Source organism: Streptomyces verrucosisporus (genome assembly GCF_017114865.1).
Taxonomy (GTDB): domain Bacteria; phylum Actinomycetota; class Actinomycetes; order Streptomycetales; family Streptomycetaceae; genus Streptomyces; species Streptomyces fenghuangensis.
In genome coordinates, this window is sequence record NZ_JADEYH010000010.1 from 114,792 (window position 1) to 172,462 (window position 57,671).

Genomic DNA, 57,671 nt, shown 5'->3' on the forward strand with positions numbered 1-57,671 from the left:
CCTTCCTTACAGTTCTGGGCGGGAGAGAGGCCCATGGCCGGGACCACTCCGGGGACGCCCCGGGTGCTGCGGGCGATGAACGACCGCGCGGCACTGGAACTGCTGCTCGCGCACGGCTCGCTCTCGCGCGGCCGCATCGGCAGGCTGACCGGGCTGTCCAAGCCGACCGCCTCCCAGCTCCTGGCCCGCCTGGAGGCCGCCGGCCTGGTCCGGGTCGCCGGCGCCAGCGAGGGCCGCCCGGGGCCGAACGCCCGGCTCTACTCGCTCGACCCGGCCGCGGCGCACGTGGCCGGGCTGGACGTCACCGCCACCCGCGTCCGCGCCGCGGTCGCCGACATCACCGGCCGTACCGTCGGCTCCTTCGAGGTGCCCGCGCCGGGGCGCTCCGGACCGTGCGGGGCCTCCGAGGCACCCGGGCCGCCCGGGGCCCCGGAAGGGCGGTCCGCCGAGCCGGTCGTACGGCAGGTCGTGGCCGCCGTGGACGGGGCCGCCGAGGCCGCCGGGCTCACCCGGTCCGCGCTGCACCGCGTCGTCATCGGCACCCCCGGCGCCTTCGACCCGCGCACCGGGCGGCTGCGCTACGCCTCCCACCTGCCCGGCTGGCACTCCCCCGGCCTGCTGGAGGAGCTGGCCGCCGCGCTGCCGGTGCCGGTGGAGTACGACAACGACGTCAACCTCGCCGCCGTCGCCGAACACCGCCTGGGCGCCGCCCGGGGACACGAGGACTTCGTCCTGCTCTGGAACGAGCAGGGCCTGGGCGCCGCGCTGGTGCTGGGCGGGCGGCTGCACCGCGGCCGGACCGGCGGAGCGGGCGAGGTCGGGTTCCTGCCCGTCCCCGGCGCCCCGCTCCTGCGGCGGGTGGCCCGCGCCAACAGGGGCGGGTTCCAGGAACTGGCGGGCGCGCGCGCCCTGCTGCGGACGGCGCGCGAGCTGGGCATCGAGCCCCCTGCCGGCCGGGACGGCGACGCGGCGGCGGAGCTGCTCGCCCGCGCGGTGGAACGGACCGGCCCGGAGGCCGGGCACGACGGCGGCGGCCCGTACGGCGAGCTGCTGCGCCGCGCCGCCACCGGGCTGGCGACCGGGCTGGCCGCGCTGGTCGCCGTCCTGGACCCGGAACTGATCGTGCTGTCCGGCGGTGTACTCGCCGCGGGCGGGGAGGCGCTGCGCGAGCTGGTGCGGCGGGAGCTGGACGAACTGGCGGCCCCCCGGCCGCGGCTGGTCCTCGGAACCGTCACCGGTCACCCCGTGCTCAGCGGCGCGCTGGAGAGCGCCCTGGCCACCACACGCGACGAGGTGTTCGACACCTCCCGCTGACACCCGGCGCCCCGGCGCCCCCGCGCCCCGGTACCCCGGCACATCCCAAGTCCCGCTCCCCGGCCCAGAGGAGGCAGTCCCGTGAAACTCGCAGTGGTGGGCGGCGGATCCACCTACACCCCCGAACTCGTCGACGGGATCGCCCGGCTGCAGGACACCCTCCCGGTCACCGAACTGGTCCTGGCCGACCCGGCCGGGGACCGGCTGGAGCTGGTCGGCGGGCTCGCCCGCCGCATGCTCGACCGCGCCGGCCACCCGGCCGCCGTCACCACCACCGGCGACCTGGACGCGGCCGTCGCCGACGCCGACGCCGTGCTGCTCCAGCTCCGCGTGGGCGGCCAGGCGGCCCGCGAACAGGACGAGACGTGGCCGCTGGAGTGCGGCTGCGTCGGTCAGGAGACCACGGGCGCGGGCGGACTGGCCAAGGCACTGCGCACCGTCCCCGTCGTCCTGGACATCGCCGAGCGGGTGCGCCGCGCCAACCCCGGCGCGTGGATCATCGACTTCACCAACCCGGTGGGCATCGTCACCCGCGCGCTGCTGAACGAGGGCCACCGGGCGGTGGGCCTGTGCAACGTGGCGATCGGGCTCCAGCGGAAGTTCGCCGCCCTGCTGGAGGTGGAGCCCGGCCGGGTGCACCTGGACCACGTCGGGCTCAACCACCTCACGTGGGAGCTCGGGGTGCGTCTGGGCGGGCCGGACGGGCGGGACGTACTGCCCGGCCTGCTGGCCCGGCACGGCGCGGCGATCGCCGCCGATCTGCGGCTGCCCGAGCCCCTTCTGCACCGGCTGGGCGCCGTGCCCTCGTACTACCTGCGCTACTTCTACGCCCACGACGAGGTCGTGTCCGAGACGCGGGAGCGGCCCCCGCGGGCGGCGGAGGTCGCCGCGATGGAGCGCGAGTTGCTGGAGATGTACGCCGATCCGGCGCTGGACACCAAGCCGGAGCTGCTGGCCGGGCGCGGCGGCGCCCACTACTCCGAGGCCGCCGTCGCCCTGGCCGCGGCCCTGCTGGGCGACGGCCGGAACGGCACGGGCAGGGCGGGCGGCACGGGCGGGGGCGCGCAGGTGGTGAACGTCCGCAACGACGGCGCCCTGCCCTTCCTTCCCGACGACGCGGTGGTCGAGGTCCCGGCCGCCGTCTCCCCGGCGGGTGCCGAGCCGCTGCCCGTACCGCCGCTGGACCCGCTCTACTCCGGCCTGATCTCGGCCGTGACGGCGTACGAGCACCTGGCACTGGACGCCGCCCTGCGCGGCGGCCGGGACCGGGTGTTCACCGCGCTGCTGGCCCACCCCCTGGTCGGCCGGTACTCCCTCGCCGAGAAGCTGACGGACCGTCTTCTCGCGCACAACCGGGAGTATCTGGCATGGGCCTGACCCCCGCCGCCGCGCTGGCAGTCGACGCGGGCAACAGCAAGACCGATGTGGCGCTGGTCTCGGCGGACGGGGCGGTGCTGGGCTCGGCGCGCGGCGGCGGTTTCCGGCCGCCGGCCGCCGGAGCGGGGAGGGCCGTCGCGTCGCTGGCGCGGACGGTGGCCCGGGCGGCGCGGGCCGCGGGTCTGGAGACGCGGCCGGGCGCCCCCCTGGCCGAGCATGTGTCGGCCTGCCTGGCAGGCGCCGACCTGCCGTGTGAGGAAAGGGGGTTGGCGGACCGTATCGGCGCTCTGGGCTGGGGCCGCACCCTCCGCGTGGCCAACGACACGTTCGCGGTCCTGCGCGCGGGCCTGCCCGACGACGGATCCCCCGGGCACGGGGTCGCCGTCGTGTGCGGTGCGGGGATCAACTGCGCCGGTGTGGCCGCCGACGGCCGTGTCCACCGCTTCCCCGCCGTCGGCCGCCTGTCCGGGGACTGGGGCGGCGGCGGGGGGCTGGCGGAGGAGGCCCTGTGGCACGCCGCCCGCGCCGAGGACGGCCGGGGCGAGGACACCGAACTGGCGAGGGCACTGCCCGCGCACTTCGGGCTGCCCAGCATGTACGCGCTGATCGAGGCTTTTCATCTGGGCCGTCTGCCGGGCGGGCGCAGGCACGAACTGGTGCCCGTCCTCTTCGCGGTGGCCGCTCGGGGCGATGCCGTGGCCCGCTTTCTGGTGCACCGGCAGGCCGAGGAGATCGCGGTGATGGCCTCGGTGGCGCTGGAGCGTCTGGGCCTGCTGGACACACCGGTGCCGGTGGTGCTGGGCGGCGGCGTCGCGGCCGCCCGCCATCCGCTGCTGCACGACCGCCTGCTCGGCCTGCTGGCCGGACGCGCCCCGCTGGCCGCCGTCCGCGTGGTCACCGCTCCCCCGGTCCTCGGGGCCGGGCTGCTGGCCCTGGACCGTCTGGAAGCCGGGCCCGCCCCGTACGCCCGGCTGCGCGCCCACTACGCCGGGCGCGCCGCACGCGACTGAGGCGCGCCCGGGCACACGCGCGCCCGGGGCGTCTCGCGCTCCCAGGGACCGCGTTCCGGACGGGCTCCTCCCCCGCGGCGGTGCCGTCACGGCTTCCCGCCGCCATACTGCCGACCGGGCTCCCGGATCCTCCACCGCGCGGTACGCGGGAACGGGGATCCGGCGGTCGGCGTCAACAGGGCGCCGGAAGAGTATCGCCGAAGTGGGCTGGGCAGTCCGCCGATGGCCGTACACGAGCGGTGTCCGGCCGACAAGATGGGAGCAGCGGATCCGGCGCTCCCCGCCCCGGCCCACCCGGGCGGGGCGGACGCCGGGTGCGGGCACGGCACGGGCGCGAACACGGACACGAAGACGACACGAGCGGCGAGGTGACCGATGGGGGACGACGGGGCTGCCGAACCGGGCGGACCGGTGATGGACCGGGAGGAGGTGGACCGTGCCCTGGCACGGCTCGGCGCGGAGCACGAGGCGGTGGAGACCTCCCTGTACGCGCTCCAGGACCACGCGGGACGCAGGCTGCTGGAGGGCGCCGAGCTGACCGGGGTGACCAAGGAGCGGTGGGCGCGGACGGAGGATGCCGTCTCGCTGCTGTGGACGTACTTCGACGCCTTCACCGCGGCCCTGGACGCCGCGCGCGAGCTGCGCGGCGAAAGCCGCTGGCCGGCGCCGGAGGACCTCGCCGGGCTGACCGCGCGGCTGCGCGGCCCGGCGGTCGCCGTCCCCGCGGCGGACAACCCCGAGTCCGGGTCCGGGTCCGGGTCCGGGTCCGGGTCCGGGTCCGGGTCCGGGTCCGGGTCCGGGTCCGGGTCCGGGTCCGGGTCCGGGTCCGGGTCCGGGTCCGGGTCCGGGTCCGGGTCCGTCGAGCGGATCACCCCGGCCGAGCTGGTGGCCCGGATGAACGCCTGGTACGCCCGGGCCCTCGACACGGTCGCCGCCGCCGACTCGGTGTGGTCCGCGCTGCCCGCCCGGATAGACATGCTCTCCGCCGAGCTCCACCGCATCCGCTCCCTGGCGCACTCCGTGGGCGTGCGCCCCGGGGAGCATCCGGCGGGCGACGAGCTGGAACAGGTCACCGCGGAACTGACCGCGCTGCGGGCCGAGGTCGTCGCCGACCCGCTGGCCTTCTGGGTGCCGGCGGGCGGGAGTTCGGCACCCGGCGGCGGGCGTCCCGACACCGTCCGGTACGACCGCGCGGCCCGTGCGCTGGAGAACGTCCGGCGCGAGATCGACGCCGTGCTCCAAGTGCGGCAGGACGCCGAGCAGCGGCTGATGCGGCTGCGCGACGTGCTCTCGCGCGCCGACCGCACCCTGGCCGAGGCGAGGACGGCGCGCGGCGAGGTGCTGGCGAAGATCGCGGCGGTCGGGGTGCCCGCGGTGAGCGGGCCGCCGACCGCTCTGTACGAGCAGCTCACGCTGGCCGCCGAGCACCGGCGGCACGCCCGCTGGCACCGGCTGTCGCCGCTGCTGGAGAGCCTGGAGGAGCGCGCGGACGAGGAGCTGGAGCGGGCCCGCGCCTCGCTGACCGCGGTGACCGCACCGCTGGCGGTGCGGGCGGGACTGCGCGGCCGGCTGGACGCGTACCGCGCGCGGCTGGCGCGGCACGGGGCGGCCGACGACCCCCTGCTCGCGGAGCGGTACGACGCCGCCCGGCGGCTGCTGTGGAGCGCTCCGTGCGATCTGCGGGCGGCCGAGCAGGCGGTGCTGCGCTACCGGGAGGCGGCGCTGGAGGTGCTGGCACCGCCCGGAGGACCGGCGGACGGGGGACCGGCGGGTGGCGAACCGGTCGGCGGACGGGAGGAGTCCCGTTGATCCGGACGGTCTTCGACCCGCCGGGCACCGCCCGGCGCGACCGAGGAGGGCGGGTTTGGACGCGCCCCTCCGGGAACGCTTGGTCACCGGGGCATCCGGCGGGGACGGCCAAGGGGCGTGCCAGGCGCTCTCCGGCGTCCACGGTGCCGCCATGGCATCTCCGCCCCGCCACCAGAACACCACGAAGACCATATTTTGAAGTCATGGACGAGACGACGCGCATCACGCTCCGCCTTCCCGCCATCCTCCGCACCCGGCCGGTCGGCCGGGCCGGGCCCGTCCGCAGGTCCCCCGGCCCCGGGGCCGTCCACCGTCTGGAGGTCGAGCGCGCCGCCGAGGCCGACGGCGCACCACGCTGAGGGCGACCCGCCCCTCCCCGTCCTGCACCGCAGGAGTCCGACTCCCTCCCCAGAGCGGGAGGCATCCCCACCCCGGCCCGGAGGCCGGGACATCATCGAAGGAACCCGTTGACCATGCCGCAGCCCGACCGCCCCTCCGTCTGCCCCCGGTGCCATGAGCCACTGGAGGACGGTGATCTCCACCGCGGCGCGTGCGGCGCCGGTCCGACGGCCGGAACGGGCGACTCGCGGCCCTTGATCCCGCCGCCTCCGGCGGCGCCGCCCGCCGCAGCGGACGCCGTGCGGGACGGATCGGACTACCTTCTGCCGCCCCCCGCCACCGCGCCCTCCGTCCCGCGGGTACCGCCGCCTCCGGCGGTGCCGCCCGCGGTCCCCGCACCCCCCGCGGCCCCCGCCGCGCAGGCCGGAGACGGCGCACGGGCCGAAGACGCCGGACGGTCCGAAGGAGCGGGGCAGGCCGGTCCGCCGGCGCCGGACCCGCGTGAGAGCCCGTTCCCGCCCGGCGCCCACGGCGGCGCTCCGGCCGGCGGTGGACAGGAGCGGTGCGTCGCCTGCGGCACCGGCGCCGTCGACGCCGAGGGCCGCTGCGAGCACTGCGGCCACGCCCAGCCGCGCGAGCGCGACCACATGGAGGAGGAGTCGGAGGGGGTCGCGGCGGTCAGCGACCGCGGACTGCGCCACCACCGCAACGAGGACTCCTTCGCCCTCTCGGCCGTCTCCCTGCCGGACGGCTTCCCGGCCGTGATCGCCGTCGTCTGCGACGGGGTGTCATCGGCGACCCGGCCGGACGAGGCCTCGGCCGCCGCCGCCGAGTCCGCGTGCGCGTCGATGAGGCGGTCCCTGCCGCGCGGCGCCGACCCGCGGCAGGCGATGCACGACGCCCTGGTGGCCGCCTCCGAGGCCGTCAACGCCCTGGCACCGGAACCGCGCGACCCGGTGGAGAACGCCCCGGCCTGCACCATCGTCGGCGCGGTGGTCGCAGGAGACCTCCTCACCGTCGGCTGGATCGGCGACAGCCGCGCCTACTGGATTCCCGAGGACCGCTCCACCGCGCCCGCCCGGCTCACCGAGGACGACTCCTGGGCCGCCCAGATGGTGGCGGCGGGCCTGATGGGGGAGGCCGAGGCGTACGCGGACGCCCGGGCGCACGCCATCACCGGGTGGCTGGGCGCGGACGCCTACGAACTCGACCCGCACACCGCCTCGTTCACCCCGGACCGGCCGGGTGTGGTGGTGGTGTGCACGGACGGGCTGTGGAACTACGCCGAGTCCGCCGGGGAGATGGCCGAGACCGTCCCGGCCGACGCCCGTGCCCACCCGATGCGGTCCGCGCGGCACCTGGTGGGGCACGCGCTGGACGGCGGCGGCCACGACAACGTGACGGTGGCGGTGCTCCCGTTCCCCGCGCCGCCCGGCGCCGGGCGGGCCGTGACCGGCTGACGCACCGCCCGCCGGGAGCGGCCGTCGCCGGAGTGCCTTCGCCGGATCGGGCGTACCGCGCCCCGCGACGGGCGGCAACCGGAACGAGTGCCGTCCGGCGGACGGCCGGTGCCGCCGGACGGGCCGGCCGGAGGTGGCGCGGATCACGGCCGGCGCCTCCGCCACGGCCGGCACGCCGTTCCGCGGCGCCCGGCGGCAGCGGCCCGGCATGCGGTGCGTCGGCCGCGCCCGGCCGGTTCCGCTTCCGCCGTCCGGCGGTCCACCCGCAGGCAACAGGAGTTCCGGCCGGGCGGAAACGGTCCCGCGGGTGCCGGGCGGGACTCCCCGTCCCCGCCCTCCCGGCACCCGCCTCCCCGGGCGGCTCCGGGCCGTGGACCGATGCGCCGGCGGGCGGTCGCGTCCCGGAAACGGTGGAGAAGGCGGTGGGCGTGACCGCCCCCGAGCCCGGTACTGTTCCGCTGACGGCGGTGGTCCCTCGAGGCCGACGGGACCACCGGACGCGCGGCTCGAAGACCGGGGCGCGCGAAGAAGCGAACGATCGAGCGACGCGACACGGAGCCGCACGGAGGGGGAAGGACCGACATGCCGACTTGCCCGAACGGCCATCAGTCGGCGGCCGACGACTGGTGCGAGGTGTGCGGCCACCGCATGGCCTCCGCTCCGGGTGTGCCCGCCGGTGCCGTCCCGCCGCCCCCGATGCCCGGCCGCGGCGGCTACGGCTATCCCGGCCCCGGAGTCGACTCCACGGCACAGGGCGAACCGTGCCCGCAGTGCCGCACCCCCCGCGAGGGTCAGTCCCCGGTCTGCGGGGAGTGCCGGTACAGCTTCCTCTCGCACTCCCCCGCCGCCTACAGTCCACCGCCCCCGCCCGCCCCGCCGTCGCAGATGCCCGGCGGCAGCATGAGCGGGCTGAACCTGCCGCCCGGCTTCCAGGCGCAGGGCCCGCCGTCTCCGCCCGCCCCGCCGCAGCAGCCCCAGCAACAGCAGCACCACGGGCAGCCGCAGCACACCCAGCCCCCGCACGGGCAGCCCGACTACGGCCGCTCCGACTACGGACAGCAGCCCGGCTACGGCTACCCCCAGCAGCCCCCGGCCCCCCAGCCACCACAGCACCAGCCCCCGCACCACCAGCAGCCGCAGGGAGGCGGCGGTGACGACTGGCCGCTCCCGCCGCCCTCACACGGCGGCCAGCAGACCGGTCAGCACACCCAGCCCCCGCACGGACAGCCCGACTACGGCCGCTCCGACTACGGACAGCAGCCCGGCTACGGCTACCCCCAGCAGCCCCCGGCCCCCCAGCCACCACAGCACCAGCCCCCGCACCACCAGCAGCCGCAGCATCAGCAGGGGCCGCCGCCCCAGCAGCAGCCCGCGAACTGGGCGGTGACGGTCGGGCCCGACCACGAGTACTTCACCGCGATGATGCGGCGCAGCGGCCCCGAGGGGGCCGGGCTCAACATGCCCGCCTACACCGCCGAGCAGCGCGTCCAGCTCAGCGGCCCCCAGGTCACCATCGGCCGCCGCCGCCACTCCACCGGCGAGTCGCCCGACATCGACCTGGGCCGCTCGCCGGAGGACCCGGGGGTCTCGCACCAGCACGCGGTGCTGGTGCGGCAGCCCGACGGAAGCTGGTCCGTGGTCGACCAGGACTCCACCAACGGCACCACCATCAACGGCGCCGAGGACCCGATCCAGCCGTTCGTCCCCACCCCGCTCCAGGAGGGCGACCGGGTGCACGTCGGCGCGTGGACCACGATCACCCTGCACCGGGGCTGACACCCCGGGCCGGCCCCCGGCCTGCGACTGACCGGTGCCCCGGCCAGGCCGGGGCACCACCGCCCAAGCCCCGGCACAGGACCCGGCCCGCCCGGTGATACCGTCCCGGACCCCCGCCAGTGCCGGAAGGCGATGTTCCGGCACTAGCCTCCGTCCCATGACAGACGCCGCGATCACAGTCGAGGGACTGCGCAAGCGGTACGGGGACGTACAAGCCGTCGACGGGGTGTCCCTCACCGTCGAACGCGGCGAGTTCTACGGCATCCTCGGACCGAACGGCGCGGGCAAGACGACCACCCTGGAGATGACCGAGGGCCTGCGCAAACCGGACGAGGGGACGGTCCGGCTGCTCGGCCGGTCCCCCTTCCCCCGCGACCCGGCGCTGCTGCGCCGCATGGGCGTCCAGCTCCAGGCGTCGGCGTTCTTCGAGAAGCTGACCGCCCGCGAGCAGATCCGCACCTTCGCCTCCCTCTACGGCGTCTCCTCCGAGCGCGCCGACGCGATGCTGGAGACAGTCGGCCTGACCGGGAAGGCCGGCACCCGCGAGAACAAACTCTCCGGGGGCCAGGCGCAGCGGCTGTCCATAGCCTGCGCGCTGGTCCACGACCCGGAGCTGGTGTTCCTGGACGAGCCGACCACCGGCCTCGACCCGCAGGCCCGCCGCAATCTGTGGGACCTGCTGCGCGCCATCAACCAGGAGGGCCGCACCGTGGTGCTCACCACGCACTACATGGACGAGGCCGAGACGCTGTGCGACCGGGTGGCGGTGATGGACCACGGCCGCGTGCTGCGTGTGGGCGCCCCGGCCGATCTGGTGGCGGAGCTGGGCGTGGACTCCCTGGAGGACGTCTTCCTCCAGCTGACCGGACGGGAGTACCGCCAGTGAGCGCCAAGACGTTCGCCAGCCTCTCCAAGGCGATGGCCCTGGGCCTGCTGCGGGACCGTACGGCCGCCTTCTTCATGCTGGTCTTCCCGCTGATGTTCCTGGTGCTGTTCGGCGCGCTGTTCCAGAACGACTCGACGGCCCGGGCGGAGATCGTCCAGATAGGCCGGGTGGAGATCTTCGACTCCCTGCCGCGCGAGGCGCGCGAGGGGCTGGAGGAGGTCCTGGAGATCAGACGGTCCGACGACAGGGACGCGGCCCTGGAGGAGGTTCGCGCGGGCGATGTGGACGCCGCCGTCTGGCAGGAGGGCGACGAGGTGCGGCTGCGCTACTCGGCCGCCGACCGGGTCCGGGCGGGCAACGCGCGGGCACTGGTCGACTCGGTCGTCCAGCAGGCCAACATCGCCGCGACCGGGCAGCCGCCCGCCTACGCGCTGACCGCCCGCCAGGTGGAGGACGAGTCGCTGAAGCCGATCCAGTTCCTCACTCCGGGCCTGCTCGGCTGGGCGGTGGCGATGGGCGCGGTCTTCGGTTCGGCGTTCACCCTGGTCAACTGGCGCAAGAAGCGCATCCTGCGGCGGCTGTGGCTGGCCCCGGTGAGCGCGGGCACGGTCATCGCGGCCCGCATCGGGGTGAGCGTGGCGCTGGCCCTCGTCCAGACCGCGGTCTTCCTCGGCGTGGCCTCCATCCCCTACTACGGCCTGGAGCTGAGCGGCCACTGGTGGCTGGCCGTACCGCTGGTGGTGTGCGGCACGCTGGCCTTCATGTCCATCGGGCTGGTCGTCGGCGCCTGGGCCAAGAGCGAGGAGGCGGCGAACGGAGTGGCCCAGGTGGTCATCCTGCCGATGGCCTTCCTGTCCGGCGCCTTCTTCCCACTGGACATCGCGCCGGCCTGGATCCGGGCGCTCTCCGGCCTCTTCCCGCTGACGTATCTGAACGAGGCGATGCAGGACGTCCTCTCCCGCGGCCAGTCCTGGGGCGCGGTGCTGCCCGTCATGGGCGGGCTGCTGCTGTTCGCGGCGGTCCTGACGGCCGTGGCCGCCCGGCTCTTCCGCTGGGACGACGCCTGAGGTCCCCGGCCGCCCACCGGGCCGGGCCCGGGTCCTCGGGGCACGGGCCCCGAGCCCTGAGGGCATGGGGCGGGCATCTGCGACCATGGGGGGCGTGATGGAGATTCCGCGTGGCGACGTGCAGACGCAGACCTTCTTCGAGCAGGTCGGGGGCGAGGAGACCTTCCGGCGGCTGGTGCGCCGGTTCTACGAGGGTGTGGCCGGGGATCCGCTGCTGCGGCCGATGTACCCGGAGGAGGACCTCGGGCCGGCCGGGGAGCGGCTGGCGCTGTTCCTGATGCAGTACTGGGGCGGGCCCCGGACGTACAGCGAGCAGCGGGGGCACCCCCGGCTGCGCATGCGGCACGTGCCCTTCAGGGTCGACCGCGCGGCCCACGACGCCTGGCTGCGGCACATGCGCGACGCCGTGGACGAACTCGGTCTGGCCCCCGAGCACGAGCGGCAGTTGTGGGACTACCTGGTCTACGCGGCCGCCTCGATGGTCAACACCCCGGACTGACCCCCGCGCCTCGCACGCACACGGCGCACACGGCGAAGCCCCGGCCCTTCTCTCTCACACGGGCCGGGGCTTCGCCGTGTCGTCCGCCGTTCGCGCAGATGCCTCACAGCGGGGTGACGCTCAGCCCCGGCACGCCCCGCCCGGCGCCGCGCACGGCGACCGAGCCGTACGGGGTGCGCAGCCGCAGCCAGGTGCCGGCGGCCAGCACCGCCACCGCGGCGTCCCGCCCGCCGGCGACGGGCGGCGGCCCCTGCGGGCCGGCCGCCGGGGCCGGGCCGCGCGAGCGCAGCATGCCCAGCGCCTGCGCTGCGTGCACGGCGCGCAGCGGCAGCCCCGTACCGCCGCCCAGGGGGCGGGACCAGATCTCCTCCGCCAGCGCGTCCAGCGCCTCGCGGGTGCGCTCGCCGGAAGCCAGCGCCTCGCTGCGCCGCCGGAACTCGGCGACCACCGAGGCGGCCGCCGCGCGCACCGACTCGTACGGCAGCTCGCCCACCGGACGCCAGCCGCCGCGCGGCGGCAGCAGACCGGCCCAGGGCGGGCCGGTCACGGCGGCGGGCACGGAGAAGGCCTCGGAGGCCTCGTCGAGGCCCTCCAGCAGTTCCCCGGCGGAGACCGTCGCGTCCAGGTCCGCCGCCTCGGTCAGCCGGGCGGTGCGCACGGCCAGCACCTCGAAGCGGGCCGGGCGCGCGAAGACGCCCAGAACGCCGTCGCCGGTCGCCCTCAGCCGTACCGCCGCGGCCTTCTCCCAGCGCAGCAGCCGCCCCAGGAGGGCGGCCAGCTCGGCCGCCTCCCCGGGGTCGGCGAACACCAGACGTGGGGGCTGTCCGCTCATCCGGCGGCGTCCCCCGTCGCGCTGTCGTCCAGGTACTCCTTGAGGAACGCCTTCTCCTCGTCACTGAGCCGGCGCGGACGCTCGCGCTCCAGGTCGTAGGGGACCACGACCGTCGAGGCCCGCACGTAGACGGTGTCCCCCTCACCGGGGCCGTCCTTGACCTCGTAGGCGACCGTCAGCGAGGCCGCTCCGATCCTGGTCACCCACATCTCCACCACGACCGGCTCGTGCCGGTGCACCAGCGGGCGCAGATAGGAGATCTCGTGCCCGGCCACCACCGAACCGCCGGTGAAGGCCCCCGACGCCGCCTGGCGGGCGAGGCGGAACATGAAGTCGATCCGCGCCTCCTCCAGGTACCTCAGGAACACGACGTTGTTGACGTGCCCGAAGGAGTCCATGTCGGACCAGCGCAGGGGACAGGGGAATGTGTGGCGCACGCCTTCTCAGCCCCGCGTCAGCTTCTTGTAGGTGGTGCGGTGCGGACGGGCGGCGTCCGGTCCGAGGCGCTCCACCTTGTTCTTCTCGTACGACTCGAAGTTGCCCTCGAACCAGAACCACTTGCTCTCGCCCTCGTAGGCGAGGATGTGGGTGGCCACGCGGTCCAGGAACCAGCGGTCGTGGGAGACCACCACGGCGCAGCCGGGGAACTCCAGCAGCGCGTTCTCCAGCGAGGACAGGGTCTCGACGTCGAGGTCGTTGGTCGGCTCGTCGAGCAGGAGCAGGTTGCCGCCCTGCTTGAGGGTGAGCGCCAGGTTCAGCCGGTTGCGCTCACCGCCGGAGAGGACCCCCGCCGGCTTCTGCTGGTCCGGGCCCTTGAAGCCGAACGCGGAGACGTAGGCGCGCGAGGGCATCTCGACCTGGCCGACGTTGATGTAGTCCAGCTCGTCGGAGACGACGGCCCACAGCGTCTTCTTGGGGTCGATGTTGGCGCGGGCCTGGTCGACGTAGGAGATCTTGACCGTTTCGCCGACCTTGATGCTGCCGGAGTCCGGCTCCTCCAGACCCTGGATCATCTTGAACAGCGTGGTCTTGCCCGCGCCGTTGGGGCCGATGACGCCGACGATGCCGTTGCGCGGCAGGGTGAAGGACAGGTCGTCGATGAGGACCTTGTCACCGAACGCCTTGTGCAGACCCTCGACCTCGACCACGACGTTGCCCAGACGCGGGCCCGGCGGGATCTGGATCTCCTCGAAGTCCAGCTTGCGGGTCTTCTCGGCCTCGGCGGCCATCTCCTCGTAGCGCGTCAGACGCGCCTTGGACTTCGCCTGGCGGCCCTTGGCGTTGGAGCGGACCCACTCCAGCTCCTCCTTGAGGCGCTTGGCGCGCTTGGCGTCCTTCTGCCCCTCGACCTTGAGTCGGGCCTGCTTCTTCTCCAGGTAGGTGGAGTAGTTGCCCTCGTAGGGGTGGGCGCGGCCGCGGTCGAGCTCGAGGATCCACTCGGCGACGTTGTCCAGGAAGTACCGGTCGTGGGTGATGGCCACGACGGTGCCCTCGTACTTGGCCAGGTGCTGCTCCAGCCACAGCACGGACTCGGCGTCCAGGTGGTTGGTGGGCTCGTCCAGCAGCAGCAGGTCGGGGGCCTCCAGCAGCAGCTTGCACAGCGCGACGCGGCGCTTCTCACCGCCGGAGAGGTTGGTGACGGGCCAGTCGCCGGGCGGGCAGCCCAGGGCGTCCATGGCCTGCTCCAGCTGGGCGTCCAGGTCCCAGGCGTTCGCGTGGTCGAGCTGCTCCTGGAGCTTGCCCATCTCCTCCATCAGCTCGTCGGTGTACTCGGTCGCCATCTGCTCGGCGATCTCGTTGAACCGGTCGAGCTTGCCCTTGATCTCCGCGACGCCGTCCTGGACGTTCTCCAGCACCGTCTTGGACTCGTCCAGCGGGGGCTCCTGGAGGAGGATGCCGACGCTGTAGCCGGGGGCGAGGAAGGCGTCGCCGTTGGACGGCTGCTCCAGCCCGGCCATGATCTTCAGCACCGTGGACTTTCCGGCGCCGTTGGGGCCCACGACACCGATCTTCGCTCCGGGCAGGAAGCTCAGCGTGACGTCGTCGAGAATCACCTTGTCGCCGTGCGCCTTACGCGCCTTGCGCATGGTGTAGATGTACTCAGCCAAGAGAAACCGTCCGGCAATCAGGGAGTGGGCAGATACACCCCATCTTGCCGCACCCCCGCGCTGGGACGAAAACGAGTACCGCGGCGACCTGTGTCACGGCCCCGGGCCGTGAAAAGACCGTGTGCCGCCGCAGGAGGTGCGGCGGCACACGGCCGGGTGATCCGGGTGGTCCGGGCGGATCAGGCGATCACGCCCGGACCGGTGGAGCTGTGTGGGACGACGGCTCAGTCGCCGGAGCCGGCGGTGGCGGGCTTCTTCTTCCGGAGGAAGAAGACGGCGGCGCCACCGAGGACCACCAGGGCGAGGGCGACGCCCGCGATGATCGGGGTGGTGCTGCTGCTGCCGGTCTCGGCGAGGTTGCCGTCGGTGTCGCCGGTGGCGCCGGTGTCACCGCCGACGGTGGCCGGGCTGGGCTCGGTGGAGGGCTTGGGGCTCTCCTCCTCGCCGCCGCCGTTGCCGCCGGTGGTGGTCTCGGTCTCGCAGTCGAGGGTGCCGGTGAAGGTCTCCTCGAAACCGTTCGGACCGGTGATCGTGATGTTGTACTCCTGGTCCTCCTGGACCGGGACGGTCACGGTCTCGGAGCCGCCGGCCGGGATCTCGTACTCCTTGCCCGCGAGGGAGAAGGAGAACGGCTCGTCACCCTCGTTGGTGGCGGTGACGTCCACGCCGCCCTTGACGCAGTTCTTCTCGGCGGTCACGGCCGGGATCGGGCCCTCGTTGGCCCAGTTCGCGGTCGCGCTGGCGGTGACGCCGGAGCTGCTGGAGCCGGCCAGGATCTGGGTCTGGCTCGGGTTCTTCGGGTCGACGCTGGTGAAGGCGCGACCCACGGCGACCTCGGTGTTGGCCTGCGCGGTCAGCGAGGCGGTGCCGGGCTCGGTGCCCTTGGGCACGTCGAAGAAGAGCTGGTCGCCCTCCTTGGCGGTGGTCACCGCGTTGCCGTCCTTGTCGACGACCGTCACACCCGCGTTCGCGGCCTCGGCGCCGGGCGCGACGTTCACGGTCTGCGCGTTGGTGTGCACGGTGACCGGGCCGAGCTTCTCGCCGGCCTTGCCGGAGACGGCGGACGGCTCGAGCGTGAGCGAGGCCTTCGGCTCGGCGAGGTTCTCGGCCGACTTGATCAGGTATTCGGCGAGCTTGTCGGCGTTGCCGTTGTCCGCGTCGACCTTCACGTTGTCGGAGAAGTGCCAGATCGCGATCTGGGTGCCGGCGGCGGCGGTCTTCTCGGTGAGGCGCTTGGCGCCGGCCTTGCTCGCGAGCGCCGTGAGGTCGTTCACCTGCGGGTAGGAGTTCTTCAGGATCCAGAGGATCTTGCCCGCGTTCTCGTTGTTGTGCAGCGTGGACTCGTCCCAGGAGGCCTCGCGGTACTTGGCACCCGCGACCGTCCCGCGGCCGACGTCGATGCAGTAGGTCTTCAGGGTGCCGCCACCCTCGACCTGCAGCTCGAACAGACCGGCAGCGGTGTTACCCGGATTGGGACCGTTGAGAATCTTGACACCGGAACCGATCGTCACACCGGCCTTGGGCAGGGTGGCGAGCACGCCGCCCTGCTGGTTGTTCTCGTCTGCGACGGCGGTCCCCGCCCCGGCGATCGCTCCTACCGCCAGCATGCCCGTGGCTATCGCGGCGGCGGCGAAACGGGCGGGACCCCGTCCGCGTACAGAAATCATGGTCTGGTCGTCCCCTCGTCAACCCCCGTGTCTCAGGGGGTGATCGTAGGGAGCAATCGGAGCGCGGTCCCCAGAAATATCAGACGTTACACACTCCGATTCCCAATCGTTACAAGGGAATGCCGCAGAAGCGTACTCACCTTGACATAGGGGCAGTTACCGGCTTGTTGTGTGTAACTCTCATGGACTTGCGGCCGGTTCGCCGTTGGGAACGGCCCGCACCACACGGCGGAACGACGAGGTGCCCCTGGCCAGGTCGTGTCCCACCGCCGTGGCCTCGATCTCCGCCGATGTCCAGCGCTTTCCGTCGCGTTCACCCTGCTGCACTCGCAACCGCCCGCGGACGAGAAGGGGTTCGCCGACGGTCACGGAGGCGGCCAGGTTCTCCGCGAGCCCCCGGAACGCCCACACCGTGTAGAAGCTGGTGTAGGCGTCCGTCCAGCCGCCCCGCTGCTCGTCGTAGCGCCGCACCGTGGTGGCCAGCCGCAGCCGGGCCACCGGATGGCCGGACGCCGTCGTCCTGGACTCCACCGCCGACGCCGCGTTGCCGACCACCGTCACCGTCGTCTCGTTCACCCGGGCCGCCCCCGTCCTCTTCTCGTCCGCTCCCGTACGGGCTGCACGGACCCGATGCTGCCCGCCCGAGGCAATGTCCGCCGCGGCCTGTGGAGCACCGCCGGGTTGTGGACAACCCGGCCACCCTGACGGGTGATAGGGGCCGGATGACCGGGCGGAGGTGCTCCCGGGTCCGCCCTCAGGCGCGGTCCGTGCCGCCCGCCGCGATGACGTACTGCTCGCGCACCTCCCGGTACCGCAGCAGCTCGGCGGCCACCGGCTCCAGCACCCAGGCCTGGCCCCAGCCGGTCGCCAGCCGCCGCAGTCCGCGCTCCTCCTCCAGCCCGTACGCCCGTGCCGGCCCCCGTGCCGCGATCCGGCAGCACCCGGCCAGCAGCGGACCGCCCAGCGCGCCGCCCGTCAGCAGCGCCACCGGCAGCAAGACGCCGCCCCACCCGGGCCCTCCGGCGATCAGGTCCACCAGCAGGTGGAGGCCGATCAGCTGGACGGCCAGCATCAGCCACTGCGCGCAGGCGACCACCGCCCACCAGCGCGGCCTCGGCGGCCGGGCCTCGTCGCCGTCGTCCTCGGCCGACGCGATCGCGTCCTCCAGCGCCTCCGGCAGCCCCAGCGCGCCGCGCCAGGCCGCGTCCCGCACCGAGCGGGCCCACGGCTGCGGCAGCCCGGCCGACGCCTCCTCGGCCAGCTCCCGGACCGCCTGCGCCAGTACGGGCCGGGCCACCGCGGCCCTCTCCGGCACCGCGGACCCGCGTCCGCCCTCCCCGTTCCCCCGCCCGTCCGTGCTCCCTGAGGCCGCCCCGGGCCCGGTACCGGTGCCGGCACCGGGTACGGCCGGGGCGGCGGCCGTCTCCCCGCGCCCGCGCCGCGTCTCGTACCGGCGCAGCAGCCGCGCCCAGGGGGTGCCGCAGGCCCGCTCGGCGTGGCGCAGCCAGAGGCGCTCGGCCGTCTGCCCCGCCGCCCAGGCGCCCACCGCGCAGGCCAGCCGGTCCTCGAACTCCTCGCGCGCCCGCTCGGTCAGCCCGGCCGGGCCCTGCGGGGTGTCGGCCACGTAGACCGGGCGGAGCCGGGCGACCACGCCGTCCACGTCGGCCGACAGCCGCAGTGCGGCCGCCCGCCGCGACGAGGCCAGCTCGCCCAGGCAGTCCCTCAGTTCGCCGACCCCCTGGCCCGTGAGCGCGGACATGGCCAGTACGGTCGCGCCGGGCTCGCCGTGTTCGCCGAGGGCCATGCCGTCCTCGTCCAGCAGCCGCCGCAGATCGTCCATGACGGTGTCGACGGCGTCGCCCGGCAGCCGGTCGACCTGGTTGAGCACCACGAACGTCACCTCGGCGTGGCCGGCCAGGGGCCGCAGATAGCGCTCGTGCAGCACCGCGTCCGCGTACTTCTCCGGGTCGGTCACCCAGACCACCGCGTCCACCAGCCGCAGCATCCGGTCGACCTGCTCGCGGTGACCGGGGGCGGCGGAGTCGTGGTCGGGCAGGTCGATGAGGACCAGGCCGCGCAGCGCCGGGTCGCGCGGCTGCACCCGGCGCCGGGCCCGGGGCGGCACTCCCATCCGCTCCAGCAGGCCGTCGGCGCCGCTGTCCCACTCGGTCTCCCAGACGCAGGCGACGGGCAGCGAGGTGGTGGGGCGGCGCAGTCCGGTCTCGGAGAGCTGTACCCCGGCGAGCGTGTTGAACAGCATCGACTTGCCGCTGCCGGTGGCCCCGGCGACGGCGACGGTTGTGCAAGCCCGCGACAGCCTGCCGCGCGCGGTGACCTCGTCCAGGATCCGGCCCGCCTCGGCGAGCACCTCACCGTCCAGCCTGGTGCGGGAGAGGCCGACCAACTCCCTTAGTGCGCCCAGCCGTTGGCGCAACGCCTCCTCCTCGGGCGCGGTGCCCGGCGCGGCGTACGCCCGCATGCCGCCGGCGCCGCCGCCGTCCCACCACTCCCCCCGGCCGCCGGTGCGGCCGCCGTCGAACAGCCCGGCCTCGAAGGGGACGCCCTCGAACGGCCCGGCGTCGAAGGGCCCGGCGGGGAACGGCGCGCCCTCGGCCTCCTCCCGCACACTCCCTCCCCCGTCCTTACGGGCTCTGCGGGCGATCAGCCCGTCGTCCCAGACCCGGCCGCCGTCGGTACGGACATCGGCGCCCACCGCGATCACCTCTCCCTCTGCAGTACGGACAGTGCGGCGACCAGGGCCACCTGCTGGTCGGGGGTGGCGTCGAGGTCCCGCAGGGGCGCGAGCCGGTAGCCGCGCTCCCCCAGCAGCACGCGGTCCAGGCAGTCCTCCAGTAGCCGCTCGCCGCGCTCGCGCAGCCGCGCCGCGACGTCCGCGCCCAGGGCGCGGACGAGCGCCTCGTCCGCGCCCCGCGCGCGCCGTCCGCCCAGCAGTGCGGTGGCGAGCAGGGCCGCGGTCTCCTCGGCCGACAGCGGGCAGCCGCTGTCGGCCGCGCGCAGTTCCTCGTCGGCCACCTCCTCCAGGCAGCGCCGCCAGCGCCGCGCCAGGAGGTCGATCCGCTCGGCGACCAGTTCGTCGGCGCGGCCGCACTCGGGGGCGCCCGGTTCCAGGCGCCAGGCGTCGGCGGCCTGCTCGTCGGCGTCGCCGACGGAGCCGCGCAGCAGGGCGGACAGTCCGTCGGCGAAGGCGTCCAGGAGCTCGTCGCCGCCGCTGTCCCGGGGGAAGCCGCGCCAGCGGGCGAGGGCCTCGCCCGCCAGCAGCTCGCCGTCGGCGATCTGCCGCCGCACCCGCGCCCCGGCCCGCTCGTACGCGCCGTCGATGTGGCGCATCAGCCGCAGTACGGCCGCGTGCTGGGCCGCCGCCGCGCCCGCCAGCCCGGAGACGCGCGAGCGCAGCGAGGCCAGGGCGCCGGTGGCCGTCCGGTCGGCGGCGACCACGCGGGCGGCGGGGTCCCCGGCGTGGTGGAGCAGCCACTCGCGCAGCCCGGCCACGGCCGTGGCGGGCAGCAGTCCGGAGCCTCCGCGCGCGGACTCGGGCAGCTCGGGAACGGTGAAGCAGGGCACGTCGCCGAGGCCGGCCCGCGCCAGCAGGGCGGTGTACCGGCGGGAGAGCTCGTCGGCGACCTGATGGGGCGCCCGGTCCAGCACGGTGGCCAGCGTCACGTCGTACTCGCGGGCGCTGCGCAGCAGGTGCCAGGGGATCGCGTCGGCGTAACGGGAGGCGGTGGTGACCAGGATCCAGACGTCGGCGGCGCAGAACAGCTCGGCGGCCAGTTCGCGGTTGGCGGTCACCAGGGAGTCGATGTCGGGCGAGTCCAGCAGGGCGAGCCCGACGGGCACGGCCTCGGCGGTCTCGACGGCGAGCGCGGGCGGGGTGTCCGCGTCTCCGCCGTCCGCCGGGTGGTCGTCGTCGGGGAGGGCGGGCGGGGTGTCCTGCGCGGCCCGGAAATCGTCCCGCCGCGGCGTCCAGACCCGTCTCAGCCGGGGCAGTACGCGTGGCCCGGCGAACCAGTGCTGGTCGGCGGGGTGGCAGACCAGCACCGGTGTGCGGGTGGTGGGCCGCAGCACCCCCGCGTCGCTGACCCGGCGCCCGACGAGCGAGTTGACCAGGGTGGACTTCCCGGCCCCGGTGGAGCCGCCGACCACGGCGAGCAGCGGCGCCTCGGGGGCGCGCAGCCTGGGCACCAGGTAGTCGTCGAGCTGGGCGAGCAGTTCGCCGCGGGAGCGGCGGGCGCGCTCGGCCCCGGGCAGCGGCAGTGGAAAGCGGGCTGCGGAGACGCGGTCACGCAGCGTGGTGAGCGCGTCGAGCAGTTCGGTCCTAGCTTCCAAGATCGCCACATGCGAAGAATGCCCAATTTCGAATGGTTTTTGAAGTGCATTAGGGCTAGAACAGGGTGTTTTGACCCCTGTGGCCCGCGCCGCACCCCGGAGCGGAGGGCATAACGACTGCACAACACCCGCCCCGCCGGGCGTTCAAACCGGTGCATGATTCGTACTCGCCTGCGATTATCGGGACCGCTTCACTGAACCTCCACAGGGTGTCGCGGACGTGAAGCAACCGGGAGGAAGCGCCCGGGCCCCTATCCTTGTCGCGGCAAGGTCACCCGGGGGCGCTCCGTCGTCCGTCCGCGACCGCTTGAGCCCCCGTAGCTCAGTGGATAGAGCAGGCGCCTTCTAAGCGCTTGGCCGCAGGTTCGAGTCCTGCCGGGGGCGCACAGAACACGGCCGACCCGTCGGCCGCCGGGGCGGGCGGCGCGGTGCCGCCCGCCGGCACCGCGCACCGCCGAGGGGCGGAGCCCGGCCGGAATCCCCGCACAAGAGGGCCGGAGAGCCTCGCGGCGGCGCTCTCCGGCCGGATCAGGTGTTGTGGACGCGCACCATGCCGTCGTCCGCGAACGGAGCGTAGTACTCCGTGAACAGCTTCCCCACCAGCTCGCCCCGGCTGGAGACGCCCACCTTCTCGAAGATCCTCTTGACGTGGTCGCGCACCGTGTGCGGGGAGAGGTGGAGCCGCTCGGCGATCTCCCCGGTGGGCAGCCCCCGGGCGATGAGCCGGGTCACCTCCGTCTCCCGCTCCGTCAGCTCGTACGCCTCGACGATGAGCGGGACGATCTCCGACGTCTTCGCCGGCTCGACGACCACCGCCGAGGGGCCCAGCCTCCCGTCGGCCTCGCGCAGGCACGAGGCGTGGCAGACCAGCCACCGCCCACTGCGGGTGCGTACCCGCACACGGGCCTGCCCGTGGTCCCGCTCCTGCGCGATGGCGCGCGCCTTCAACGCCGTCGACTGCACCCAGACCGGGACGCGCAGACCGAGCTGGAAGGAGGTGGCCGGCCCGTCGGGCAGATCCTCCAGGTGGGCACGCGCGTCCTCGTTGGCCGACAGCAGCGCTCCGGACGCGTCGAACAGGAGCAGGCCAGGGCCGTGCCGGGCGTCGGGCAGGGCCTGGGGGGTGGGCTCCGCGAAGGCGCGCAGCCTCTTGGCCAGCGGGGTGACCAGGCTCTCGATCAGCTTCATCTCGGCGGCGCCGAAAGCGGGGCGGCCCTTGGCCCGGAAGAGGCTGATGTGGCCGTGGGGCCGCTCACCGATCCGCAGGACGGCGCGCAGCTCGTCCTGGAGCCCGCGCGGACGCATGAAATCCTGGTACAGGCTGCTGCGCGCCGGAAGGTCCCCCGTGGACTCGCGCAGTCCGGCGACCGGCACGGGCGCCCGGGCGAGATCCCGGAAAAGGTTGATGTTCTCGGTGAACAGCTCGCTCTCCCAGTAGACGGCGCATCCGCCCTCGTCGAGGTTCTCGGCGCGGATCGGGGCGGCCATCATCCCGGTCAGCGGGTCGGTGACCCGCCAGACGGCCGCGTCGTAGGGCATGAGCCTGCGCAGATGGTGCGAGGCCTCGGCGAACATGCCGAGCGCGTCGGTGGCTTTCGCGGCCCGCGAGAGCAGTTCGGTGCGGCCGACTTCGGTTCGGGATGAGTTCGGACCGGTCACGCACCGATTCTCCCAACCGGCGGCGACATCGCCAACCCCTCGTTTGGGGGGTGTGCGGAGGTGCTCGGTCCCGTCCGCCCGAATGATCGGCTCCCTCCCCCCGAATGAGGGGTGGAAAGCGGGCCCCGAATAGGCAAGTGTTCCCGGCGACGCACGACTGGCGGAGAGGGTTCGAAGGGGACGCGGGACCGGCGCCCCGACGGTGAGGAAAGAAGAAACCCCACTGCTCCCGGAAAAGTCAAGGAGTTGACCGGACCATGCGGGTTGGAGTCATAGGCGCCGGCGCCATGGGCAGGGCGCTGGCCCGGCGGGCGGCGCTGGCGGGCGCCGTGGTGCTGCTGTCGGACCGCAGTATCGGGAAGGCCCGGAGGGCGGCCGCCGAGGCGACGACCGGCGCTCCCGGGGCGGTGCTGGCCTCCTCGCTGCGGAACGCCCTGAGCCCCTCTCTCGTCGTACTGACGCCGGACAGGGAGGAGTCGCTCGCCCTCGTACGGGACCGGTCCGCGGCATTGGCGGAGAAGTTCCTGGTGGACGCCACCGCTCCGCCGCCCCCGGGGACGGCGGACGCGGCCGCCACGAGCGATCTGGTGGCGGCGGCGCCGGCGGCCAGGTGGGTGAAGGTCCTCGCGGCCGCGGACGCCGACGCCGTCTACTCGGGACGGATCGACGGACTGCCCATCGACATGTTCGTGGCGTCGGACGACGAGGACGCCAAGGTGGCGGTGGCCGAAATGATGAACATGTCGGGGCTGCGTGCCCTGGATACCGGGACACTCGACAAGGCCGACGCCCTGGACGCTATAGCCTGTCTCGCGAGGGAGCTGAGCGACCGGCTGCTGACGACGGAAGGTTGGGGAGTCAAATTCCTCCCCGACTGGTGAACTACCCAGACGACGCAACACTTTCCATTCCAAAGGAAGGTTGGGGGGAATTCATGGGTGGGCGTCTTTCCTTCCGCTTATTGGGACCTCTTGCCGTGCACGGCACGAACGGCGAGGTCAAACTCAGCGGAAAACGACAGAACATCCTGTTGACCATGCTGCTGATCGAGAATGACCGCGTGATCGAGGCCCCGCGTCTGATACAGGCGATATGGAACGACTCGCCTCCGGCCACGGCCCGCAGTCAGATAAGGATATGCGTCTCCTCACTACGAAGACAGTTCGCGGCGGGCGGAGTCGCCGCCAGCATCGAAACGCACAAGACGGGATACCGTTTACGGGCCCCCGCGGAGGAGATCGACCTCCACCTCTTCGGGGAACTCCTGGCCCGTACCCGCGCACAGGCGCGAACCGCGGACCGCGAGTCCACCGTACGGATGTTCCGGGAGGCCCTCGGCCTGTGGCGGGGCCCGGTCGGCGCCGGCCTGGACAGCCCCCTGCTGGAGGGCATCACCCTGAAGTTCCACGAGGACCGCTACTCCGCCCTGGAGGAGTGCTTCGAGTTGGAACTGGAACTGGGGAACCACCGCAAGATCCTGGGCGAACTGGCGCGGCACGTCGCCGAGCACCCCTTCCGCGAGACTCTCGCCGCACAACTCATGCTGGCCCTGTTCCACTCGGGGCGAACGGCCGACGCACTGGCGCTTTTCCGCAAAACGCGCAGGATGTTCTGCGATGAACTCGGCATCGAGCCCGGCGAACGGCTGCGCTCCATCGAAAGGTTCATCTTCGACGGCACCGCGGCGGGTCCCCTCCCGAAGGCGTCCGCGCGGGTCTCGCACCACCACTTCGGGAGGCCTGGAGAGGCCTTCCCCGCACTTCCTCCGCAGGACCGGATCGCGCTCCTGGAAAAGGAGATCGCCCTGCTGCGCGAGGAGAGCCTGCGGTCCGTCCGGTCGCGCTCCTGACACCTGTCCGGGCCGGCGGGCCCGGAGGCCCCGCGCCATCTGGCCGGTCCCCCCTCGCTTGAGGGGGGACCGGCCCTCCAAGTCCCTCGCGAGGAGGGATGGAGAAGCCCCCCGTCCGCGGAAAGACTGCTGGTCGCAGCCGGAAGAACGGCGCAGACGAACAGCACCGCGAAGAGAGAGGGCGCCCGTGATGGAGCAGACGCGGACCCCGGCCGTTCCGGAGGAGGCGGTGGACCGGCTCGCCTCCGGTGTGAGGGGCGAGGTGTTCACACCGGACGACCCGGAGTACCGGACCGAATTGGCCGGATTCAACCGGATCACACAGCATCGCCCCTCCCTGGTGGTGGCGGCGGTCGACCCCGGCGACATCGTCGAAGCGGTGCGCTTCGCCGCCGCCGGGGACCTTCCGGTCGGAGTGCAGGCCACCGGCCACGGCATCGCGGCCCCCGCCGAGGGCGGCGTCCTCGTCGGCACGCGCCGCATGAACTCCGTCCGGGTGGACCCGGCCGCCCGGATCGCGCGCGTCGAGGCCGGCGCCCGGTGGCACCAGGTCGTCTCGGCGGCCGCCCGCCACCACCTCGCCCCGCTCAACGGCTCCTCCCACCTGGTCGGGGTGGTGGGGTACACGCTGGGCGGCGGGCTCGGCCCGCTCGGCCGCCGGTACGGCTACGCCGCCGACCACGTCACCCGGATCGAGATCGTGACGGCCGACGGGCTCCTGCGCACGGTCACCGCGGACCGCAACGGCGACCTGTTCTGGGCGCTGCGCGGCGGCAAGGGGTCCCTCGGCATCGTCACGGCCCTGGAGTTCCGCCTGATGCCCGTTCGGCGGCTGTACGGGGGAGGCGTCTACCTCCCGGCCGAGTCGGCCGCGCCGCTCCTGGAAACCTGGCGGGAGTGGACCGGGACCGTTCCCGAGACCATGACATCCTCGGTGGCGCTGCTCCGCCTGCCGGACGTGCCCGCGGTGCCGGAGTTCCTGCGCGGCCGCCCGGCCGTGCACCTGCGCATCGCCTTCACCGGCTCCGCCGAGGAGGGGGAGAGGCTCGTCCGCCCGCTGCGGGCCGTCGGCCCCGCTCTCGCGGACACGGTCGGCGAGATGCCGTACTCGGAGGTCGCCCGGATCCATCAGGACCCCACGGAGCCGCTTCCCTACCACGAGCGCAACATCGTGCTGCGCGACCTCGACCGCGAGGCCCTGGACACCCTGCTGTCGGTGGCCGGGCCCCAGTCGCCGAGCACGGACCTGATGGTGGAGCTGCGGCACCTGGGAGGGGCCCTCGGCCGTCCGGCGGCCGTACCCAACGCCGTGGGGAGCAGGGACGGGGCGTTCACCCTCTCCACTCTCTCCCCGCCGGGCTCCCCCGACCGCGTACTGGCCCCGATGGCCCGCTGGGGCACCGGGCGCAGGTACCTCAACTTCCTCGCCGGCCCCGACACGGCCGGCGCCGCCGCGGAGTGCTACACCCCCGACACCTACGCCCGTCTGACACGGCTGAAGGCACTGTACGACCCGCGCAACCTCTTCAGGACGGGCCACACCGTTCCGCCCGCCCCGTAGGCGCCTTCCGCGCCGGTCCCGGAACGCCCCGCCACACCGCGTCCGCACCGCGTCCCGGCAACCGGTACGCGTTCCCGCCCGCTCTCCTCACGAGGAATCGTCATGACCACCAATCCGGTCGCGCCCACCGCCGCGACTGCCCCCGGCCCCGTCCCCCTCAGTCCCCGCTCCGCCGGCCTGCGCTACGGAGCCCTCTTCGGCCCCGCGGTCTTCGGGGTCACCGCGGCGGGCGTCGCGCTCCCCGACGTCGCCTCCTCTTTGAACACCACCGCCTCGGCCGCCGCCTGGGTGCTGACCGCGCACGCTCTCGCGCTCGGTGTGGGGACGGCGCTCTTCGGCAGGCTCGCCGACTCCCGCGGAGTGCGCGCCTCCATGCTGACCGGCTCGCTGGTGCTGGCGGTCGGTGCCGTGATCTGCCTCCTGGCCCCGAACATCGGCGTCCTGGTCGTCGGCCGGTTCGTCCTGGCGGCCGGGTCCGGCGCCATGACGTCGAGCGCCCTGGCCCTCTCGGCCTCCTCCGACCCGGCCGACCGGCCCGGCGTCCTGGCCGGGTTCGGCGCGACCATGGCGGTCTTCTCCGCGAGCGCGACCCTGGCGGGCGGTGTGTTCACCGAGTGGGTCACCTGGCGCATCACGCTCGTCCTGCCGGCGCTCTCCCTGCTCGCCGTCCCGCTGTGCCTGCGACCGGCCTCGGCCCGGCGCGGTTCCGGCCGGGCTCTGGACCTGCCGGGTGCCGTCCTGCTCACCGTCGCGGCGATGTCGTTCCTGCTCCTGCTGCAGGTCTCCGCGCTGAGCCTGTCAGCTCCCGTCGTGGCCGCGCTCTGCACCGGTCTGGTGCTGGGCGGCACCGGCCTGGTGCTGCGCGTCCGTTCCTCGGAGTCCTCGTTCGTACCCCGCAGGCTGATCACGGACGGCACGTTCCTGCGGGCCGCCGCAACCGGCGCTGGGGTGTACGCGGGCCTGTTCGCCGCGATGTACGCGGTGCCGCAGGTCCTGGTCCGCGAGCACGGCTGGAGCGTCCTGGCCGTCGGCGCCTGGCTGCTGCCCGGCGCGGTGGTCGGCGCGGTGCTCTCCCGGCTGGCCGGGCGGCTGGCCGGGAGCGGCGGCAGGCTGCTGTCCGTGATCGCCGGCACCACGGCCGTGGCGCTCGCCGGTTCCCTGTTCGCGGACACGGCCTTCCTGCCCGTCGTCGGCGCATCCCTCGGTTTCGCCGCCTTCGCGGTCACCCAGGTCGTCACGACCGGGCTGATGTCCGCGCGCATCGAGCCGGCGCTGCGGGGAGGCGCCATGGGGCTGCTGAACCTGGTCTTCTTCGTCGGGGGCGGCGTGGGCAGCGCCGCCGCCGGGGCCCTGGTGAAGTCCGTTTCCCTGACGGGCGTGGTGGGGGCCGTGGCAGTCTTCCCGCTCCTGGCCGTACCGCTCGCCCTCACCCTCGGCCGGCGCGGCGGCTAGCCCCGCGCCCGGCCCGGTATCCCGAGGCCACGGTCCTCTCCCCGGGACCGTGGCCTCGGTCGCGTGCCGGGCCCCGGCGGGCGGGCCGCCGCCGGCCGCGTTCCGCGAAACAGCGGCGATACGGCGGTGATAGCCGCCGGTCCGACGATGGGCGGGCCGGCTCCCGCACGCGTTGAGAGAGGTCACGAGAAGCCATGCCACCTGTCGCGGACACCGAGTTCGACGCTCACGTACGCAAGATGATGACCTGGCACTTCGGGAAGGACACGGGCTCGCCCTTCTGGCTGGCGAAGCTCGGGGCGCTCGGCTTCGACCCCGTCGCCGACGTCCAGGGGGTCCGCGACCTCACCATGTTCCCCGACGTCAGTGCCGAGCTGCGTACGGCACCGGCCCAGGACCTGATCCCCCGGGGCCTGGCGGACCGGGCCTTCCGGGTCTACGACTCGGGCGGCACCACGGGATCACCCAAGCGCATCGTGGACAGCGGCTACCGGTCGCACATGCTGGGCTGGGCCCGCCACCGGCTGATCGAGTCCGGCATTCCGGAGAGCGGCAACTGGCTGCACCTCGGCCCCAGCGGTCCCCACGTCATCGGTTTCGACGTCGCGCGCTACGCCGCGCTCGGCGGCGGCGTCTTCTACACCGTCGACCTGGACCCGCGCTGGGTCAAGCGCCTGCTGGCCGAGGGGCGCGAGGAGGACGCCGACGAGTACGTCCAGCACCTGCTGGACCAGGCGGAAACGATCCTCCAGACCCAGGACATCGCCGTCCTCAGCACCACCCCTCCGCTGCTGGAGGCCATCTGCGCCCGGCGCGGGCTCTACGAGGCGGTGCGCGAAAAGGTGCAAGCCGTCATCTGGGCGGGCACGTCCATCAGCACGGAGAATCTGCGCCAGGTCGGCGAGGTGTTCTTCCCCGACGCCGCGGTGGTGGGCGTCTACGGCAACAGCCTGATGGGCGTGGCCCCCCAGCGGCCAGCCGCGCCCGGCGACCCCCACCCCTGCGTGTTCGAACCGTTCCCGGCCACCACCCGGCTGGAGCTCGTGGACGGCGATGGACGGCCGGTCGGGTACGGCGAACGCGGCCGGGTGCGGCTGCACCTGGTCACCGAGGAGATGTTCCTGCCCAACGTCCTGGAGCGGGACAGCGCGATACGGGTCGGGCCGCGCCCCGGCTCGTCCGTCGACGGTCTCGCGGACGTCCAGACGTACCGGGAGATCGACGACGTGCACGTCATCGAGGGTGTCTACTGATGAGCGGCGTCGCCACCCTCGTCACCGTCGACCCCTACGTCTGCGGCCGGACCGTGCACAGCGCCGACCGCTCCCGACTGCCGAGCGTCCTCGGCGGTGATCTGGCCGACGTCGGCCTCGCGCCCCACCTGCTGGCGCTGTCGGCGCTCGGGGAGATCCGGCAGCACGCCGACGGCCGGAGCCCCGGGGCCGGCGTCTTCACCGAGGCGGCCCGCCTGTTCGCCGGGGAGACCCTCGACGGCGAGGGGCCCGGGGAGTACGCGGCGCGCGTATCGCAGGCCACCGGGCTCACGGCGGCTGCGGTGGCGCAGGCGGTGGAGGACCTCGTCGCGGAGTTGACGCAACTCCCCCGGACGACGGCGGCCGAACTGCCGGGCACGGGTTTCGGTCCGGGCTTCGAGACCCGCTGGGTGCCCCGGGGCCGGACCTTCACCGCCGTGATGGCCAGCAACCACCCGACGCCCAACGCGGCCTGGGCCCAGGCGCTCTTCCACGGGTACAGCGTGCTGGTCAGGCCCGGCAGCCGGGACCCCTTCACCGCCAGGCGGCTGATGCGGGCCCTGCTGGCCGCCGGGCTGCCGCCGGGGAAAGTGGCCTACCTGCCCTGTTCGCACCGGACCGGCGAGTTCCTGCTGAGCGAGGCCGACCGCGGCATCGTCTACGGCGGTGACAGCGCGGTGCGGCGGTGGCAGGGCCACGAGTCGGTCGCGGTGCGCGGCCCCGGGCGCACCAAGGCCCTGCTCGACACCGATCCCGGCGACGCCGTAGTGGAGCACCTGGCGGTGTCGGCCTCCTTCGACGGCGGCACCCGGTGCACCAACCTGTCCGCCGTGCTCACCTCCCGTCCGGTCGGCGAGGTGGCCGACCGGCTGGCCGAGCGGCTGGGCCGTCTGCCCTCCCTCCCCGCCGCGGACGGGCAGGCCACCCTGCTGGTCGCCGACCGGGAGCGGGCGGAGCGGATACGCCGGCAGGTAGACGCGCTCCGTGCCGAACTGACCGACCACAGTGCCCGGTTCGACCCGGGTGAGTCGGTGGTCGAACTGGCGGACGGCTCCTTCCTGCTGCGGCCGGTGGTCCTCTCGGCGGACCGGCCAAACCATCCGGTGGTCGGCACCGAGCTGCCCTTCCCGTTCGTCGTCGTCGCGCCGTGGTCCGGGGCCGACGGGGTGGCGCCCCTGCGCGACTCGCTCGTCCTGAACCTCCTGACGGACCGCGAGGACCTGGTCGACGCGGCCGTACGCGAGCCGAGCGTGCGCAAGGTGACGCGCGGCGCCGTGCTGCCCTGGACCGCCGTCCCCGGCATCCCGCACGACGACAACTACACCCAGTTCCTGCTGGAGCCCAAGGGGATCGTGGTCCGGGGCTGACCCGGAAGGCGCCCTGCCGCCCCCGACCTCACCCCCGCCCCCACCCCCGTCACCGAGCAGAAAGGACCCCTTCCATGAGCGTGAACAGGCGAGACGTGGTCAAGATAGCGGCCGGCACGACGCTGGCCGCCGCCGCGGCGGGCGTGCCGCTCGCCACCGGCGCACTGTCGTCGGAATCGTCCGGCGAGCACGCCCACGAGGCCGGGAGCGCCGGCGGCACCGAGTACACCGAGCGCTACAAGGGGCGGACGATACGGGTCGCCCCCGCGTCCGCCGGAGGCGGCGTCTTCATCGACGACCGTCCGCTGCACCTGATGAAGTTCGCGGACGACGCCTACCTCAGCTCGATGTGCCACTACGAGATGGCCCCCACGCCCCTGGTCGCCGCACGCCGGGCGGTCGACGAGCTGCGCGGGGCCGCCCTGCTGCCCAGCGCTCACGGTTCCCACATCACCGTCGTCTGACCCGTCCCCGCGAACGGAGCCCGCCATGGTGCACATCCGCAAGAACCACCTGGACATGACCCGCGAGGAGAAGCGCCGCTTCGTCCACGCCGTCCGGGAGATCAAGCGCAGGGGGATCTACGACCGGTTCGTCGCGCTGCACATCCGCGTCAACTCGATGGACTACCTCGACAAGGAGACCGGCAAGCGGCTCGGGCACGTCAACCCCGGCTTCCTGCCCTGGCACCGCCAGTACCTGCTGCGGTTCGAGCGGGAGCTGCAGAAGGTCGACCCCCGCGTCACCCTGCCGTACTGGGACTGGACCGTGGACCACGGGGAGGACTCCCCCCTGTGGGACGAGGAGTTCATGGGGGGCAACGGACGGCCCGGAGACCGCCGGGTGATGACCGGTCCCTTCGCCCGCGACAACGGCTGGGTCCTCAACGTCAGCGTCGTCCCGGTCGGTGACGAGAACCCCGCCCTCAACGGCAACTACACCCACGACGACCGCGACTTCCTGGTGCGCGACATGGGCACGCTCACCGACCGGCTCCCCACGCCCAAGGAACTCGACGACACCCTCGCCCTCCCCGTCTACGACTGCCCGCCATGGAACCACACCTCGGGCGGCGAGCCGCCGTTCGAGAGCTTCCGCAACCACCTGGAGGGGTACACCAAGTTCCCCTGGGAGGACAGGCTCGGCAAGCTGCACGGCGCCGGCCACGTCTGGGTGGGCGGCCACATGATGTACATCGGCTCGCCCAACGACCCGGTGTTCTTCCTCAACCACTGCATGATCGACCGGTGCTGGGCCCTGTGGCAGGAGCGCCACCCGGACGTGCCGCACTACCTGCCCCTGACGGACACCGAGGACGTGCCCGACATACACACCCCGCTGGGTCCGTGGCACACCATGACCCCCGCGAAGCTGATCGACCACACCAGGTGGTACCGCTACGACAAGTGACCTGCGCCGGGCGCCGGGCAGCGGACCCTCCGCCGCCCGGCGCCCGCGTGTTCGCGAAGCGGCTTCCCCTGCCCCGGCGTCCCCGGCTCCCCCGGGCGCGCCGGGGCGCGGCCCGTTCCCACCCCGTCCTCCTTTCCCCCTTCTCCCCACTCCGGAGGTCGCAGTGCTCTCCGTGACACGTCCGCGGGGCCCGCGGGCCCGGCGCTCACCCCAGGGGCTGGGCGCCGCGGCGCCCGTACTCGCCCTGTGCTGGACGGCGGTCTTCTTCGACGGCTTCGACGTCATGGTGTACGGGGCCGTCATGCCGTACATGCTCGACGACGCCGGGTTCGGCCTCGACCCCGCCGCGGCCGGAACCATCGGCAGCTGGACCACCTTCGGCATGCTGCTGGGCGCGCTGGGCGCAGGCAACACCATGGACTGGTTCGGCCGGCGCCCGATGACGGTCGCCTGCGTCGTGGTCTTCTCCGTCGGCTCCGGGGTCTGCGCCCTGGCCACCGACCCCGTGTCCTTCGGCGCCGGGCGCCTCCTGGCCGGCCTCGGCCTGGGCGGGCTGCTGCCGACCTGCCTCGCCGTGGTCGCGGAGTTCGCGCCGGCCGGGCGGGTGGCGCTGGCCACCGGGGTGCTGATGACCGCCTACCACGCGGGCGGCATGACCGCGACCGGCATCGGCATGGCCGTGGCCCCCTCCCACGGGTGGCGCTGGGCGTTCGCCGCGGGCGTCCTGCCGGCCGTCCCGGCCGTGCTCCTGCTCCTGCTGCGGATGCCGGAGTCCCCGGCCGTGCTGTACTCCAGAGGGCGTGCCGACCGCGCGGCGGACACCGCCGGGCGGTACGGCCTGCCGCTCCCCGGGGCCGCCGACACGCCCGCCGGCGGCGTTTCCGGACGGCTGAGGGCCGTGGCGGACCTGGTCGACGCGGGCCGCCGCCGGACGACCCTGCTGCTGTGGGCCGCCTCCTTCTGCGGGCTGATGCTCGTCTACGGGGTGAGCACCTGGCTTCCGCAGCTGATGCGGTCCTCCGGTTACGGCCTGGGCTCCTCCGTGAGCCTGCTCATGGTCGTCAACGCCGGAGGGATCGTGGGCATGCTGGTCGCCGGCAAGGCGGCAGGGCGGTTCGGCGCGGCCCCGGTGGCCGGCGTGTGGTTCGCGCTGACCGCCGTGTCGATGCTGCTGCTCGGCACCCGGCCGCCGCTGGCCGTGGCCTACTGCGTCATCGCGCTCGCCGGGGTCTGGCTGTTCAGCGCCGGCACCATGGTGTACGCGGCGGCCGGACGGCTGTATCCGCCCGCGCTGCGGGCGCCCGGCATCGGCTGGGTCACGGGGGTCGGCCGGCTGGGCGCCGTGGTCAGCCCGTGGCTGGGCGGCGTGCTGGTGAGCCAGGGGCGTGAGGAGTGGGGCTTCGCCGTCTTCGCGCTGGCCGGCCTGGTGGGGGCCGTCACGATCCTGCTGGCGGCGCCGCGCTCCCGTTCCGGCGTCTCCAGGTGAACGCGGCCGGGCGTGCCGCCCCCTCCCGGGGGCGGCACGCCCGGCCGCGGAGACCGACGGGATGCGCTCGGCCCGGCGGTGCCTACTTCTCCAGGCAGAACTCGTCGATCGGGTAGCCGACGTGGCGGTCCTCGCTGGGAAGGTAGCCCAGGACCGTGTCGCCCGGCTTGAGCTCGGTGCTGTTGAGCACGGTGCCGCCGGGACCCAGCACCCGCACGTGCCAGTCGTCCTGGAGGATCAGGTTGACGCGCCGCCCGTCGGGGGACTCGGCGTCGATGGAGATCAGCGGCCGGGACTCGATCTTCACCCGGCCCACCGTCACCAGCCGGGTGTTGCCCTTGACGTCCACGGCGGTCACCTTGCTGCCCGCCTTCAGCTCGCTCAGGTAGTTGGTGCGCTCGTCCTTGCCCAGCGTGTACGAGTGGATGGCGCCGGCGTTGACGCGGAACGGACGGGTGGGCATGTACGGCAGCGGGTGGGTCTCGCTGACGCACAGGATCATGCCCTTGGAGTGTGAGCCGACCAGGATCCCCTCGTCCTCGCGGAAGTGGGTGCAGGTGTCCACGCAGGCCCGCTCACCCATGCCGATGTGGGAGGTTTCCACCACCCGCAGTTCGACGAGGTTGAGGTTGGGCACCTCGGCCTCGGCGGCCCGCTTGAGGGCCGCGGTTTCCCCGACCGTCCTGGGGGCCATCATCACGCCGTCCGAGCCGTGCTCCAGGACGCCGAAGATGATCTCGGCCTCCTCGACGTCCTGCGCGATGGTGACGAGTGAGCCCTTGGCCCGCGCCGCGGCGGCGATCACGATCTCCAGCGGGATCTTGGTGGGGTCGCGGAAGAGCAGCAGGCTCCACTTCTCGGTACGCGCCGAGTCGCAGGCCTCCTCCAGGGTCGGCGCGTCGACGATCTCGACGAAGCGGCCGAACTCGGTCTCCGGGTGGCGGATCGCCAGCTCCGCGGGGGTGACACCGTGCTTCTCGGGGTCGACGATGACGACCGTGGCGTCCCCGAAGTCCTCCGGCAGCGGCCTGCCCTGGGGGAAGAGCACCTTCGCCACGGTCGGCGGCAGGTCGGCCAGGTCCGCCGGGTCGTCGGAGACGATCGCCTCCACGCGGTGGTGCAGGGCCTCCTGGACGACGGCGTCACGGGCCTCGCCGAGGGAACGGATGTCGAGCCAGCTGAGCTTCACGTGCGTACTCCTCGTGTCGTTGCGTGATGCGGTGCGGGAACCGGCGCGGTGCGGGAACCGGCGCGGGGATCGGTGCTCGGTGCCGCCGCGGTCAGGCGGCTGCTCCTTTGGCGGGCGGTGCGGCGAACACCTCCTTCCTGCCGTGGACGAGGTCGGAGAGTTTGTCCGCCATCGCTCCGGGGTCGGGGGCCTGGAAGACGTTGCGCCCCATGGCGATCCCGGCCGCGCCGGCGCTGAGCGCCTCCTCGACGTACGCGAGGGTCGCGGCCTCGTCCCCGGTGCGCGGCCCGCCGACCACGAGCACGGGGACCGGGGCCGTCTCGGTGATGGCCCTCATCCCGGCCACGGAACCGACGTACGGCGTCTTGACCAGGTCGGCTCCGAGGTCGGCGGCGAGCTGGACGGCGTGGGCGACGAGGGCGGGGTCACGGGGGTCGCCGATCCGGGGGCCCCGGGGGTACATCATCGCCATCAGCGGGACGTTCCAGCGGTCGCACGCCTCGGCGACGGCTGCCATGTCCGCTATCTGCCGCTGCTCCTCGGCGGAGCCGAGGTTGACGTGCACGCTGACCGCGTCGGCGCCCAGCCGCAGCCCCTCCTCGACGCCGGCCACCAGGTACTTGGCGTTGGGGTCGGACGCGTGGATGGTGCTCGCGCTCAGGTGCACGATCAGGGAGGTCCGGGTGAACCACTCCGGGTCGACCAGGCGCAGCGACCCCTTGTGGAGGACGACGGCGTCGACGTGGTGCGAGGCGAGCTGCCCGACCAGCTCCCCCAGGCGCCTCCCCCCGGTCACGGGACCGTCGGTGACGGAGTGGTCCAGCGGGACGACGAACAGGCGGTCGGGATCGTGGCGGTGGAGCCGGTGGAGCCTCAGTCTTCTGGCGAAGGACGTGTTGGTGATCATCAGTGCTCCCGCAGGGTGGGAAAGGAGTCGGTGGTCACGGGTGCGAGGCGAGCGGGACGGGGTCCGCGCCCTCCGGGGAGTCGAGTCCGAACTCGGTGTGGAGCAGGCGCACGGCCTGCTTCTCCTCGCCCCGGGGCACGGTGACCGAGATCCTCGTCTGGGACGTGGACAGCGCGCCGGTGCGGATGCCGGCCCCGGTGAGACGGGAGAGCATCCTGGCCGCGTACTCGGGGCGGCTCAGCAGTCCCTTGCCCACGACCGAGACCTTGGCCACGCCCTCGTCCACCTCCACGCCGCCCCGTCCGGAGGGGGAGGCGAGCTCCGAGAGCGACCGCCGCACCGCCGAGGTGTACGTGTGGTGGACCGTCATCTCGATGGACAGGCCTCCGCCGGAGTGTTCCGAGACGGCGGTCATGTCGGCCGGAATGGCCTCCCGCGCGAGCAGCCGGAAGACCGCGAGCGCGGGGGGCTCCCCGATACGGTCGGTGCGAAGGGTGACCCGCGCGACGTCCCTGTCGTGCACGACCGCCGTGACGGCGGTCCGGGTCTCTGGCATGGCGTCTCCGTCTCTTCCGTCTCTCTTGTGGATGTGGGTGCCGATCCGCGAGGTGGCCGAGTGGCCCACATGGATGCCGATCCCGTGGAGGGCGGCGAGTTCGACCGCCCGGGAGTGCATGACCCTGGCGCCGGCGAACGCCATCTCGGCCATGAGGTCGAGGTCGAGGGAGGGCAGCAACCGGGCGGCGGGGACGACCCGCGGGTCCGCGGTGAGCACGCCCGGCACGTCGCTGTAGATCTCGCAGGCGGGGGCTCCGAGTTCGGCGGCGACGGCGACCGCCGTCGTGTCGGAGCCGCCGCGGCCCAGGGTGATGACGTCGCCCTCGGCGGTGACGCCCTGGAATCCCGCGATCACCACCACATGGCCGGCGTCCAGGAGTTCCACAGTGTGCTCGGTGTCGATCGCCACGATGATCCCCGAGCCGTGCGGGCCCGTGGCGAGGATCCCGGTACGCGGGCCGGCCAGTGCGGTGGCGGGGACCCCGGCGTGCTGGAGGGCCAGGGCCATCAGGGACGCGGAGGCGGTCTCGCCGGTGGCCAGCAGCTGGTCCAGTTCTCGCCCCTGCGGCGCCGGGGTGAACTCCTGTGCCTGCCCGATCAGTTCGTCGGTGGTCCCGCCCCGGGCCGACACGACCAGGACCACACGGCGGCCGGACCGGGCGAGGACGGCGACCCTCCGGGCGATCGACCGGACCTGCTCGGCGGTGGCCAGTGAACTGCCGCCGTACTTCTGCACCACGACACCGTTGGTACGCGCATCGTCCAGCGCCATCGTCGCCTCCGCTCGTCGGACTGGTGCGTCACCACTGCGACGAGCTTCCGGGAAGCGGGTATCGCCGTCGTTACCCGCCCGCACCGCGGCCGCATCGACCGCGCATCACGGGGAGCCTCCACCTCCCCTCACTCCGGCTCCGCCCCGGCGGCGGACAACGACGGCGGGAGCGGGAACGGCGGCGGAAGCCCGCACTGCTGCGGCTGACCGTCCTCGCGCCCTGAAACGGCCGAAGGGGGCGTCTCCGGCCGGGGGTCTCCGCCGGCCGCGGGCCTCACGGAGTCGGCGCGAGGCCCGCGAGGTCACCGAGCAGGTCGTCGAGGACCGTCTCCTCCTCGACGCGCACGCCGAGTCCGGCGAGGGCGCCGGACAGGTCCGGGTCCCAGGGGGACTCGGCGGGGGTGCCCGTCAGGGCGGGTAGTCCGGACACGGTGGTGGCGGCGGCGCGGTAGTCGGCGCCCGTGTAGCGCCAGGGCCGCCACGGAACGGCGCGGGCCAGCGCGGCGGCGATGCGCAGCCCGCCCCAGTCGAAGTCGCCGTGGTACAGCAGCCGGGCGCCCCGGGCGTGCAGGCGGCGCAGCAGGGCGAGGGCGGCGGCCGAGGGCTGGCCCTGGAGGCAGACCATGGGCGGGCAGCCGGGGCCGTGGGCGTCGGCCGCCGCCGCGATCACGGCCGGGTTCTCGCAGACGTGGACGCGTCCGGAGGCCGCCTGCGGCACGAAGGAGGTTTCGCGGGCCAGTTGGCGCAGGGTGAGGACGGCGGGCTCGCCCGCACCGGCCGACCAGTCCAGCGCCGGAGTGCCGCGCAGGTTGAGGGTGAGGACGGTGGAGGACAGCTCGTCCTTCAGCAGTCCCGCCGAGGCCCACACCTCGCGCCGCCACCGGGCGCCGGAGCCGTCGGCGAAGCCGGTCAGCGCGCGTGTTCCGGACAGTACGAGGGTGGCGAGCGGTCTGCCGTCGTCCAGGGCGTGGGCGCTGCCGAGGGTCCTGGCGGCGAAGGCCGCCAGGGAGACCGGGGGGTCGGCGGGCAGCGCCCGCAGGGCCGCCGCCGCGTCCGCCAGGAGCGGGCGGGCCGCCTTTGGGGTCCGGGCCAGACGGCGGGCCAGGCCCTCCGCGCGCACCCGGGCGGCCCATTCGGCCAGTTCGGGGCGGGCGGCGCCGAGCTCGCCGAGCGGCGCGTGGGCCTCCTCCCAGGCCGCCGCCTCGGCCCGGCGCGTCTCGTCGAGCCGGGGCACGGGGCCGGTCAGGGCGGTCACGGCGGCGGCCAGCCCGTCCGGGCTGACTCCGGAGCGGCGCAGGATCTCGTCCACCGCCTCCAGACGCACCGTCAGGGAACGTCCGCCGCGCGGGGCACGGCCCAGCAGGCGCTCCGCCGCCGCCCGCTGGGCCGCGTCGGGAGCGGTCAGGGTGACCGCGCCGGCCAGGGGGCGGCCGCGGGCCATCCGGTGCCGGGCGCGGTCGAGGAGCCAGGCCAGTTCGGGTACGCCGAGCAGGCGGGTGAGGCGGGCGGTGTCGATCCGCTCGGGACGTGGAGTCATGTCCACGGGGAGTCCTGGGCCGTGGGCTTCCCGGTGCCTGCGGCGGCGACCGTCCCGGTGGAGGCCGCGGCCGGGGAGGCGTGTTCCGGCTCGCCGTACGCCTGCGGGTCCGCGCCCCGCGACCGCCGCGTCCCGTCCCACTCCCAGCGGGTCACCAGGACCGCGGAGATCTCGTCGACGCGCGAGAGCTGGGCGATGGCGATGCCCGGCACCTGCGGGTAACAGGCCCATTCGCGCTCGCTGGTCATCACCACGTCCAGGTCGAAGGCGTGCAGCAGCCCCAGGCACTTGGCGCGCGAGTCGTCGTCCACGCCGGCGAACGCCTCGTCCAGGGTGACCAGGCGCGGGGCGTGCTGCACGGAGGCGCTGGCGTAGTGCGCGGACGCGGCGGCGAACAGCGGCACCGACGCCGCCAGCACCCGCTCCCCGCCCGAGGCGGGCCCGGTGGCCGGGACCCACCTGCCGTGCTGGTGGCGTTCGATGCCGAACTCGTGCCAGGTGCGGTAGTCGAGGGCCGCGGTGAGGTCCTCCAGCCAGCTTCCGGAGCCGTCGTCGGCGTGCCGGCGCGCGATCTGCTCCTGGAGGAACCCGCCGACCGCAGCCCGGTCCTCCGGCGACCAGGCGTCGGCGGACTGGCGCAGCCTTTCGCGGGCCTGGGCGAGCCCGGGCGGCGCCTTCCGCGAGGGCCGCCACACCAGACGCAGCACCATGCCGGTGGAGGTCGGCCGCTCCTCCAGTTCGGCGTTCATGGCCCGCACCTGCCGCTCGGCGGTATCGATCAGTTCCTGGAGGGAGCCGGCGACCTCGGTGATGAGGTGGGTCTCCAGGATCTCCCGTTCGCGCGCGGACAGGATGCGGCTCAGCTCCTCCACCTCGGCGGCGAGCGCCTCGGCGAGTTCCGGCACGGCGCGCTCGCGCCCCTGGTAGACGATGTCGACGACCATGCCGTCCTCGCCACTGCGGGCCGAGGCGGTGTGCCCGTGCCTCGACAGCGCCTCCTGAAGCCTGGTCAGCTCCTCGCTCAGCCGCTTCTGCACTCGCTCCCAGGCGCCGTCGGAGTCGTCGGTCCCGGCGAGTTCGGACTCGACGGCGCGGGCCAGGACGACGGCCGGGGTCGCCGCCCACGGCCCGTCGGCCTCCGGCTGGCCGATGCCGGGCAGGGCCACCGCCAGCAGTCCGGTCGCCGCGAACCGCTGGAGTGCGGCGACGGCCCGGTCCCGGGCCGCCGCCGCCTCGGTGACATCCTCCTCCAGCTGTTCGATGCGTCCCTCGGCGCGGCCGGCGTCCCGGTCCGCCCGCTGATGCTCCTGGCGGGCCCGCTTCTGCTCCTGCCCGCACAGCCGTGCCGCCTCGACGGTCTCGGCCAGACGGCGCTGCAGGTCGGCGACGGCGGCGCCGACGGTGGAACGCAGGGTGGTGTGGTGCTCGTCGGCCGCGGCGGCCCGCCGCGCCGCCTCCTCCGTGCGCAGGGCCAGCTCGGCGGCCCGCTCCCCGGCCCGCTCCGCCTCGGCCCGTTCCTCGGCGAGGGCGCTCTCGGTGTCGGTGTGTTCCCTCAGCGCGGGCCACAGGGCGGCGAGGTGGGCGGTGAGATCGGCGAGGGCCTGGCGGACGGCCGCGAGTCCGGTGCGGTCGGCGGGCAGCCGGACGGCGGCGGCCGTCTCGGTGAGTTCGGCCGCGGTCCGCTCCGCCTGCCGGGCCGCCTCGGCCAGTTCGGCGGAGCGCTCCTCGTGGCGGGTGCGGGCCCGGCCGGCCGTGTCGGCGGCCGCGGCGGACAGCGCGTGGGCCCGGCGCAGGTCGTCGTCGCCGGGGAAGGCCGACAGTTCGGCGTCCAGTACGCGGCGGCGCTCCGCCACCGCGCGTGACGCCTCCTCCAGCCCGGCCAGCTCCTCGCGCGAAGCGGACAGCTCGTCCCGCAGGGTGGTGATGCGGGCGCGGCGGGCCTCCTCGCGGGCGCCCTCGCCCACGTACTCGGCGGCCGGTTTGCTCCAGCTCCCGGTCAGCGCCCCGGTCCGGAAACGGCCGTCCGGCGACACCCAGGTATCGCTCGCGCCGCTGTCTCCAGGGCCCGTACCGGGGTTCTCGCCCAGCTTGACCGCGGCCAGCAGCCGCGCCACGGTCTCCTCCGCCACACCGGCGGCCCGGACATCGCCGCGGTCCGGGGCCGGGCGCAGCACGTCGGCCAGGGTGGGCCCGGCGGCCGGGGTCCCGGAAACCGGCGTGGGCGCCAGCAGGACGTCGTGGCCGTCGGCGAGGACCGCGGCGCCGTCCGGGCGCACCCATGCGTCCAGCAGGCCGGACGCTTCCAGGGCCGCCTCCAGGCCCGCGCGCTCGGTCTCCGCGAGATGCGGGCGGAAGTCGACGAGCCGCCACAGCGGCGCACCGGCCGCCCGGTCCCTGACGCCGGGGGTGCGGGTGTACGGGCCCTGGGGGCCGCTCTGGCGTCCCGCCTCCAGGGCGGCCAGCTCCGCTTCCGCCTCCGCGGCCCGGCCGCGCGCCGCACGAAGCCGCTGGGCCAGGTCCGCCGCCCGGTCGGCCAGATGGGCCGCCCGGGCGCGGTGCGCGCCGGCGGCCGCCTCCCGCGCGGGCTCGGGGCCGTCCAGCCGGACCGCCCACTCCTGTGTTCCGTCCAGCAGGCCGGGCAGACCGGGGAGTTCCAGCTCGGTGCACCCGGCGACGTACTCGCGCACGCGGCCGGCCAGCGCCCGTCCCTCCTCGGTCACCCGCTCCTCCGCGCGGGCCAGCTCCCCGGTGCCGTGGACGAGGTCACGCTCCGCCTCGTCGGCGCGCGACAGGGCCGCCCGGCGCCCCTCCTCCGCGCGCCCGGCGCGTGCTGCCAGCTCCTCCACGTGCTCGACGGCGCGTCGCCTGCGGTCCAGTGCCTCCTCGGCCGCGCGGCGCAGCTCGGGCCCGGGCGCGCCCGCGGTGCGCAGCTCGCCGTCCAGCCGGGCGGCCCCGGCCGCCTCGCCGGCGCGCGCGCGGATCTCCTCAAGCGACCGCTCGGCCGCGGCCAGCCGGTTCCCGGCCGTCGCCAGCCGCCCCAGGGCCCGGGTGTGCGTCCCGGCGGCCTGCCGCCGGTCCGCCTCCGCCCGCTCCGCTTCGTCGGCCGTGCGCCGGGCGTCGGCCGCGGCCTGCTCCAGAGCCCGCGCGTCCCTCATTCCCGGGCCGGTGCGCAGGGCCTCCTGCTGCGCGGCGAGCCGTGCCGCGCGTTCCTCCAGCCGCGCGATCCGCCCGGCCGCGGCCTCGCGGTCCGCCTCCGCCCGCTCGCGCTCGGCCTGCGCCTGGGCCAGATCGCGCTGGAGCCTCTCGTAGCGGGCGTGCTCGGTGCGGGGCAGGCGGGCCCGGCGGCGGGCGGCGACCTTCGCGTAGCGCCGGTAGTGGCCGAGGAAGGCCGAGGAGGCCCGCTCGGCCTCGGTCGCCGCCCGCAGCTCCTCCTTCTCCTCCTCCAGCGACCGGAACGCCTCGGCCACATCGGCGACGAGGGCCTGGTCCATGGGCGGCAGCGCCTCGGTCAGGGCGCGGGAGAGGGCCGTCTCGCTGGGCCGTTTGGACAGCTGCGGCTGGCGCAGCTGAATCAGCATGTCGACCAGGGCCGCGTACCTGCGCTCGCCGAGGCCGAACAGCGCCTCGTCGACCGCTCTGCGGTACGCCCTCGCCGTGTCGTACACCATGCCCCGCCCGGCGAGGGCCTCCGCGAGCCGGTCGCGGGAGAGCGCGGTGCCGGTGGCGTCCAGCAGGCTCAGCTCCGCGCCGACGCGCTGGTCGGTGACGGCGAACCAGTGGCGGGCGATACCCCGGCCCGCGACCGCCTTCAGCCCGCACAGCAGGGTGCGGAAGCGGGCCTCGCCCGTCTCGTCCAGGCGGCCGAACTCGGCCCAGGTGTAGCCGAGCCGCTCGGGATGCGGGTGCTGCCCGCCCAGCAGCAGGTTCCACTCCATGCGCTTGCCCGGGTCGCCGTCGGGTTCCACGCGGCGCGCCGACAGGTCACCGTCCAGCAGGAGCGGCAGGGTCAGGGCCAGCACCTTCGACTTGCCGGTGCCGTTGTTGCCGCGCAGCAGCAGCCGGCCGTCGCGGAACCGGAACTCCTCCACGTCGTAGTGGAAGAGGTCGACCAGTCCGATGCGCAGGGGCTTCCAGCGCCCGGGGGCGGGGGTGGGGAGGGGGTTCACCGTGTGGGCCGCCTTTCACTTGCCTTCTTGCCCGCCGCCCTGCGGGGACCGGATTCCTTCACCACGGGCTCGCCGACCGCGTACCGTGCCAGCGCCGGACGCGGCAGGACGTCCCGGCCCGTGACCGTCACCAGGCCGAGCGCCGTGAGCCTGGCCAGCGCCCGATCCACCAGCTCGGCCTCCGCGCCCGGCTCCCGGGCCGACCTGGACCAGAAGCTGCCGTGCACGGCGGCGAGTTCGCGCACCCGCCGCTCCAGTTCGTCCCGGCCCACCGGCCCGCCGGCGGCGGCCAGGTGCCCGGCGAGCAGCAGGGTGATGTGCCCGTGGGTGCCCTGTTCGGGCATACGGGCGTCGGTGAGGTCGTCGTCGGGGTCGACCATGGCGATGCCCTCGGCCCGCACCTCGGGCACCAGACCGGTCAGTTCGGCGATCCGGGCGGTGAGGAAGCCGCGCTGGCGGTTGAGGTAGGCCAGCTCCTCCTCGGTGAGGGTGTCGTAGTAGAGCACCGGGTCGTCCAGCAGGCGGCGGGTGAGCTTCCAGCGGATGGCGCGGAACCTGAGTTCGTCGCTGTCCAGCGCGGACTGGGCGGTCAGCTCCGCCAGGCGGTCCTCGAAGCCCGCGGCGGTGACCATCGAGGGGCCGGTCCGGGTGGCGAGCAGCCCGGCCAGCACCCGCCGTTTCACGTCGTAGAGCACGTCTCCCGCCCCGGCCACGTAGGCCTCCTCGTCACCCGCCACCCGTCGCAGCACGCCCAGGCGCAGCAGCACCCGCACCACGGCCGCCAGGTCGCCGCGCTCGTCGCGTTTCTCCAGGGTGAAGGCGATCCCGGCGGCGGCAAGGTGGGGGTCGGCGGCGTCCAGCACCACCTGCTCGGCCAGCCGCCCGAGCGCGACCTGCGCCTCACCCCGCTCCAGTGCGGCCAGTGCCAGGCACAGCAGGACGTAGCGGCGGCGGGTGAAGGGCTGCGCGGCCCGGCCGGCCTCGCGCGCGGGGTGGGTGGGATCGTCCAGGGTGCCGGGGGTCTTGCGCAGCCGGGCGGCGTCGGTGTCCACCCGCAGTGGCCAGCCGGTGTTGCGGTCGAACCACTCGCGCAGCTCCGCCGCGTACTGCCGCACCAGGCGGAACTCGTCGCCGTGGGGGCCGTCCGCGGTCAGCAGCGGCTCCTTCAGCAGCGCGCGGGCGGCCTTGCGGAGGTTCGCGGCGCGCTGTCCGTCGAGCACCTCGGCCAGTGGGGTGGTCACCGGTGGGCCTCCTTCCCGGCGGGGTCGGTGTGGTCGGTGTCGGCGGAACTGGTGAGGTCGGTGATCTCGACGAGGTGGTCGGGGCCGCGAAACGTCCCGTCCGGAGTGGGGATCTCGGCCGTCCTGCCGTCGGCCAGGGCGGTGAGCCGGATCTCCAGGGAGCCGTCGCCGCTGGTGGCAGTGGTGGAGGACATGCCGGGCCGCCAGGTGGCCAGGGCGTCGCCGAGCAGCCGCAGGAACAGACCGAACGCGGACGGGTCCAGTTCGCCCAGCCGCGAGAGGCGGATCTCGCCGCCGGTGGCCAGCCGGGCGCGGGCGGCCGCGGTCTGCTCGGCCTGGCGGGCGGCGATCTCGGCCAGCCGCGCCCGGTCGGCGGCGCGGCTGACCACCCTGCGGGGCTTGCCGCGCCGCTCGTAGCTGCCGGTGCGCCGCAGCTGCGGGCTGATGCGCAGCGGCTCTGCCCCGGCCCAGGCGGTGGTGGGCGGTACGGGGTCGGCCGCGCGGGCGGTGAGGGTGTCGGCGTCCACGGTGAGGTGGCGGGAGGAGTGGAGGCCGAAGGCCGCCCGCCACAGCCGGTGCCGCGCCGCGTCGTCGGGCGCCTCGGCGAACCAGCGGGCGAGGGTGCGGAAGTCCGCCGACCGGTCCGAACGCCCGGCGCGCCGCTCGTTGAGCCGGCGCACCACGGCCAGGAGCTGGGGGATCGCGCCCAGAGCGCGGCCGCGCAGCAGCCTGGCCTGCGACTCGTGTCCCTGGCCGGAGACGAACCAGTCGGTCAGTCCCGACCAGCGGTCCCGCCACCTGCGGTACGCGGCCCGCTCGGCGTGCCCGGCCTCCTCCGGTGCGGCGTCGGCGGCCTCGCGGGCCGCGGCCAGCCGCAGCAGCGGGCGTACGCGGTCGTGCTCCTCCAGCTCCCCGATCAGGGCGGCGATCAGACCGCCGAGAGTGATCAGGTCCTGGATGAACCGCCTCAGGTAGTCGATCAGCCGGTCCTTGTAGGCGAGGAAGGCCTCGACCTCCACCTCGTGCAGGTCGATGGTGCGCTGCAGCGATCCCATGAACGCCCGCGCGTTCTCGGCGAGATCGGCGAACCGCGCGGTCAGCGTGGACAGGGTGAGATATGCCTTGGCCCGGTCCGGTTCGTCCTCGGCCGCGATCACCAGCAGTGCCCGGAGCTGGGTGACGATGTCGTGCAGCGCCACCGCCTGGAGCTCGCCGCGCCGCCCCAGCTCCTCCTCGTACGTCCCCAGCGCGGTCTCGGCCGCCTCGCCGGCCCGGGTGAGCTGGTAGATGAACCGCTTGCGGTAGAAGTCCTCGACCGCCGTCACCCGCGCGGTGTCGGGGTCGGCACGCAGGTTGCCCCACTCCACGAGGCTGTCCAGCGCCTTGACCACCGTGTCCAGGTCGGCCGACCGCTCCCCGGGCCCCGGCTCCAGCGCCGCCTGGACATCCTCGGGCCGCAGGTGCACCGCGAACCGCTCCTTGGCGGCGGCGAACGTCCGCATCACCTGCCGGTACAGGGCGGCGTTGGGGACGGTCAGATGGGCGAAGGGCGCGTAGTCGGCCGGGCCGGGCAGGCCGGGACCATGGTGCCGGCCGTGGTGCTGGGAGGACATCACCGCCGATTCTCCCCGATCGCCCCGGCCGCCCGCAGGCGGTACCGGAATCCGGCGGCGGAGGGCGGGACCCGTACCGGCACGCCCTGTGACGATGCCGCTCCGGCGGAGCGGGGTACTTCCGGGCGGACGCCGCAGAGGCGGGGAGCGGGGGCGCGGTGGAGCGGCGGGCCGCGCCTACGACGGCTCGCGCCGGGCGGGCACCCGGCAGCGCACCTGCTTGCCGATGGACGAGCGCCGCACCTGCCAGCCCGGGGCGAGCAGGTCGAGCAGACCGAGCCCGCGCCCGGACTCGGCCACCGCGCTGCCCAGCGGCACCGTCCCGCGGCGCGGCAGGGCGGTGAGGTCGGGATCGGGGTCGTGGACGTTGACGGCGATGCCGTAGGAGGCCGCGTACACCTCCACCACCACCGGCACGTGGTCGCCGCAGGCGCGCACCGAGTTGCCGACCAGCTCGGAGACGACGAGCTGCGCGTTGTCGACGTCCTCGGCCACGATGCCGTGCCCGCGCAGCACCATCGGGACCAGCCGCCGCACCGACCGCAGGGCGGCGCCCGTGGCGCACACGTGCGCCACGAAACCGCCTGCGCGAGGCCGCAGGTAGTAGCCGGGAACGTTGGGGTTCGGCGGCACTCCGGGAATCCCGGAAAGCCCGGAGGAACGGTGGGCGGGTCCGGCGGGGATGGGGCGCATGCGTCGTCTCCTCGTGGTCGGGCGGTGGCGGGCGTGGGCCGCAAGCGGCCTGCAACTTCGGCCACTCAGAGCCATCTTGAGCACAGCTCTGCATACAGAAACGAGAAAACTGCAAATTTGTCACCCGAAAAGCTGGATGAGGTTTCTCGCTGCTCGACTTGCGGAGGTGGCGGGTGCCAGACTCAGGCCATGCCAAACGCGCGTCCTGTGCCCACCATCCGCCGCCGTCGCCTGGGCGAAGCCCTGCGTCGCTACCGGACGGAAGCCGGACTCACCCTGGATGCGGCAGCGGAGCGCATGGGCTGGATCGGTCCGAAGCTGTCACGCATCGAGACGGCCACGGCCTACATCAAGCCTGGCGACGTGGCCAAACTGCTCAGCAGCTATGGAATCGGCGATCCCGAGGTGGTCGAGGCTCTGGAAGGGCTCGCCAGGGACGCCCGCAAGCAAGGGTGGTGGCAGACGTACAGCGGCATCGTCTCGCCCTCCTACGCCGACTACATCTCTCTGGAATCGGATGCGGAGAGCGTCCGCGAGTTCGCCCCTCTGCTGATTCCGGGCCTGCTCCAGACCGCTGCCTACGCACGGGAGACCATCGCGGCGAACGCGACCGGACGCAGCCAGGAGGAAGCGGCCGCACTGGCCGAGGTGCGGATGGCGCGTCAGTCCGTCCTCACCCGGCCCGGCGCGCCCCTGGAGCTGTGGGCCGTCATCCATGAAGCGGCGCTCCACCATCGCTTCGCCGTACGCCCCGCGACCATGCGCGAGCAACTGCGCCGCCTGCTCGACGCGTCAGAGATGTCGAACGTCACCGTGCAGTTGATGCCGTTGGACTCCACCGCCCATCCGGGCATGGTGGGTGGTTTCACCCTGACCAGCTTCCCCAGGCCCATGCCACCGGTCGCTCTGCTGGAGAACCTCAGCGGTGCGACATACGTTGAGGGAGACGAAGCGACGCCCTTCGCAAAAGCCTTCGACCGCATCCGCGCGACGGCCCTGTCTGTGGAGGACTCGCTCGCGAGGATCGCCGAGCTGGAAGAAGGGCACCGGAAGTGAACGATCCGAAGGTGGAGCTCTACACGTACGACCTGACGGAAGCCATATGGCGGAAGGCGTCCGCCAGCGGTCCCGAGCACAACTGCGTGGAGGTCACCGACCTGCCCGGCGGCGGCAAGGCCGTACGCGACTCCAAGCGACCCGACGCCGCCCCCCTGCGCTACACCGCCTCCGAGTGGGAGGCGTTCCGGCAGGGAGTCATCGCCGGGGAGCTGTGACTGGCGATGACCCCGCCGCAGGGATGCCGGCCGAACCGCCGCGTCGGCGGGGAGGGCCTGCCATCGAGTACTGCCTCAATCCGCTCATGGTCTTCCGCGCCACAAGAAGACGGCAAGAGGGTGGAGTGCGCTCACGGAGCGACGGGCACCCCGCGCCTCACTCTCACTGGAGGCGGGACCCGCTTGAAGGCGCTCCTCAGTTCGAGCAACCGCCCGCCGCATACTGCTCGTTGTCGTTCACCCTGATCACGCCGTTGAAACACATCCGCTGAGAGGGTGAGACCACCACATACGGCGACCAGTTCTGCGAGGCGTAGTCGTTGCCCATCGCGTAGCCGCCGCCGGTGTCCTTCCACACCTCAGAAACCAACTCCCGGGCTCCGATGTACGACGTAGTCCGTGTCCAGTTCCCAGAACATGCCCAGGACCAGCGCAGTTCCACAAGTCCGATCACGTTCCCGTTACGACGGATACTCGCCGACGCCGCGGTCAACCCGTTCGGGCAGTCGTAATACGGGTTGCCGTCACCCCCGACGTCCGCGCTGGCCGAGCCCGTCATGAGACCGGCCATGAGTGCCGCACACATCGCGACGACCGCCCCGCGCCTGTTAACGATTCGCATGCCGTGCCCTCCCTGAGAAACAGTCCTGGCAGGGAAGTTCTAACTGGGCCCTGGCAGTACCGCACCAGAAACACCGATTCTGGACTCACGAAGGCTGGAAATCACCGTAAGAAACTCAACTCCCGACCGCGCTCTGTCGGGCACGCCAAGTTGACGTACATGTCCCCAGGTGAGGGCGTGCAGGAACGTGCCCGGTGTGGAGGGGGCGCGCATTCCGGAAGACGCGCGGGACAGCGCTCCGTGCCGCAGTACGTCCACATCGTGTTGCCGACGCGGGTACGGGGAGGCGGTTTTCCATGACGGCGGACAACGACGGCGGGGCCGGGAACGGCGGCGGAAGCGGTGGCGGGAGCGGCGGGCCCGTGAACGGTTGGCGGGCGCGGACGCGCCGCCCCCCGCCACACAACCTCTGAGACAGGCACCGTGGCTACTCCTCGCAGCCCATTCCCGCAGCCGCCTCCGGCAGGTAGGCGCGGGCGAAACCCATGAGCTGTCGGCGACGTTCCGCCACGTTCTCGGGCTTCTTCTCGTCCAGGACGATCTCAAGAGTGAAGTACTGTTTCTCGCCCTCGTACACGCAGTCGTCCGTCACCAGGGCCCCGTCGTCGCCGAGCGCCGCACGGGCCCCGAGATCGACCGCTTCGGGATTGGCGAGCCGATGCACGACACCGTGGGCGAGCTTCAGCGGATCGACCTCGTCAGGATGGCGGTCCTTGCGTAGGATCATGGCCCGTCGCCGGTCCACCGTTATCCAGCAGGTCTTGCTGCGCGCCTCCCGGACACGGTACTCCTCCTCGACCGACTCCCCCGGCGGCAGCAGCGGAGCGGTCAGAGAATCCTTGACGGCGGTCCCGCAGACCGCCTGCGGAACCGCGTAGTCCTGGGACTCCGAGCACGCGGTCACGGTGGCGAGCACCGATACCGCGAGGAAACAGCCGGTGAGCCGATGACGCGGCGGCCGGCGCCTCACTGCTGCCCTGCCAGGCCCTTGGCGCGGTTGTTCCCGTCGTAAGCCGCGGCACTGATCTCATTCCGTACGCTGAAATCCATCTTCACCTCGGGGTGATCGGGATTGGCGTCCAGCCACAGGAACGCCAGTGCTCTGAGCTGCTTCTCGCGCACGTCGAAGGCCTTTCCGTTCTCCCGGCTGATCTCGTCGTCGATGCGCGCCTGCTCCTCCAGTTGCCATTCATACGCGATCGCGTCCACACCGCGCTGAGCCGCGTCGCCGACGACGGGGATGAAATTCGCCGCACCGCCGACGAGGTGGTAGCCCCACTTGGCGTCCCAGGAGGGATCGTCCTTGTCGGTGTCCAGAGCCTGGTACCGGGCCTCCTCCAGGAATCCGGTCGTATGGCCGGCGCGTAGCAGGGTTTCCTTCGGGTCATCGGGAGTGCCCGTGTTGATGTCCCGGCCCATCTCCCTGAGCAGCCCCTCGTTGAGGATTCCGTACGCCTCCTGGTTCCGGGACACCTGTTTGCTGACCTCCAGCAGTTGCTTCCTGTCCAACGGGCTCTCGTACGGGTCGAGACTGCTGGACGCCTCATGCACGGTGTCCGAGTGGTTGGCGAGGACCTTGGCCATGTCGCCGCGGATCTCCGGCGGGAAGTCGTCGCCCGTCGCCGACAGATACTTCAGTGAACGCTCCAAGACCGCGCCGTGCTGGTCCGTGTGCGGCACGAAGGCCGCGCTGTCGTCGTGGGGGTCGATGCCGGTAGCCGCCGCGAAGAGCGCGTCGCCGATGGCCTCGCGGGCGGCGAAGGGCGGGTCCTGCCCGATGCCGTCGGGGAAGCCCTCCCGTTCCTCGAGCACGTACCGGGCGTTGTCCTGCGGGTGCGTGGAGGTGAAGAACTCGGTGGACGCCTCGGGGCTGCGGCTGAGCGCCGTCATGAAGCCGGTCATCGGGTCCCGTCCCAGGTCGTTGTCGGCGCCGCCCGGGTTGAGGATGGTGTGCCCGGAGGTGAGTCCCTGCCAGTAGCGGCTCGGCAGGCCCATCTCCTTCTCCCGCCCGACCAGGGCGTCGCCGTAGTCGTTGAGGAAGTCCTTGTCGTATGTGCCGTGGTGCATCAGGTTGCTCATGACCTGGAAGCCGTACGGGCTGCCCTGGGTGGGGATGTCCAGTTGCCTGGGCCCGAGGTCGATGACCTCCTTCTTCCACGCCCGCATGGCGGGGCTGTCGCTGTGCGACGCCTCGGCCAGGACGACGCCGAGGTTCTCCTGCGCCTCCTTCAGCTCCTCGATCCGCTCGTCGCTGAAGGGACCGCCCTGCCGGGGGTCGTTGAGGTTCGCGTAGAACTCCAGGAAGCCCTTGCCGCCCATGCCGGTCGCGAACCGCTCGGCGAAGGCCGGGTTGTCCATGTTCTCGGCCACGTGATCGTTGAACCGCTTGAGTTCGGCGTCCGTCATGGACGATCCCCTGGACGCCATTTCAAGGGCCTTCTCGGCCTCCCTGACACCCTGCTGGTCCCGGTAGTCCCGCAGGGAGGAGTAACTGTCGCCGCCGAAGTCGTACGGGTGTCCGGCGACGACGGCCCGCAGTGCGGCGGCCATCGTCTCGTCCGCCCGGCTCGCCTTGTCGACCGCCTGGCTGATCCGGTCCCGCACGGAGTCCAGCGTCTCCTGCGTGGGCCCGGGGTCGGTGTTGCCCTCGCCGCGCCGGTCGGGATGCACGGAGCGGGCGACGACCCCGTTGGGCCAGACGGTCACACCCTCCGGGGGGTTGTCGACGATCCGCTTCAGCTCGTCCCGGGCCGCCTTGATGGTGTCGTGGCCGTCCCGCAGGACGTCGCGGATGCTGGTCGCCTGGGTGACCGCGTCCTGGAACTCCTTGGCGGTCTTGTCCACGAACGTCCGCGTGACGGCGGCGTTCTCCCCCTGCCAGTCCGCCTTGTCCGACTTCGCCTTCATGTCGTTCCTGGCTTCGTCGGACAGGTTCTCCAGCTTGGTGACGGTCGTCGTCCAGTCCGTGACCGCATCACCGAGCCTGCCCAGCCGGACGTGCAGCACGTCCTCGAACTTCGCTCCCATTCCTGCCTGCTTCCTCCTGCCGGGTCCGTCAGCGGTAGTAGTCGCTGATGCGGGACGGGTTCATCAACTGTCCCCGGAGGTTGCGCATACCGGTCTCGATCCTCTCCTCCTCCGCTCCGTAGCTCCTGGAGGAGAAGTCCAGGTGGTTGGAAATGTGCGCGCAGGCCTCCAGCAACGTGCCGACCTGCCTCTCCCAGGTCTCCGCGACCTGGGACAGCGCGGCGCCCGAGGTGAAGTTGTCCCCGCTCAACTGGGTGCCTGCGCTCCTGCTGGCCGACACGGAATGCCTGCCGCCCGCCTTCAGGCCGGTATGCAGGCCGTGCGCGGCCCGGCCGATCAGTCCGAGGTCGTCCTGCTGGACGGTGAGACCGCCCTGACCGCCGCCTCCACCACCCCCGCCACCGTCGAGTCGGTTCAACCGTGTCTGCGCAGAACGCTCCTGACCGGCCTTCGCCACCAACTGCGCCCACTCTTCGTCGAACGACACGCGCCGCTCCCCTTCCCCGCTCGGTCCACGGTCCGCTACCGGATGCTTACGCTACTGCGGGACGTGAAGCCGGTCCTGACCGGGTGAAGGGGTCACCCTACGGGGCGTCACCTCGCAGAGCGATCGCCGTGACGGCAGCACCCTCTCCCCGACAGCCCTTACACCCCTTCCTCAGAGCGGGGCACGACCACTACAGGGCCGCGAGGAAACTCGCGGACGGCGGTGCGCTCACCGGGCCCGCCGACCATCTGGCGGGGATCGCCGCCGAGTGCGTCATCAAGGCCATGCTCATCGACTTCTTCGGCTCGAAGCAGGACCGCCCCGAAGCGATGCCGTACAACCCGGCGAAGAACGTGGCGCACGGGCATCTGCCCCGCGTGCTTCCTGACCACCGAGTTCGAGCCGGGCGACGCGCCGTACTCGCCCATCCCGATCCTGTTCGGCAACGACCTGGTGGGGCTGGACCCGCTGCGCAGCCGCAAGTGGCCCGAGCTGCCGTTCGTCGAGGCGGCCTACCGGACGTTCGTGACCACCGTGGAACGCGAACCCCCCGACCCGTACGAGGAGGCACGGTGAGCGGACCGACCGTGAACGAGTACCGGGCCCTGCTGACCGGCGCGCTCGGCGAGGCCCCCGACGCGGACACCCGGCCGCCGGACTTCCGGACGCTGTTCACCCCGTCGTCCCACCGGCTGGCTCTGGCCCCGGACGTCACGGTGGTGCGCGGGGCGCGCGGCACCGGCAAGACGTCCTGGGCCAGAGCCCTGGCCGATCCGCGGCTGCGCGAGGTGGCCGCCGCCGCGTACATGATGCCCAGGCTGCGCGACGTCGAGGTGGTCACCGGGTTCGGGCGCGGGAACGACGAGAGTCAGGCGTTCCTCGACAAGTGGGCGATCAGGGAGCTGGTGGACGGCAGGGAGTCCGCCGGGGAGCGGTGGTCCTTCAAGAACCTGTGGTCCGCCGTCGTGCTGAAGGCGCTCGGGACGCCGGAGGTGCAGCGCGGAAGCTGGCCCGAGCGCATCCGCTGGGCGGGGGAGAACTCCGGGGTGTACGGAACGGCGCTGCGGCGGGCCGACCGGGAGACCCGGAACCGGGGCCGGACCGCCCACCGGCCGCGGGCCTCACGGGGCCGGTACGAGGTCGGAGAGCAGGTCGCCGAGGACCGTCCCCTCCCCGACGCGCACGCCGAGTCCGGCGAGGGCGCCGATCCTCCCCGATCGCCCCGGCCGCCCGCAGGCGGTACCGGAATCCCGCAGCGGCCGGGGCGGGCCGCCGGCCCCGTGCCGGCGCGGCAGGGCGGTGAGGCCGGGAGCGTCGGGACGCGGCGGCACTCCGGGAAGCCCGGAGACCTTGGAGGGACGGTGGGCGGGTTCGGCGGGGACGGGACGCATGTGTCGTCTCCTCCGCCTCCTGGCCGGCCTGCACCGCCCGTGCGGCGGGCTCGCGTCCCTGAACCCGTGAACGGCTGGTGGGGCGCCCTACGGGCGTCATCCCGTGGAGCGAACTCATATAGCAGGACGTCGGGGGACTCGCGTTTTTCGGACATTTTTCCGGCCGGTCGGTCCGGGTGGCGAGCCGCCGATGTCCGAATTCGGCACGGATTTCGTGCGGCGGACGACGGCCGGCCGCCGGGTCAGGGCCCCTGCGGAGGGAAGTCGGGGCGGCATCGCGAGGATCAGGGAGAGAGGCTGTCCGGATCGCTTCGGCGTCGGGAAAGAATCGCCCGGAACATCCGGCAGGGATCACCGAGAAGCGGATTCCGAAGCCGGAGGGGCGGATTCCGGGCACGCGCATGCCGGGCCCCGGAGAATGGCCGGTCGTGCCGGTGGCGGACACCGGGGCCGTCCTAGTATGAGAGTCAAGAAAAAGGGGCAGCACGCCTGCGCCGACCTCAAGGCGATACGAAAGGCTGATATCGGGGCATGACCGCTACATCCTTCAACCCTCACGCGCTGCTCGCGAAGAGCCAGATCGGTGTGCTTGCGACCATCAAGACGGACGGACGGCCCCAACTCTCCCCCGTCCAGCCGTTCTACGACGAGCCGGCGGGCGTGATCTACGTGTCCACCAGCGCGGGGACGGCGAAGGTGGCGAACCTGCGGCGGGACGCCCGGGCCACGCTGGAGGTGACCAACCCCGACGGCCTGTCGTGGGCCACCGCCGAGGGCGTCGCCACGCTCACCGGGCCGGGCACCTCCCCTCACGGACCCGAGGTGGAGGCACTGGTGGACTACTACCGGGTCGCCGCCGGGGAACACCCGGACTGGGACGAGTACCGGGAGGCGATGGTCTCCGGTCGCCGGGTGCTCATCACCATGACGGTCGACCACGTCTACGGAGCCGACATCAGCTGACGGGACCGCGAGCGCGGGAAGGCCCGCGCTCCGGGAAGACCGCGTCCGGGACGGGAAGTGTCCTGCGGCCGTGCGTGCCGCAGGACACTTCCCGTTTCCGGGAGAGGCCGCCCGCGTGTACCGGACCGGTGGGGCGGGACCGGTGGGGCGGGCTCAGGCGCGCGCGTGCAGCAGCGTCTCGCCGTCCTGCTTGCGCAGGACCGCGATCAGGTCGCGCAGGCCCTTGTCGGCCCGGGCGATCTCGTCGTCCGTGAGGTACACGGACGGTTCGAGGCGGAGGGTGTTCGTGGCGCTCGCGGTGGGGAAGATGCGGATCGCGTGAACGCGCAGCAGGTAACCGGCGAAGAGATAGCCGAGGAGGCCGGCCTGCGCCTGGTCGCGGATGATCTCCGAGGCGGACTCGGACTGGTCGTGGAACTCCAGGCCGATCATCAGTCCCTTGCCGCGGACGTCCTTGACGACGTCGCCGAACTCCTCCCTCAGTCGGCCGAGCATCTCCAGGAGCCGGTCACCGCGTTCGGCGGCCAGCCGGTACGCCCTGCCGTCGTCGGCCTCCAGCAGGTCCACGGTGCGGCCGGCGATGAGGGTGGAGAAGCTGTCCTTGGCGTATGTGGAGCTGTGGACGAGCTCGAAGTCGGTCCGGTAGCGGGAGCCCCGGATCAGGGTGAGCGCGGCCTTGGCGACGCCGCCGCCGAGGCTCTTGGCGAGGGTGTAGTAGTCGCCCTGGAGGCCGAGGTGCGAGCTGGCGAAGAACGCGCCGGAGCGGCCCATACCGCTCTGCACCTCGTCCACGATGATCGGGCAGTCGATCGTGGCGCAGACCTCCTGGATCCGGCGTACGGCGTCCCGGTCCAGGACGCGGATGCCGGCCTCGCCCTGGATGGGCTCGAGGACGAAGGCGCAGATGACCGGCAGTTCCCGCTCCACCAGGCGGACGACGCCGTCCTCGACGGTGAGGTCCACGACCGTCCTGCGCTCCTGTGCCACGGTCTCCTCCAGCGCGTCCGGCCGGTCGAGCGGCACGAAGCGGCACTGGGCGGCCAGGGCGGCGAACGGGGCGCGGTAGCCGGTGTTGTGGGTGAGCTGGACGCTGCCGACCAGCTTGCCGTGGAAGGAGCCCTCCGGGGCCAGGAACACCGGAGGGGCGGACACGCGTCTGCTGTTGGCGGCCCGGACCGCGTCGAGCAGGCCGTCGATGTCGTCGGCGTCCTCCGGCGCGGCGTCGGGGGCGAGGAGGCCGGCAGCGCCGTCGGCGGCGACACGGGCGCCGGAACGCACCGCCGCGCGGGCCTCGCCGAGGTGGGCCTCGATCTCCTCCGTCAGCTCGGCCAGCTTCATCACCCGGTCCAGCTCGGCGTGCTTGACCGCCACCTCGATGGCCTCGGCGCCGCTGTTGGCGAAGACGGCCGAGTAGTGCTCGTCGGTGCCGAACTCCCGCCGGAGGATGCCGTTGACCTTCCAGGCGAGGTCGTTGGCGTACGGGTGCCGGGAGAACTGGGCGTGAATCGGGGTCCCCTGGTCGAGCAGGGACTTGGCGTAAGCCACGATCTCCGGATTGTTGTGTCCGAGTATCGCCGATCCGTAGCCGCCCACCAGGTCGAGGACGGGGATTTCCGCGCCCTGGTCGTCACGGTAGAAGAGGGTGTTTCCCCGGGAGCGGACGTACTCGACGCCGAGTCCGAGCGAGGACAGCCATCCGGCAAGGTGCGGTTCCGCCAGTTCGATTTTCTCGACCACCGGGTTTCCTCTCCGTTTTATTTCTGCCCGACCGATTTCGACAGACCCTAGCATTCACATCTCTCACCTGCCGGTTCTGCCGTAATGAGCCAGTAACGCCACGCTCTCCGGTAAATCTCCGGAAAGCCTTCGGTAATTGACCGTCCTCCCGGCGCTTTCATTCCGGAGCGAACGGAAGGTTACCGGTCCGGGACTGGACTCCGGGTCGATTCGAAAGAACTCCGGATACGCTCGCCCGGAGCGCATGGTCGTTACCCGAGGTGATTTCCAGCAATGGAAGGGCAGCCGAGCGAAAATGACGAGTGAGCGACACTCCGCAACGATCAACCCACTGGATCGGCAGGAACCGATCGCCATCGTCGGCCTGTCCTGCCGGCTCCCCGGGGCCGCCGGTCCCGAAGCGTTCTGGAGGCTGCTGCGCGAAGGCCGGGACGCCATCACACGGATGCCCGGGCACCGGTGGGAGCCGATCTCGGCGGACGCCCGCAGCGAGATACGCCGGGGCGGGTTCCTGGACGCCGTCGAGGAGTTCGACGCCGCCTTCTTCGGGATCTCGCCCCGCGAGGCCGTGGTCATGGACCCGCAGCAGCGGCTGCTGCTGGAGATCACCTGGGAGGCGCTGGAGGACGCGGGGATCGTCGCGGCGAACCTCGACGGCAGCCCCACGGCCGTGTTCGTCGGCACCGCCCGCGAGGACTACACGAGCCTGCTCTACCGTCAGGGCTCCGCCGCCATCACCCAGCACACCGTCGCCGGCACCCACCGCGGCATCATCGCCAACCGGGTCTCGTACGCGCTCGGGCTGAACGGACCGAGCCTCACCGTCGACACCTCCCAGTCCTCCTCGCTGGTGGCCGTGCACCTCGCGTGCGAGAGCCTGCGCGCGGGAGAGGCGGAGCTGGCGCTCGCGGCGGGCGTCAACCTCAACCTCCTCGCCGAAGGGGTGGTGGGCGCCGAGCGGTTCGGCGGGCTCTCCCCGGACGGGCGCTGCTTCACCTTCGACGCCCGGGCGAACGGCTATGTGCGCGGGGAGGGCGCGGGCATGGTCGTGCTCAAGCCGCTGCGTCGGGCGCTGGCCGACGGCGACCGGGTGCACGGCGTGATCCTCGGCAGCGCGGTCAACAACGACGGTGCCACGCCCGGTCTCACCGTGCCCAGCGCCACCGCACAGGAGAAGGTGGTCCGGCTCGCCCAGCGGCGGGCGGGGGTCGCGCCGGACACCGTCCAGTACGTCGAGCTGCACGGCACCGGAACCCCGGTCGGCGACCCGATCGAGGCCGCCGCGCTCGGGGCGGCGGTCGGTGCGCTCAAATCGCCCGGGGACCCGCTGCGGGTGGGGTCGGTGAAGACGAACATCGGGCACCTCGAAGGAGCCGCCGGCATCGCCGGGCTCATCAAGACGGTTCTCTCCGTCCGCCACCGCATGCTCCCGCCCAGCCTCAACTTCCGCACCCCCAACCCCGAGATCCCGCTCGACACGCTCAACCTGGCGGTCAACGACCGGCTGGACCAGTGGCCGCACCCCGAGCGGCCACTGGTCGCCGGCGTGAGCTCCTTCGGCATGGGCGGCACCAACTGCCATGTGGTCGTGGGCGAGACGCCCGACGCGGGAGAGCCCGGGACCGCCCCGCGCACTCGCCCCGCGGACGCCGTGCTGCCCGTCGTGGTCTCGGGGCGGGGTGCGCAGGCGCTTCGCGCACAGGCCGGGCGGCTCGCCGAGTTCGTCGAGAGCCATGATGACGCCGAGCCCGCCTCCGTCGGCCTGTCGTCGGTCCTCACCCGGTCGCGGCTCGGCCACCGGGGCGTCGTGCTCGCCGCCGACCGGGACGAACTGGCCTCTGGACTCCGCGCGCTGGCGTCGGGGCTGCCCGCCGCCGCGGTGGTGACGGGGGCCGTGGCGACGGGCCGGCTGGCGATGGTCTTCACCGGGCAGGGTGCCCAGCGGACCGGGATGGGCCTGGAGCTGCACGCCGCGTTCCCGGCGTTCGCGGCGGCCTTCGACGAGGTGTGCGCCCACCTCGACCCGCTGCTGGAGCGGCCGCTGCGCGAGGTGATCACAACGGGCGAGGGGCTCGACGAGACCCGGTACACCCAGCCCGCGCTGTTCGCCGTCGAGGTCGCGCTGTTCCGGCTGTTCGAGTCGTGGGGGATACGGCCCGACCTCCTCGCCGGGCACTCGATCGGCGAGGTCGCCGCCGCCCATGTCGCCGGGGTCCTCTCGCTCGCCGACGCCTGCACGCTGGTCGCCACCCGGGGCCGGCTGATGCACGAGCTGCCCGCCTCGGGCGCCATGGTCGCCGTGCAGGCCGCCGAGGACGAGGTGCTGCCGCTGCTGGCGGGCAGGGAGGGCGAGGTGGCGGTCGCCGCCGTCAACGGCCCCGCGTCACTGGTGCTCTCCGGCGACACGAACACGGTGCTGGAGATCGCCGCAGCCCTGAAGGACCGGGGGCACAAGGCCAAGCGGCTGACGGTGAGCCACGCCTTCCACTCCCCGCACATGGACGGGATGCTCGAAGAATTCCACCGGGTGATCACCGGGCTGGCCTTCCACCGGCCCCGTGTTCCCGTCGTCTCCACGGTGACGGGCGAGATCGCGGCGCCCGGGCTGCTGGCCTCCCCCGAGTACTGGATCGAGCAGGTACGCCGGCCGGTGCGGTTCATGCAGGCCGCACGGACCCTGGAGGCGCGGGGAGCACGAACCGTCCTCGAACTGGGGCCCGACGGCGTCTGCTCGGCGATGGTGGCCGAGAGCGTACTCGACAAGGACTCCGTCGCCGCCGAACCGGCACTGCGCCCGGGACGGCCCGAGGAGCGGACGGCCTGGACGGCGCTGGCGCGGGTCTTCGTCCGCGGTGCGGCGGTGGACTGGGAGGCCGTGTTCGAGGGAGCCGGGGGACGCCGGATCGATCTGCCGACGTACGCGTTCCAGCGGGAGCGGTACTGGGTGACGGATACGGCGCGCGCGG

The 57,671-nt window shown here is 73.4% G+C and carries 46 protein-coding genes and 1 tRNA gene (1 of these 47 only partly in view); 25 read left to right on the forward strand and 22 right to left on the reverse strand.

What is annotated here, in order from left to right; translation table 11 throughout:
* Positions 1 to 33: 33 nt before the first annotated feature.
* From IQ279_RS13665 to IQ279_RS13710, 10 genes are all read left to right on the forward strand, one after another.
* Complete coding sequence (locus tag IQ279_RS13665; protein WP_206348801.1) at positions 34 to 1,314, forward strand: ROK family transcriptional regulator; 1,281 nt, start codon at positions 34 to 36, stop codon at positions 1,312 to 1,314.
* An 81-nt stretch (positions 1,315 to 1,395) separates the two neighbouring features.
* A complete protein-coding gene (locus tag IQ279_RS13670) occupies positions 1,396 to 2,691 on the forward strand; it encodes a family 4 glycosyl hydrolase (protein WP_206348802.1) in 1,296 nt (431 codons plus the stop codon).
* The gene (locus IQ279_RS13675) at positions 2,682 to 3,701 is read left to right on the forward strand and encodes an N-acetylglucosamine kinase (RefSeq protein ID WP_206348803.1); all 1,020 of its coding nucleotides are present in this window, start codon (positions 2,682 to 2,684) and stop codon (positions 3,699 to 3,701) included. The genes IQ279_RS13670 and IQ279_RS13675 overlap by 10 nt, the downstream gene beginning before the upstream one ends.
* A 375-nt stretch (positions 3,702 to 4,076) precedes the next feature.
* A complete protein-coding gene (locus IQ279_RS13680) occupies positions 4,077 to 5,510 on the forward strand; it encodes a hypothetical protein (protein WP_206348804.1) in 1,434 nt (477 codons plus the stop codon).
* Between the two features lie 203 nt (positions 5,511 to 5,713).
* Positions 5,714 to 5,869 (forward strand): hypothetical protein, encoded by a 156-nt coding sequence (locus tag IQ279_RS13685; RefSeq protein WP_206348805.1) that lies wholly within the window; start codon positions 5,714 to 5,716, stop codon positions 5,867 to 5,869.
* Between the two features lie 114 nt (positions 5,870 to 5,983).
* A complete protein-coding gene (locus IQ279_RS13690) occupies positions 5,984 to 7,309 on the forward strand; it encodes a PP2C family protein-serine/threonine phosphatase (RefSeq protein WP_206348806.1) in 1,326 nt (441 codons plus the stop codon).
* Between the two features lie 582 nt (positions 7,310 to 7,891).
* Positions 7,892 to 9,085, forward strand: coding sequence for an FHA domain-containing protein (locus IQ279_RS13695; protein WP_206348807.1), 1,194 nt, complete (start codon positions 7,892 to 7,894; stop codon positions 9,083 to 9,085).
* Positions 9,086 to 9,242: 157 nt separating this feature from the next.
* Positions 9,243 to 9,971: an ABC transporter ATP-binding protein gene (locus tag IQ279_RS13700; protein ID WP_206348808.1), complete on the forward strand. Its 729-nt coding sequence runs from the start codon at positions 9,243 to 9,245 to the stop codon at positions 9,969 to 9,971.
* The gene (locus IQ279_RS13705; protein ID WP_307792345.1) at positions 9,968 to 11,038 is read left to right on the forward strand and encodes an ABC transporter permease; all 1,071 of its coding nucleotides are present in this window, start codon (positions 9,968 to 9,970) and stop codon (positions 11,036 to 11,038) included. Before IQ279_RS13700 ends, IQ279_RS13705 begins: the two co-directional genes overlap by 4 nt.
* A 94-nt stretch (positions 11,039 to 11,132) precedes the next feature.
* Positions 11,133 to 11,537 carry a globin gene (locus IQ279_RS13710; RefSeq protein WP_307792346.1) on the forward strand — a complete coding sequence of 135 codons (405 nt, stop codon included), beginning with the start codon at positions 11,133 to 11,135 and terminating at the stop codon, positions 11,535 to 11,537.
* Between the two features lie 103 nt (positions 11,538 to 11,640).
* On the opposite strand, the gene IQ279_RS13715 is transcribed toward IQ279_RS13710, so the two are convergent.
* From IQ279_RS13715 to IQ279_RS13745, 7 genes are all read right to left on the reverse strand, one after another.
* Positions 11,641 to 12,369 carry a DUF8010 domain-containing protein gene (locus tag IQ279_RS13715; RefSeq protein WP_206348809.1) on the reverse strand — a complete coding sequence of 243 codons (729 nt, stop codon included), beginning with the start codon at positions 12,367 to 12,369 and terminating at the stop codon, positions 11,641 to 11,643.
* Positions 12,366 to 12,806: an acyl-CoA thioesterase gene (locus IQ279_RS13720; RefSeq protein WP_206348810.1), complete on the reverse strand. Its 441-nt coding sequence runs from the start codon at positions 12,804 to 12,806 to the stop codon at positions 12,366 to 12,368. Before IQ279_RS13720 ends, IQ279_RS13715 begins: the two co-directional genes overlap by 4 nt.
* Positions 12,807 to 12,812: 6 nt before the next feature.
* Positions 12,813 to 14,477, reverse strand: coding sequence for an energy-dependent translational throttle protein EttA (ettA, locus tag IQ279_RS13725; protein ID WP_206348811.1), 1,665 nt, complete (start codon positions 14,475 to 14,477; stop codon positions 12,813 to 12,815).
* 224 nt (positions 14,478 to 14,701) lie between these two features.
* Positions 14,702 to 16,144 (reverse strand): Cys-Gln thioester bond-forming surface protein, encoded by a 1,443-nt coding sequence (locus IQ279_RS13730; RefSeq protein ID WP_206348812.1) that lies wholly within the window; start codon positions 16,142 to 16,144, stop codon positions 14,702 to 14,704.
* A gap of 180 nt (positions 16,145 to 16,324) precedes the next feature.
* Positions 16,325 to 16,720: a single-stranded DNA-binding protein gene (locus tag IQ279_RS13735; protein ID WP_206348813.1), complete on the reverse strand. Its 396-nt coding sequence runs from the start codon at positions 16,718 to 16,720 to the stop codon at positions 16,325 to 16,327.
* Between the two features lie 178 nt (positions 16,721 to 16,898).
* Entirely contained in the window at positions 16,899 to 18,857 is a 1,959-nt protein-coding gene (locus IQ279_RS13740) for a GTPase (RefSeq protein WP_206348814.1), read from the reverse strand.
* Between the two features lie 5 nt (positions 18,858 to 18,862).
* Positions 18,863 to 20,500: a dynamin family protein gene (locus IQ279_RS13745; RefSeq protein WP_307792347.1), complete on the reverse strand. Its 1,638-nt coding sequence runs from the start codon at positions 20,498 to 20,500 to the stop codon at positions 18,863 to 18,865.
* A 302-nt stretch (positions 20,501 to 20,802) separates the two neighbouring features.
* On the opposite strand from IQ279_RS13745, the gene IQ279_RS13750 reads away from it, so the two are divergent.
* Positions 20,803 to 20,875, forward strand: a tRNA-Arg gene (locus IQ279_RS13750).
* 144 nt (positions 20,876 to 21,019) lie between these two features.
* On the opposite strand, the gene IQ279_RS13755 is transcribed toward IQ279_RS13750, so the two are convergent.
* Complete coding sequence (locus IQ279_RS13755) at positions 21,020 to 22,150, reverse strand: LuxR C-terminal-related transcriptional regulator (protein ID WP_307792348.1); 1,131 nt, start codon at positions 22,148 to 22,150, stop codon at positions 21,020 to 21,022.
* A gap of 257 nt (positions 22,151 to 22,407) precedes the next feature.
* Here IQ279_RS13755 and IQ279_RS13760 point away from each other — a divergent pair, with 257 nt between their 5' ends.
* From IQ279_RS13760 to IQ279_RS13800, 9 genes are all read left to right on the forward strand, one after another.
* On the forward strand, positions 22,408 to 23,031 hold the full coding sequence (locus IQ279_RS13760; RefSeq protein ID WP_206348815.1) for an NAD(P)-binding domain-containing protein: 624 nt from the start codon (positions 22,408 to 22,410) through the stop codon (positions 23,029 to 23,031).
* A gap of 53 nt (positions 23,032 to 23,084) precedes the next feature.
* Entirely contained in the window at positions 23,085 to 23,999 is a 915-nt protein-coding gene (locus tag IQ279_RS13765; RefSeq protein WP_206348816.1) for an AfsR/SARP family transcriptional regulator, read from the forward strand.
* A gap of 190 nt (positions 24,000 to 24,189) precedes the next feature.
* Positions 24,190 to 25,560 carry an FAD-binding oxidoreductase gene (locus tag IQ279_RS13770; protein WP_206348817.1) on the forward strand — a complete coding sequence of 457 codons (1,371 nt, stop codon included), beginning with the start codon at positions 24,190 to 24,192 and terminating at the stop codon, positions 25,558 to 25,560.
* Between the two features lie 102 nt (positions 25,561 to 25,662).
* Complete coding sequence (locus IQ279_RS13775; protein ID WP_206348818.1) at positions 25,663 to 27,012, forward strand: MFS transporter; 1,350 nt, start codon at positions 25,663 to 25,665, stop codon at positions 27,010 to 27,012.
* 194 nt (positions 27,013 to 27,206) lie between these two features.
* The gene (locus tag IQ279_RS13780) at positions 27,207 to 28,265 is read left to right on the forward strand and encodes a class I adenylate-forming enzyme family protein (RefSeq protein ID WP_206348819.1); all 1,059 of its coding nucleotides are present in this window, start codon (positions 27,207 to 27,209) and stop codon (positions 28,263 to 28,265) included.
* Positions 28,265 to 29,632: an aldehyde dehydrogenase family protein gene (locus tag IQ279_RS13785; RefSeq protein ID WP_206348820.1), complete on the forward strand. Its 1,368-nt coding sequence runs from the start codon at positions 28,265 to 28,267 to the stop codon at positions 29,630 to 29,632. Before IQ279_RS13780 ends, IQ279_RS13785 begins: the two co-directional genes overlap by 1 nt.
* Before the next feature lie 74 nt (positions 29,633 to 29,706).
* Positions 29,707 to 30,096, forward strand: coding sequence for a tyrosinase family oxidase copper chaperone (locus tag IQ279_RS13790; RefSeq protein ID WP_206348821.1), 390 nt, complete (start codon positions 29,707 to 29,709; stop codon positions 30,094 to 30,096).
* 25 nt (positions 30,097 to 30,121) lie between these two features.
* A complete protein-coding gene (gene griF, locus IQ279_RS13795) occupies positions 30,122 to 31,042 on the forward strand; it encodes a grixazone synthase (protein WP_206348822.1) in 921 nt (306 codons plus the stop codon).
* A 172-nt stretch (positions 31,043 to 31,214) separates the two neighbouring features.
* Positions 31,215 to 32,528: an MFS transporter gene (locus IQ279_RS13800; protein WP_307792349.1), complete on the forward strand. Its 1,314-nt coding sequence runs from the start codon at positions 31,215 to 31,217 to the stop codon at positions 32,526 to 32,528.
* 82 nt (positions 32,529 to 32,610) lie between these two features.
* Here IQ279_RS13800 and griH read toward each other — a convergent pair whose 3' ends face one another.
* The 8 genes from griH to IQ279_RS13840 form a co-directional block, all read right to left on the reverse strand.
* Entirely contained in the window at positions 32,611 to 33,717 is a 1,107-nt protein-coding gene (gene griH / locus IQ279_RS13805; RefSeq protein WP_206348823.1) for a 3-amino-4-hydroxybenzoic acid synthase, read from the reverse strand.
* A gap of 91 nt (positions 33,718 to 33,808) precedes the next feature.
* Complete coding sequence (locus IQ279_RS13810) at positions 33,809 to 34,624, reverse strand: 2-amino-3,7-dideoxy-D-threo-hept-6-ulosonate synthase (RefSeq protein WP_206348824.1); 816 nt, start codon at positions 34,622 to 34,624, stop codon at positions 33,809 to 33,811.
* A gap of 34 nt (positions 34,625 to 34,658) precedes the next feature.
* The gene (locus tag IQ279_RS13815; protein ID WP_206348825.1) at positions 34,659 to 35,954 is read right to left on the reverse strand and encodes an aspartate kinase; all 1,296 of its coding nucleotides are present in this window, start codon (positions 35,952 to 35,954) and stop codon (positions 34,659 to 34,661) included.
* Between the two features lie 274 nt (positions 35,955 to 36,228).
* Positions 36,229 to 37,491 (reverse strand): TIGR02679 family protein, encoded by a 1,263-nt coding sequence (locus IQ279_RS13820; RefSeq protein WP_206348826.1) that lies wholly within the window; start codon positions 37,489 to 37,491, stop codon positions 36,229 to 36,231.
* Positions 37,488 to 41,657 (reverse strand): TIGR02680 family protein, encoded by a 4,170-nt coding sequence (locus IQ279_RS13825; RefSeq protein WP_206348827.1) that lies wholly within the window; start codon positions 41,655 to 41,657, stop codon positions 37,488 to 37,490. Before IQ279_RS13825 ends, IQ279_RS13820 begins: the two co-directional genes overlap by 4 nt.
* Entirely contained in the window at positions 41,654 to 42,898 is a 1,245-nt protein-coding gene (locus tag IQ279_RS13830; RefSeq protein WP_206348828.1) for a TIGR02678 family protein, read from the reverse strand. Before IQ279_RS13830 ends, IQ279_RS13825 begins: the two co-directional genes overlap by 4 nt.
* Positions 42,895 to 44,511: a TIGR02677 family protein gene (locus IQ279_RS13835; RefSeq protein ID WP_206348829.1), complete on the reverse strand. Its 1,617-nt coding sequence runs from the start codon at positions 44,509 to 44,511 to the stop codon at positions 42,895 to 42,897. Before IQ279_RS13835 ends, IQ279_RS13830 begins: the two co-directional genes overlap by 4 nt.
* Before the next feature lie 177 nt (positions 44,512 to 44,688).
* Positions 44,689 to 45,204, reverse strand: coding sequence for an ATP-binding protein (locus IQ279_RS13840; RefSeq protein ID WP_206348830.1), 516 nt, complete (start codon positions 45,202 to 45,204; stop codon positions 44,689 to 44,691).
* A 189-nt stretch (positions 45,205 to 45,393) separates the two neighbouring features.
* Between IQ279_RS13840 and IQ279_RS13845 the strand changes: the two genes are divergently transcribed.
* Together IQ279_RS13845 and IQ279_RS13850 are read left to right on the forward strand one after the other, a co-directional pair.
* Entirely contained in the window at positions 45,394 to 46,260 is an 867-nt protein-coding gene (locus IQ279_RS13845; RefSeq protein WP_206348831.1) for a helix-turn-helix domain-containing protein, read from the forward strand.
* Positions 46,257 to 46,478, forward strand: coding sequence for a DUF397 domain-containing protein (locus IQ279_RS13850; protein ID WP_206348832.1), 222 nt, complete (start codon positions 46,257 to 46,259; stop codon positions 46,476 to 46,478). The genes IQ279_RS13845 and IQ279_RS13850 overlap by 4 nt, the downstream gene beginning before the upstream one ends.
* A 196-nt stretch (positions 46,479 to 46,674) precedes the next feature.
* Here IQ279_RS13850 and IQ279_RS13855 read toward each other — a convergent pair whose 3' ends face one another.
* From IQ279_RS13855 to IQ279_RS13870, 4 genes are all read right to left on the reverse strand, one after another.
* Complete coding sequence (locus IQ279_RS13855; protein ID WP_206348833.1) at positions 46,675 to 46,848, reverse strand: hypothetical protein; 174 nt, start codon at positions 46,846 to 46,848, stop codon at positions 46,675 to 46,677.
* 679 nt (positions 46,849 to 47,527) lie between these two features.
* A complete protein-coding gene (locus IQ279_RS13860) occupies positions 47,528 to 48,016 on the reverse strand; it encodes a hypothetical protein (RefSeq protein WP_206348834.1) in 489 nt (162 codons plus the stop codon).
* A 50-nt stretch (positions 48,017 to 48,066) separates the two neighbouring features.
* Positions 48,067 to 50,127 (reverse strand): DUF6571 family protein, encoded by a 2,061-nt coding sequence (locus IQ279_RS13865; RefSeq protein ID WP_206348835.1) that lies wholly within the window; start codon positions 50,125 to 50,127, stop codon positions 48,067 to 48,069.
* Positions 50,128 to 50,155: 28 nt separating this feature from the next.
* Positions 50,156 to 50,614 (reverse strand): hypothetical protein, encoded by a 459-nt coding sequence (locus IQ279_RS13870; RefSeq protein WP_206348836.1) that lies wholly within the window; start codon positions 50,612 to 50,614, stop codon positions 50,156 to 50,158.
* Between the two features lie 453 nt (positions 50,615 to 51,067).
* On the opposite strand from IQ279_RS13870, the gene IQ279_RS28490 reads away from it, so the two are divergent.
* Entirely contained in the window at positions 51,068 to 51,190 is a 123-nt protein-coding gene (locus IQ279_RS28490; RefSeq protein ID WP_277402541.1) for a hypothetical protein, read from the forward strand.
* A gap of 545 nt (positions 51,191 to 51,735) precedes the next feature.
* Here IQ279_RS28490 and IQ279_RS13875 read toward each other — a convergent pair.
* Positions 51,736 to 52,005 (reverse strand): hypothetical protein, encoded by a 270-nt coding sequence (locus IQ279_RS13875; RefSeq protein ID WP_206348837.1) that lies wholly within the window; start codon positions 52,003 to 52,005, stop codon positions 51,736 to 51,738.
* Positions 52,006 to 52,536: 531 nt separating this feature from the next.
* Between IQ279_RS13875 and IQ279_RS13880 the strand changes: the two genes are divergently transcribed.
* On the forward strand, positions 52,537 to 52,968 hold the full coding sequence (locus tag IQ279_RS13880; RefSeq protein WP_206348838.1) for a PPOX class F420-dependent oxidoreductase: 432 nt from the start codon (positions 52,537 to 52,539) through the stop codon (positions 52,966 to 52,968).
* A 153-nt stretch (positions 52,969 to 53,121) separates the two neighbouring features.
* Here IQ279_RS13880 and IQ279_RS13885 read toward each other — a convergent pair whose 3' ends face one another.
* Positions 53,122 to 54,705, reverse strand: a complete 1,584-nt coding sequence (locus IQ279_RS13885; RefSeq protein ID WP_307792350.1) for an aspartate aminotransferase family protein — start codon at positions 54,703 to 54,705, stop codon at positions 53,122 to 53,124.
* A gap of 295 nt (positions 54,706 to 55,000) precedes the next feature.
* On the opposite strand from IQ279_RS13885, the gene IQ279_RS13890 reads away from it, so the two are divergent.
* Positions 55,001 to 57,671 carry part of the coding region annotated (locus IQ279_RS13890) for a type I polyketide synthase (protein WP_206348840.1) on the forward strand (this coding region is incomplete at its 3' end). 4,656 nt of the annotated region lie beyond the right edge of the window, so 2,671 of the 7,327 annotated nt are shown.

Bases quoted from the DNA above. Each gene is read 5' to 3' on its own strand.
- IQ279_RS13665 (WP_206348801.1), top strand. From the start codon at position 34: ATGGCCGGGACCACTCCGGGGACGCCCCGGGTGCTGCGGGCGATGAAC.
- IQ279_RS13675 (WP_206348803.1), top strand. From the start codon at position 2,682: ATGGGCCTGACCCCCGCCGCCGCGCTGGCAGTCGACGCGGGCAACAGC.
- IQ279_RS13680 (WP_206348804.1), top strand. From the start codon at position 4,077: ATGGGGGACGACGGGGCTGCCGAACCGGGCGGACCGGTGATGGACCGG.
- IQ279_RS13685 (WP_206348805.1), top strand. From the start codon at position 5,714: ATGGACGAGACGACGCGCATCACGCTCCGCCTTCCCGCCATCCTCCGC.
- IQ279_RS13690 (WP_206348806.1), top strand. From the start codon at position 5,984: ATGCCGCAGCCCGACCGCCCCTCCGTCTGCCCCCGGTGCCATGAGCCA.
- IQ279_RS13695 (WP_206348807.1), top strand. From the start codon at position 7,892: ATGCCGACTTGCCCGAACGGCCATCAGTCGGCGGCCGACGACTGGTGC.
- IQ279_RS13700 (WP_206348808.1), top strand. From the start codon at position 9,243: ATGACAGACGCCGCGATCACAGTCGAGGGACTGCGCAAGCGGTACGGG.
- IQ279_RS13715 (WP_206348809.1), bottom strand. From the start codon at position 12,369: ATGAGCGGACAGCCCCCACGTCTGGTGTTCGCCGACCCCGGGGAGGCG.
- IQ279_RS13730 (WP_206348812.1), bottom strand. From the start codon at position 16,144: ATGATTTCTGTACGCGGACGGGGTCCCGCCCGTTTCGCCGCCGCCGCG.
- IQ279_RS13760 (WP_206348815.1), top strand. From the start codon at position 22,408: ATGCGGGTTGGAGTCATAGGCGCCGGCGCCATGGGCAGGGCGCTGGCC.
- IQ279_RS13765 (WP_206348816.1), top strand. From the start codon at position 23,085: ATGGGTGGGCGTCTTTCCTTCCGCTTATTGGGACCTCTTGCCGTGCAC.
- IQ279_RS13770 (WP_206348817.1), top strand. From the start codon at position 24,190: ATGGAGCAGACGCGGACCCCGGCCGTTCCGGAGGAGGCGGTGGACCGG.
- IQ279_RS13775 (WP_206348818.1), top strand. From the start codon at position 25,663: ATGACCACCAATCCGGTCGCGCCCACCGCCGCGACTGCCCCCGGCCCC.
- IQ279_RS13780 (WP_206348819.1), top strand. From the start codon at position 27,207: ATGCCACCTGTCGCGGACACCGAGTTCGACGCTCACGTACGCAAGATG.
- IQ279_RS13785 (WP_206348820.1), top strand. From the start codon at position 28,265: ATGAGCGGCGTCGCCACCCTCGTCACCGTCGACCCCTACGTCTGCGGC.
- IQ279_RS13790 (WP_206348821.1), top strand. From the start codon at position 29,707: ATGAGCGTGAACAGGCGAGACGTGGTCAAGATAGCGGCCGGCACGACG.
- griF (WP_206348822.1), top strand. From the start codon at position 30,122: ATGGTGCACATCCGCAAGAACCACCTGGACATGACCCGCGAGGAGAAG.
- IQ279_RS13810 (WP_206348824.1), bottom strand. From the start codon at position 34,624: ATGATCACCAACACGTCCTTCGCCAGAAGACTGAGGCTCCACCGGCTC.
- IQ279_RS13815 (WP_206348825.1), bottom strand. From the start codon at position 35,954: ATGGCGCTGGACGATGCGCGTACCAACGGTGTCGTGGTGCAGAAGTAC.
- IQ279_RS13820 (WP_206348826.1), bottom strand. From the start codon at position 37,491: ATGACTCCACGTCCCGAGCGGATCGACACCGCCCGCCTCACCCGCCTG.
- IQ279_RS13835 (WP_206348829.1), bottom strand. From the start codon at position 44,511: ATGTCCTCCCAGCACCACGGCCGGCACCATGGTCCCGGCCTGCCCGGC.
- IQ279_RS13840 (WP_206348830.1), bottom strand. From the start codon at position 45,204: ATGCGCCCCATCCCCGCCGGACCCGCCCACCGTTCCTCCGGGCTTTCC.
- IQ279_RS13845 (WP_206348831.1), top strand. From the start codon at position 45,394: ATGCCAAACGCGCGTCCTGTGCCCACCATCCGCCGCCGTCGCCTGGGC.
- IQ279_RS13865 (WP_206348835.1), bottom strand. From the start codon at position 50,127: ATGGGAGCGAAGTTCGAGGACGTGCTGCACGTCCGGCTGGGCAGGCTC.
- IQ279_RS13875 (WP_206348837.1), bottom strand. From the start codon at position 52,005: ATGCGTCCCGTCCCCGCCGAACCCGCCCACCGTCCCTCCAAGGTCTCC.
- IQ279_RS13880 (WP_206348838.1), top strand. From the start codon at position 52,537: ATGACCGCTACATCCTTCAACCCTCACGCGCTGCTCGCGAAGAGCCAG.